General features: G+C 67.2%; 57 protein-coding genes and 1 pseudogene (2 of these 58 cut by a window edge). 27 read left to right on the top strand and 31 right to left on the bottom strand.

Annotation, left to right across the window (positions count from 1 at the left end; translation table 11 throughout):
- The 5 genes in view from F0U60_RS34520 to F0U60_RS34500 are tightly spaced (at most 4 nt apart) and all read left to right on the top strand, a layout consistent with a single transcriptional unit that may run on beyond the window.
- Window positions 1-430, top strand: partial view of an FAD-dependent oxidoreductase gene (locus F0U60_RS34520; RefSeq protein WP_395806313.1) — the 3' portion only. The gene continues 533 nt to the left of window position 1, outside the view; only the last 430 of its 963 coding nucleotides appear in the window; its start codon lies beyond the left edge, outside the window; the stop codon is at window positions 428-430.
- Window positions 427-624 (top strand): sulfur carrier protein ThiS, encoded by a 198-nt coding sequence (thiS, locus tag F0U60_RS34515; protein WP_395806312.1) that lies wholly within the window; start codon window positions 427-429, stop codon window positions 622-624. Before F0U60_RS34520 ends, thiS begins: the two co-directional genes overlap by 4 nt.
- 4 nt (window positions 625-628) lie before the next feature.
- On the top strand, window positions 629-1399 hold the full coding sequence (locus F0U60_RS34510) for a thiazole synthase (protein WP_395806311.1): 771 nt from the start codon (window positions 629-631) through the stop codon (window positions 1397-1399).
- A complete protein-coding gene (locus F0U60_RS34505) occupies window positions 1396-1992 on the top strand; it encodes a thiamine phosphate synthase (protein ID WP_395806310.1) in 597 nt (198 codons plus the stop codon). The genes F0U60_RS34510 and F0U60_RS34505 overlap by 4 nt, the downstream gene beginning before the upstream one ends.
- Window positions 1989-2963, top strand: a complete 975-nt coding sequence (locus tag F0U60_RS34500; RefSeq protein ID WP_395806309.1) for a ThiF family adenylyltransferase — start codon at window positions 1989-1991, stop codon at window positions 2961-2963. The genes F0U60_RS34505 and F0U60_RS34500 overlap by 4 nt, the downstream gene beginning before the upstream one ends.
- Window positions 2964-3056: 93 nt before the next feature.
- Here the strand turns inward: F0U60_RS34500 and F0U60_RS34495 are convergent, their stop codons facing one another.
- Together F0U60_RS34495 and F0U60_RS34490 are read right to left on the bottom strand one after the other, a co-directional pair.
- Complete coding sequence (locus F0U60_RS34495) at window positions 3057-4025, bottom strand: hypothetical protein (RefSeq protein WP_395806308.1); 969 nt, start codon at window positions 4023-4025, stop codon at window positions 3057-3059.
- A gap of 121 nt (window positions 4026-4146) precedes the next feature.
- The gene (locus tag F0U60_RS34490; protein WP_395806307.1) at window positions 4147-4971 is read right to left on the bottom strand and encodes an SDR family NAD(P)-dependent oxidoreductase; all 825 of its coding nucleotides are present in this window, start codon (window positions 4969-4971) and stop codon (window positions 4147-4149) included.
- 241 nt (window positions 4972-5212) lie between these two features.
- Here F0U60_RS34490 and F0U60_RS34485 point away from each other — a divergent pair, with 241 nt between their 5' ends.
- Complete coding sequence (locus F0U60_RS34485; RefSeq protein ID WP_395806306.1) at window positions 5213-5908, top strand: TetR/AcrR family transcriptional regulator; 696 nt, start codon at window positions 5213-5215, stop codon at window positions 5906-5908.
- Here F0U60_RS34485 and F0U60_RS34480 read toward each other — a convergent pair.
- The 8 genes and pseudogenes from F0U60_RS34480 to F0U60_RS34445 all read right to left on the bottom strand — a co-directional run bounded on the left by F0U60_RS34480 (window position 5886) and on the right by F0U60_RS34445 (window position 11201).
- Window positions 5886-6908 (bottom strand): deoxyhypusine synthase family protein, encoded by a 1023-nt coding sequence (locus F0U60_RS34480; RefSeq protein ID WP_395806305.1) that lies wholly within the window; start codon window positions 6906-6908, stop codon window positions 5886-5888. The two genes, F0U60_RS34485 and F0U60_RS34480, sit on opposite strands and share 23 nt — an antisense overlap.
- A 173-nt stretch (window positions 6909-7081) precedes the next feature.
- Window positions 7082-7936 (bottom strand): class I SAM-dependent methyltransferase, encoded by an 855-nt coding sequence (locus F0U60_RS34475; RefSeq protein WP_395806304.1) that lies wholly within the window; start codon window positions 7934-7936, stop codon window positions 7082-7084.
- A gap of 61 nt (window positions 7937-7997) precedes the next feature.
- Window positions 7998-8972 carry an MvdC/MvdD family ATP grasp protein gene (locus F0U60_RS34470; RefSeq protein WP_395806303.1) on the bottom strand — a complete coding sequence of 325 codons (975 nt, stop codon included), beginning with the start codon at window positions 8970-8972 and terminating at the stop codon, window positions 7998-8000.
- On the bottom strand, window positions 8954-9559 hold the full coding sequence (locus tag F0U60_RS34465) for a hypothetical protein (protein WP_395826029.1): 606 nt from the start codon (window positions 9557-9559) through the stop codon (window positions 8954-8956). The genes F0U60_RS34470 and F0U60_RS34465 overlap by 19 nt, the downstream gene beginning before the upstream one ends.
- A 121-nt stretch (window positions 9560-9680) precedes the next feature.
- Window positions 9681-9995, bottom strand: a pseudogene (locus F0U60_RS34460) (MvdC/MvdD family ATP grasp protein); the annotation flags it as partial.
- Window positions 9996-9999: 4 nt separating this feature from the next.
- On the bottom strand, window positions 10000-10200 hold the full coding sequence (locus F0U60_RS34455) for a microviridin/marinostatin family tricyclic proteinase inhibitor (RefSeq protein WP_395806302.1): 201 nt from the start codon (window positions 10198-10200) through the stop codon (window positions 10000-10002).
- A 160-nt stretch (window positions 10201-10360) separates the two neighbouring features.
- Window positions 10361-10858 carry an SRPBCC family protein gene (locus F0U60_RS34450; RefSeq protein WP_395806301.1) on the bottom strand — a complete coding sequence of 166 codons (498 nt, stop codon included), beginning with the start codon at window positions 10856-10858 and terminating at the stop codon, window positions 10361-10363.
- A complete protein-coding gene (locus tag F0U60_RS34445; protein ID WP_395806300.1) occupies window positions 10833-11201 on the bottom strand; it encodes an ArsR/SmtB family transcription factor in 369 nt (122 codons plus the stop codon). Before F0U60_RS34445 ends, F0U60_RS34450 begins: the two co-directional genes overlap by 26 nt.
- A gap of 285 nt (window positions 11202-11486) precedes the next feature.
- On the opposite strand from F0U60_RS34445, the gene F0U60_RS34440 reads away from it, so the two are divergent.
- Window positions 11487-13181, top strand: coding sequence for a hypothetical protein (locus F0U60_RS34440; RefSeq protein WP_395806299.1), 1695 nt, complete (start codon window positions 11487-11489; stop codon window positions 13179-13181).
- Between the two features lie 13 nt (window positions 13182-13194).
- Entirely contained in the window at window positions 13195-14808 is a 1614-nt protein-coding gene (locus F0U60_RS34435) for a cytochrome c family protein (RefSeq protein ID WP_395806298.1), read from the top strand.
- On the opposite strand, the gene F0U60_RS34430 is transcribed toward F0U60_RS34435, so the two are convergent.
- Window positions 14805-15701 carry a class I SAM-dependent methyltransferase gene (locus F0U60_RS34430; RefSeq protein ID WP_395806297.1) on the bottom strand — a complete coding sequence of 299 codons (897 nt, stop codon included), beginning with the start codon at window positions 15699-15701 and terminating at the stop codon, window positions 14805-14807. The genes F0U60_RS34435 and F0U60_RS34430 overlap by 4 nt on opposite strands.
- A gap of 40 nt (window positions 15702-15741) precedes the next feature.
- Between F0U60_RS34430 and F0U60_RS34425 the strand changes: the two genes are divergently transcribed.
- Entirely contained in the window at window positions 15742-16926 is a 1185-nt protein-coding gene (locus tag F0U60_RS34425) for a leucine-rich repeat domain-containing protein (protein ID WP_395806296.1), read from the top strand.
- 34 nt (window positions 16927-16960) lie between these two features.
- Here the strand turns inward: F0U60_RS34425 and F0U60_RS34420 are convergent, their stop codons facing one another.
- From F0U60_RS34420 to F0U60_RS34410, 3 genes are all read right to left on the bottom strand, one after another.
- Window positions 16961-17605, bottom strand: coding sequence for a glutathione S-transferase family protein (locus F0U60_RS34420; protein ID WP_395806295.1), 645 nt, complete (start codon window positions 17603-17605; stop codon window positions 16961-16963).
- A 63-nt stretch (window positions 17606-17668) separates the two neighbouring features.
- Window positions 17669-18298 (bottom strand): LysE family translocator, encoded by a 630-nt coding sequence (locus F0U60_RS34415; RefSeq protein ID WP_395806294.1) that lies wholly within the window; start codon window positions 18296-18298, stop codon window positions 17669-17671.
- A 74-nt stretch (window positions 18299-18372) separates the two neighbouring features.
- A complete protein-coding gene (locus F0U60_RS34410) occupies window positions 18373-19050 on the bottom strand; it encodes a TetR/AcrR family transcriptional regulator (protein WP_395806293.1) in 678 nt (225 codons plus the stop codon).
- A 146-nt stretch (window positions 19051-19196) separates the two neighbouring features.
- On the opposite strand from F0U60_RS34410, the gene F0U60_RS34405 reads away from it, so the two are divergent.
- A complete protein-coding gene (locus F0U60_RS34405) occupies window positions 19197-19895 on the top strand; it encodes a glutathione S-transferase N-terminal domain-containing protein (RefSeq protein ID WP_395806292.1) in 699 nt (232 codons plus the stop codon).
- Between the two features lie 59 nt (window positions 19896-19954).
- On the opposite strand, the gene F0U60_RS34400 is transcribed toward F0U60_RS34405, so the two are convergent.
- Together F0U60_RS34400 and F0U60_RS34395 are read right to left on the bottom strand one after the other, a co-directional pair.
- A complete protein-coding gene (locus F0U60_RS34400; RefSeq protein WP_395806291.1) occupies window positions 19955-20719 on the bottom strand; it encodes an SDR family NAD(P)-dependent oxidoreductase in 765 nt (254 codons plus the stop codon).
- Window positions 20720-20763: 44 nt separating this feature from the next.
- A complete protein-coding gene (locus F0U60_RS34395) occupies window positions 20764-21069 on the bottom strand; it encodes a hypothetical protein (RefSeq protein ID WP_395806290.1) in 306 nt (101 codons plus the stop codon).
- 75 nt (window positions 21070-21144) lie between these two features.
- Between F0U60_RS34395 and F0U60_RS34390 the strand changes: the two genes are divergently transcribed.
- The 4 genes from F0U60_RS34390 to F0U60_RS34375 all read left to right on the top strand — a co-directional run bounded on the left by F0U60_RS34390 (window position 21145) and on the right by F0U60_RS34375 (window position 25884).
- Entirely contained in the window at window positions 21145-22122 is a 978-nt protein-coding gene (locus F0U60_RS34390) for a LysR family transcriptional regulator (protein ID WP_395806289.1), read from the top strand.
- A gap of 512 nt (window positions 22123-22634) precedes the next feature.
- On the top strand, window positions 22635-24353 hold the full coding sequence (locus F0U60_RS34385) for a Tox-REase-5 domain-containing protein (protein WP_395806288.1): 1719 nt from the start codon (window positions 22635-22637) through the stop codon (window positions 24351-24353).
- Window positions 24354-24365: 12 nt separating this feature from the next.
- Complete coding sequence (locus tag F0U60_RS34380; protein ID WP_395806287.1) at window positions 24366-25100, top strand: immunity 52 family protein; 735 nt, start codon at window positions 24366-24368, stop codon at window positions 25098-25100.
- Between the two features lie 67 nt (window positions 25101-25167).
- Entirely contained in the window at window positions 25168-25884 is a 717-nt protein-coding gene (locus F0U60_RS34375) for an immunity 52 family protein (RefSeq protein ID WP_395806286.1), read from the top strand.
- Window positions 25885-26175: 291 nt separating this feature from the next.
- Here the strand turns inward: F0U60_RS34375 and F0U60_RS34370 are convergent, their stop codons facing one another.
- Window positions 26176-26961 (bottom strand): hypothetical protein, encoded by a 786-nt coding sequence (locus F0U60_RS34370; protein WP_395806285.1) that lies wholly within the window; start codon window positions 26959-26961, stop codon window positions 26176-26178.
- Window positions 26962-27124: 163 nt separating this feature from the next.
- Window positions 27125-27844, bottom strand: coding sequence for a hypothetical protein (locus F0U60_RS34365; RefSeq protein ID WP_395806284.1), 720 nt, complete (start codon window positions 27842-27844; stop codon window positions 27125-27127).
- 121 nt (window positions 27845-27965) lie between these two features.
- On the opposite strand from F0U60_RS34365, the gene F0U60_RS34360 reads away from it, so the two are divergent.
- Window positions 27966-28652, top strand: coding sequence for an SDR family NAD(P)-dependent oxidoreductase (locus F0U60_RS34360; protein ID WP_395806283.1), 687 nt, complete (start codon window positions 27966-27968; stop codon window positions 28650-28652).
- Window positions 28653-28660: 8 nt separating this feature from the next.
- Here the strand turns inward: F0U60_RS34360 and F0U60_RS34355 are convergent, their stop codons facing one another.
- On the bottom strand, window positions 28661-29611 hold the full coding sequence (locus tag F0U60_RS34355) for a helix-turn-helix transcriptional regulator (RefSeq protein WP_395806282.1): 951 nt from the start codon (window positions 29609-29611) through the stop codon (window positions 28661-28663).
- Between the two features lie 122 nt (window positions 29612-29733).
- Here F0U60_RS34355 and F0U60_RS34350 point away from each other — a divergent pair, with 122 nt between their 5' ends.
- Entirely contained in the window at window positions 29734-30369 is a 636-nt protein-coding gene (locus F0U60_RS34350) for a LysE family translocator (RefSeq protein ID WP_395806281.1), read from the top strand.
- Window positions 30370-30480: 111 nt separating this feature from the next.
- Here F0U60_RS34350 and F0U60_RS34345 read toward each other — a convergent pair whose 3' ends face one another.
- Both F0U60_RS34345 and F0U60_RS34340 read right to left on the bottom strand, forming a co-directional pair.
- Window positions 30481-30639 carry a hypothetical protein gene (locus tag F0U60_RS34345; protein ID WP_395806280.1) on the bottom strand — a complete coding sequence of 53 codons (159 nt, stop codon included), beginning with the start codon at window positions 30637-30639 and terminating at the stop codon, window positions 30481-30483.
- Window positions 30640-30664: 25 nt separating this feature from the next.
- Entirely contained in the window at window positions 30665-31912 is a 1248-nt protein-coding gene (locus tag F0U60_RS34340; protein WP_395806279.1) for a serine hydrolase domain-containing protein, read from the bottom strand.
- A 267-nt stretch (window positions 31913-32179) separates the two neighbouring features.
- On the opposite strand from F0U60_RS34340, the gene F0U60_RS34335 reads away from it, so the two are divergent.
- Window positions 32180-33178 (top strand): hypothetical protein, encoded by a 999-nt coding sequence (locus tag F0U60_RS34335; protein WP_395806278.1) that lies wholly within the window; start codon window positions 32180-32182, stop codon window positions 33176-33178.
- Here F0U60_RS34335 and F0U60_RS34330 read toward each other — a convergent pair.
- From F0U60_RS34330 to F0U60_RS34320, 3 genes are all read right to left on the bottom strand, one after another.
- A complete protein-coding gene (locus tag F0U60_RS34330) occupies window positions 33153-33683 on the bottom strand; it encodes a GNAT family N-acetyltransferase (protein ID WP_395806277.1) in 531 nt (176 codons plus the stop codon). The two genes, F0U60_RS34335 and F0U60_RS34330, sit on opposite strands and share 26 nt — an antisense overlap.
- 642 nt (window positions 33684-34325) lie before the next feature.
- Window positions 34326-35930, bottom strand: a complete 1605-nt coding sequence (locus F0U60_RS34325; protein WP_395806276.1) for an ABC transporter permease — start codon at window positions 35928-35930, stop codon at window positions 34326-34328.
- Window positions 35927-36859: an ATP-binding cassette domain-containing protein gene (locus tag F0U60_RS34320; protein WP_395806275.1), complete on the bottom strand. Its 933-nt coding sequence runs from the start codon at window positions 36857-36859 to the stop codon at window positions 35927-35929. Before F0U60_RS34320 ends, F0U60_RS34325 begins: the two co-directional genes overlap by 4 nt.
- Before the next feature lie 95 nt (window positions 36860-36954).
- On the opposite strand from F0U60_RS34320, the gene F0U60_RS34315 reads away from it, so the two are divergent.
- Window positions 36955-37449, top strand: a complete 495-nt coding sequence (locus F0U60_RS34315; protein ID WP_395806274.1) for a GbsR/MarR family transcriptional regulator — start codon at window positions 36955-36957, stop codon at window positions 37447-37449.
- 81 nt (window positions 37450-37530) lie between these two features.
- Window positions 37531-38592: an L-dopachrome tautomerase-related protein gene (locus F0U60_RS34310; protein ID WP_395806273.1), complete on the top strand. Its 1062-nt coding sequence runs from the start codon at window positions 37531-37533 to the stop codon at window positions 38590-38592.
- 31 nt (window positions 38593-38623) lie between these two features.
- On the opposite strand, the gene F0U60_RS34305 is transcribed toward F0U60_RS34310, so the two are convergent.
- The 3 genes from F0U60_RS34305 to F0U60_RS34295 form a co-directional block, all read right to left on the bottom strand.
- Window positions 38624-39985 carry a family 16 glycosylhydrolase gene (locus F0U60_RS34305; RefSeq protein ID WP_395806272.1) on the bottom strand — a complete coding sequence of 454 codons (1362 nt, stop codon included), beginning with the start codon at window positions 39983-39985 and terminating at the stop codon, window positions 38624-38626.
- Window positions 39986-40097: 112 nt separating this feature from the next.
- A complete protein-coding gene (locus F0U60_RS34300) occupies window positions 40098-41912 on the bottom strand; it encodes a M4 family metallopeptidase (protein WP_395806271.1) in 1815 nt (604 codons plus the stop codon).
- 354 nt (window positions 41913-42266) lie between these two features.
- Entirely contained in the window at window positions 42267-43619 is a 1353-nt protein-coding gene (locus F0U60_RS34295) for a sigma 54-interacting transcriptional regulator (protein WP_395806270.1), read from the bottom strand.
- 197 nt (window positions 43620-43816) lie between these two features.
- Between F0U60_RS34295 and F0U60_RS34290 the strand changes: the two genes are divergently transcribed.
- From F0U60_RS34290 to F0U60_RS34270, 5 genes are all read left to right on the top strand, one after another.
- Window positions 43817-44854, top strand: coding sequence for an SDR family NAD(P)-dependent oxidoreductase (locus tag F0U60_RS34290; protein ID WP_395806269.1), 1038 nt, complete (start codon window positions 43817-43819; stop codon window positions 44852-44854).
- A 99-nt stretch (window positions 44855-44953) separates the two neighbouring features.
- Window positions 44954-45481 carry an ATP-dependent protease subunit HslV gene (gene hslV, locus F0U60_RS34285; protein ID WP_395806268.1) on the top strand — a complete coding sequence of 176 codons (528 nt, stop codon included), beginning with the start codon at window positions 44954-44956 and terminating at the stop codon, window positions 45479-45481.
- 12 nt (window positions 45482-45493) lie between these two features.
- Entirely contained in the window at window positions 45494-46894 is a 1401-nt protein-coding gene (gene hslU, locus F0U60_RS34280) for an ATP-dependent protease ATPase subunit HslU (protein ID WP_395806267.1), read from the top strand.
- A gap of 39 nt (window positions 46895-46933) precedes the next feature.
- A complete protein-coding gene (locus F0U60_RS34275) occupies window positions 46934-48175 on the top strand; it encodes an aspartate aminotransferase family protein (RefSeq protein WP_395806266.1) in 1242 nt (413 codons plus the stop codon).
- Window positions 48176-48383: 208 nt separating this feature from the next.
- Window positions 48384-49427, top strand: coding sequence for a hypothetical protein (locus F0U60_RS34270; RefSeq protein ID WP_395806265.1), 1044 nt, complete (start codon window positions 48384-48386; stop codon window positions 49425-49427).
- Here F0U60_RS34270 and F0U60_RS34265 read toward each other — a convergent pair whose 3' ends face one another.
- Genes F0U60_RS34265 through F0U60_RS34250 form a run of 4 tightly spaced genes read right to left on the bottom strand, consistent with a single transcriptional unit; the run spans window position 49428 to window position 52659 of the window.
- On the bottom strand, window positions 49428-50381 hold the full coding sequence (locus tag F0U60_RS34265; RefSeq protein WP_395806264.1) for a hypothetical protein: 954 nt from the start codon (window positions 50379-50381) through the stop codon (window positions 49428-49430).
- Between the two features lie 2 nt (window positions 50382-50383).
- Window positions 50384-51565 (bottom strand): SDR family oxidoreductase, encoded by a 1182-nt coding sequence (locus tag F0U60_RS34260; protein WP_395806263.1) that lies wholly within the window; start codon window positions 51563-51565, stop codon window positions 50384-50386.
- 23 nt (window positions 51566-51588) lie between these two features.
- The gene (gene coaE / locus F0U60_RS34255) at window positions 51589-52185 is read right to left on the bottom strand and encodes a dephospho-CoA kinase (RefSeq protein WP_395806262.1); all 597 of its coding nucleotides are present in this window, start codon (window positions 52183-52185) and stop codon (window positions 51589-51591) included.
- A 6-nt stretch (window positions 52186-52191) separates the two neighbouring features.
- Window positions 52192-52659 (bottom strand): hypothetical protein, encoded by a 468-nt coding sequence (locus F0U60_RS34250; protein WP_395806261.1) that lies wholly within the window; start codon window positions 52657-52659, stop codon window positions 52192-52194.
- A 130-nt stretch (window positions 52660-52789) separates the two neighbouring features.
- Between F0U60_RS34250 and F0U60_RS34245 the strand changes: the two genes are divergently transcribed.
- The 3 genes in view from F0U60_RS34245 to F0U60_RS34235 are tightly spaced (at most 13 nt apart) and all read left to right on the top strand, a layout consistent with a single transcriptional unit that may run on beyond the window.
- Entirely contained in the window at window positions 52790-53290 is a 501-nt protein-coding gene (locus F0U60_RS34245) for a cytochrome c3 family protein (RefSeq protein WP_395806260.1), read from the top strand.
- 5 nt (window positions 53291-53295) lie between these two features.
- Window positions 53296-53901 (top strand): ribosome biogenesis GTP-binding protein YihA/YsxC, encoded by a 606-nt coding sequence (gene yihA / locus F0U60_RS34240; protein WP_395806259.1) that lies wholly within the window; start codon window positions 53296-53298, stop codon window positions 53899-53901.
- Between the two features lie 13 nt (window positions 53902-53914).
- A protein-coding gene (locus F0U60_RS34235) for a DUF6178 family protein (protein WP_395806258.1) crosses the window boundary here: on the top strand, window positions 53915-54553 show its 5' end (the start). It continues 1035 nt past the right edge of the window; 639 of the gene's 1674 nt are visible here — the first part of the coding sequence; it begins with the start codon at window positions 53915-53917; the stop codon falls past the right edge of the window.

Here is a 54553-nt window from a genome sequence, read left to right as displayed (position 1 = left end):
GCTCCCCGAGCTCCGCGGTGTGAAGGGCGAGATGCTGGTGCTGCGCCTCCCCGAGCTGGCCCTCTCGCGCCCGATTCGGCTCCTCCACCCGCGGATCCCGATCTACCTCGTCCCTCGTGGCGACGGCATCTACATGCTCGGCGCCACGATGATCGAAAGCGCCCAGCGCGGGCGCGCGAGCGTCCGTTCCGTGATGGAGCTCCTCAGCGCCGCCTATGCACTGCACCCGGCCTTCGGCGAGGCGGAGATCCTCGAGATCGGCACCGATGCGCGGCCTGCCTTTCCTGACAACGTCCCGCGTCTCATCCAGCGCGACGGCACGCTCTTCCTCAATGGCCTCTACCGCCACGGCTACCTGATGGCGCCGGTGCTGGCGCGGATGGCGGCCGACCACCTTCTGTCCGGCAAACCCGTGGAGCTCTTGCAATGAAGATCACCGTGAATGGCGAGGCGCGCGAGACGTCGAGCGAAACGCTCGGCGCGCTCCTCCTGGAACTGGGTCATGGCAACGCCAAGGTCGCGACGGCAGTGAACGAGGCCTTCGTGCCCGCTGCGGCGCGAGACGGGCTGCGTCTCGCCGCGGGTGACCGGGTGGAAATCGTGGCGCCCCGGCAGGGAGGGTGAGCCAATGCCAGTCTTCTACGGAACCGAAGTCGCCTCGCCCCTGATGCTCGGCACCGCGCAATATCCCTCGCCCGCCGTGCTGGCCGAGGCCTTCCGTCGTTCGGGCGCGGGCGTCGCCACCGTCTCGGTTCGCCGCGAGGCGGGGGGTGAGCGGGCAGGGCAGGACTTCTGGCGCCTGATCTCAGGGCTCGGCGTGCGGGTGCTCCCCAACACTGCTGGCTGCCACAGTGTCCGCGAGGCGGTCACCACGGCCCAGATGGCGCGCGAGCTCTTTGAGACCGATTGGATCAAGCTCGAGGTGATTGGCAATGCCGACACGCTCCAGCCGGATCCCTTCGGCCTGGTCGAGGCGGCGCGGATCCTCGTGGCCGAGGGCTTCAAGGTCTTCCCCTACATGACCGAGGACCTGGTGCTCGCCGACCGCCTCTTGCAGGCGGGCTGCGAGGTGCTGATGCCCTGGGGCGCGCCGATCGGGACGGGGTTGGGGTTGCTCAATCCCTACGGCCTGCGCAGCCTGCGCGCGCACTTCCCCGATGTACCGATGGTGATTGACGCGGGGCTGGGCCTGCCGAGCCAGGCCGCCGCGGCGATGGAGATGGGCTTCGACGCGGTGCTCTTGAACACCGCTGTCGCCAAGGCGGGCGATCCCGCGGCGATGGCCGAGGGCTTCGCGAAGGCTCTGGAGGCTGGGCGCCTCGCCCGCGGCGCCGACCCGATGCCGCCGCGAGACATGGCCGCGCCCTCCACTCCGGTGATTGGAAAGGCCTTCCTGTGACGCTCGACCGCTTCTACCCGATCTTCGACGACGTGGACTGGCTGCCCCGAGCGCTTCCCTTGGGCGTGAAGCTTGTCCAGCTCCGCCTCAAGAACCGCGCGCCGGACGAGCTGCGCCGCCAGATTTCCGCCGCCCGCGACCTCTGCCGCAAGGCTGGTGCCGTGCTGGTGGTCAACGACTACTGGCAGCTTGCCATCGAGGAGGGCTGCGAGTGGCTGCATTTGGGGCAGGAGGATCTGGACGGTGCCGACCTTCCCGCCATCCGCCGCGCGGGGTTGCGCCTCGGCATCAGCACCCATGACCCCGCCGAGCTCGACCGCGCCCTCTCGCTTGCACCCGACTACGTCGCGCTGGGGCCGGTCTATCCCACCGTCCTCAAGCAGATGAAATGGCACCAGCAGGGGCTGGAGCGGGTGACGGAATGGAAACGCCTGATTGGCGACATTCCTCTCGTCGCCATCGGAGGAATGAGTACCGCCCGCGCTCCGGGCGTCTTCGCGGCGGGGGCTGACATCGTCTCGGTCGTGACCGACATCACGCTGAACCCCAACCCCGAGGCGCGGATCGCCGAATGGATGGAGGTGACGCGATGAGCCGCTATGCCAGACAGACGGCCGTGCTGGGGGAGGGCGCTCAGGAGCGGCTCCGGGCGGCGCGGGTCCTCGTCGTGGGGGCGGGGGGCCTGGGCGCGCCGGTGCTGCAATACCTGGTCGGGGCTGGGGTAGGGCACATCCGCCTCGTTGATCCCGACAGGGTGGATGAGAGCAACCTGCATCGCCAGACGCTCTTCCGTATGGGTGACCTTGGCCAGCCCAAGGCCGAGGCCTGCTCCCGCCACCTCGCCGGGCTCAACCCAGAGAGCGTGGTGGAGCCCGTGGTGGCCGCACTGGAGCCCGCCAATGCCCCGAAGCTCATCGAGGGCTGTGACCTGATCCTCGACTGCGCCGACAGCTTCGCGGTCAGCTACATCCTCTCGGACGTGTGCCTCGCGCGGGGCCTCCCGTACCTCTCCGCCTCCGTCACGGGGCGCGAGGGATATGTGGGTGGCTTCTGCGGCGGCGCGCCGAGCCTGCGCGCGGTCTTCCCCGACCTGCCGCAGAGGATGGGCAGTTGTGCCGAGACCGGCGTGCTCGGACCTGTCGTGGGAGTCATCGGTGCACTGCAGGCGCAGATGGCGCTGGCGCTGCTCGCGGGGGAGGCAGGCGTCCTCGGGAGGCTCATCACCTTTGACGGAGCGACCTTCCGCTCGGGCGGCTTCCGCTTCGACGGGGCGGAGGAGCCCGCGCATGCGCCGCGCTTCGTCTCCCCTTCGGAGATCAAGTCAGGAGACCTGACCATCGACCTGCGCGGGGTGGAGGAGGCTCCACTGATCCACCCGGCCGCGCGGCGCCTGAGCGTGGCCGAGGTCGGCCCCGGCATGGAGCTGCCCGAACCCGGCCAGCGCGCCGTGCTCGTGTGCCGCTCAGGCCTCCGTGCCTGGAGGGCGGCGGAACGCCTTGCGGCTATCTGGCCAGGAGACATAGCCCTCGTCGCCGCGGGCGACCCCGTTGGAGTTCAATCATAAAATAGGCAGTCCACAACGCCGCGCTCCTCGCGGCCTTGCCCGCCGCGGTGCAGGACCCACCGAGTGAGCCTGCCCCGGTCTACCTGACACAGGTCAGTCAGCGCCGCCGTACGACTCGTTGCACTCGACGTCCTCGGCTTCGGCCTCGTACTCCGAGATGGCCTTCATACAATCGTCGCGTGTGGCGTTCTCGCAGGCGCCGCGCACGGCGTTGTACAACGCTGTCTGGCGTGCGATGGAGCAGGGCGTCGAGCCCTCGTAGTTGGGGCCACACAGGCTCGACTCGCGCCCCGTGGTCTGCTCCTTCACGGCAATCTTCCCGTTCTTTACCGAGAAGCGGCGCGTGCGGAACTCGACCTCGGCGAAGGAGTCACCCTTGCAGTCGCTCAACGCGTCTTTCGTGGTGAGCACCACCGTTTTGCCATCCAGCGTGAGGTCGCTCACGGTCGCGAAGTCGGGCTGCACGTGCGTCCACTCGTCGATGACCTGCTCTCCCTTCGTCAGGCGGGTCTTGACCGAGTAGGAGGCGGCCACGAACTCGGAGTTCGAATCGATGGTCGCCTCCACGGTGACCTTCAGCGTACCGGCCGGGACGACCACCTCCTCGGAGCTGGTAATGACTGCGGGCTCGTCAGGGGAGGGCTCGTAGTACCATTCCCGCCGGGGTGTGGTGACGCTCGGGCACGAGAGCTTCGCCACCTCTCCTTCCGCGGGCACGGCCCGCCCATAGACCCCCGGGTAGAACTGTCGCGCCCGGCGGAGCAGCGCGTGACCCTCCACGGAGGAACAGGCGCCGAGCACCGCGATGTGGAATCCGGGGTTGAGGCCCCGCACCTCACTGGAGAACAGACGGACCAGCGAGGCCGATGACTTGAAGCCGCGGTCGGTAAAGTCCTTCATCGCACGCTCGGCGTCGGCGGGTGTCTTGCCCCCGCCCCAGATGACGAGCGTCACGCGCTTCGCGGTGTCGGCGCTCTTCTTCTGCTTTTTCGGAGGCGCGGCCTGCGCGGCGGAAGTGCAGAGAAAGAGGCTCAGAAGCGACGGGAGAAGGCGTTGGCTCATGGTGTGCCGGACGTTAGCACCTGCACGGGCATGGCTACGGGACACCACCCGCTGGTGAGCGTGAGATTGCGCGCCAACCAACTGGAGTCGCGGCCGCCTCTGGTGCTCGCGGTCCCAACGCTCATGTCTCGGCTCGCCCCGGCAACCGGAACTCACGACGTACGACCGTCTCAAACGTGGCGACCGGGAGCAGGCGGCGTGCCCAGGCTGCGAACGTGGCCTTCCCCCCGACGCGATAGCGGAACCGCGGCGCTGCGCTCGTAGCCGCAGCCGCGATGACGTCGGCGACCCGTTGCGGACTGCTCCCGGTCTCGATCTGCTTCCGGATGATCGCTTCCACGGTCTCTCTTCCGCTGTCGTAGTGCGGCAACGGACCGTGGGGACGAGCCATCTGGATGCCGGTTCGGTGGGCGGCAGGCTCGACCAGGCACACCCCGATGCCATATGGCCGCACCTCGAAGCGAAGCGCTTCGGTGTAGCCCGCGAGTGCGTGCTTGCTTGCGGCGTAGACGCCGTGGAATGGGACCCCGACGAAGCCTGAGAGCGACCCGATGTTCACGATGGTGCCGCGGCGTTGCGTGCGCATCGTCGGGAGGACCGCGGACACGGTGCGCATGACGCCGAACACGTTGGTCTCGAAGAGCGCGCGGGCTTCCTCGGCACTCGTCTCCTCGCAGGCTCCGACCATCGCTCTCCCCGCGTTGTTCACGAGGACGTCCAGGCGTCCTGCGCGGCCGAGCAACTCCGCGATGCAATCGCGCACGGAGTCGTCGCTGTCCACGTCGAGCTCGAGCATCTCGATTCCCTGCGGGTGATCCACGACCCTACGGCTGGTACCGAAGACGCGGAAGCCCCGCGTCATGAGCGTTGCCGCCGTCACCCTCCCGAATCCCGACGAAGCCCCTGTGACGAGGGCGACCCTGTCCTGCGTGTTCTCTCGAGCCATGGACTGCCTCCTGTGTGCGTGTGCCTCTCGCTGCGGTCACGACGACGAAGAATGCCGGCTCGACATGGGCAGAACGACTCAGGTTGATGTCGTCCCGCCGGCGGCCTCGCTCCACCGGGGGAAAGGGGGGGCCGCGATCCGCGTCGTGGATGACTTACTTTCCGGAGGGGGCGTCCACCGCGGCCTGATTGTCGGCCATGGCCGTTGGACACCCCTTGCGCCCCCAGTTATCGTCGGATGCATGCCTCCTCGGGATCGCACGAAGCGCCGCGTGGCCCCGCGTCAGGAGCGCGCGCGCGCGAGCGTCGAAGCGATTCTGACTGCGGCAGAGATGGTGCTACGTGACGAGGGCTTCGCTCGGGCGACGACGAACCGCATCGCCGCGCGTGCCGGAGTGAATGTCGCGCTCGTGTACCGCTACTTCGCGGGGAAGGAGGCGATCGTCGGCGCACTCATCGAGCGGGTTGCGAATACGACGTACGATGCGGTCCGGCGTGCGCTGGCCGAGAACGCGCTGGAGCCCCTGCCTGTTGCGCTGCGGGCGATGTTCGATGCGCTGGTCCACCCCCCGGGCATCCACCCGGCCCTTCACCGCGAGCTCGTCGAGCACGTGGATATCACCAAGCGTCGCCAGCTCGTGCACGACGTCAGCGGCAGGGCCATGGCGCTGTTCGCGAGCTTCCTCGAGGAACGCAGCGCGGAGCTACGAGCACTCCCGGACTTCGAGGCAGCCATGTTCGTGTTGCAGCATGCGATCGAGGCTTCGACGCACGCAGCTGCCTTCTACCGTCCCGGCAGCCTGTCGGTCGACCGCGCGCTGGATGCTCTGACCGAGTTGGTCGTCCGCGGACTGCTCCCGCTCCCGGAGCCAGGGGGGAGGGAGTTCGCGGCGACCAACGCCTCACTTCCCTACGCTAACCACCGTGTCGGGCGATGAGTGCCTCCGCCTCGGCGGGGTGGAGTTTGCATTCGAGGAGCGCGCGGAGCACGAGCGGCGCGACGATCGTCGCATCGGACTCGATGACGAACATCGGCGTCGTCTCTGTGAGCTTGTCCCACGTGATCTTCTCGTTGGGAGTCGCTCCGGAGTACGAACCGTACGAGGTCGTCGAATCGCTGATCTGACAGAAGTACGCCCACGGCTTCACGGGCTGGGCGAGGTCATACTTGATCGACGGCACGACACAGATGGGGAAGTCACCGGCGATGCCGCCACCAATCTGGAAGAACCCGATGCCAGCGCCCACCGAGAGTTCCTGGTAACGGTCGTAGAAGTCCGCCATGTACTCGATGCCGGACTTCACGATGCTGGCGTGGCACTCACCCGTCTTGACGTACGAGGCGAAGATGTTCCCAAAGGTGGAGTCCTCGTAGCCCGGCACAACGATGGGCAGTCGTGCACGCGCCGCCGCGAGGAGCCAGCAGGCCTCGGGGTCTCCCTCGTACGCTCCAGGCTCAATGGCCTGGATCACCTCGTAGAAGTACTCGTGCCAGAAGCGCCGCTCACCGTTCGCGGTCGCCCGCTGCCACATGGGCACGACAATCTTCTCAACCGCTCGGAACGCCTCGTCTTCGGGAATGCTGGTGTCGGTGACCCGGCGCATCCGGTCGGCGAGGATCTTCGTATCATCCCCCTTGGTGAAGTAGCGATAATCGGGGAAGTCCTTGTAGCTGTGATGCGCGACGAGCCGAAAGAGCGACTCCTCGAGGTTGGCCCCCGTGACCGAGAGGCCATGAATCAAGCCAGCGCGAATGGCGGGAGCGAGCGTAATCCCCAACTGGGCAGACGACATCGCACCGGCGACGGCCCAGAACATCCGCCCGCCTGCTGAAATGTGGCGCCAGTACGCGAGGAGCGCGTCGCGCGTCGCGCGTGCGTTGAAGTTCTTGTAATTGCTCAGAACGAAATCGAGAACGGGGAGCTTGGCATCAGACACGGTCTGCCTCCTAAGACGGGGTCAAGACTCGGATGACGCCAATCAGTCAAACGCCATCCGAGGACGCCCTACGGCAACGACGTTCAGTCGCGCCGCCATCGGAGCGTCGAATGGCTGAGCGGGTAGGTAACGAACAGGTGGAACCGTGTCAATACCCGTGGCGTAGGACAAGGTCAGTCACGGCGCTTCATCGCCTGCAGGGTGTAGCTGAGCGGGAGGCGCCAGGCGTCCTTGTCCAGGCGCCATTCGCCATCGGGAGAGCTGCTCATCTGGCCGGGCAATGCCTCCCAAGGAACGCTGTCGTGCTCCACCAGTGCGGTGATGTCCAGGCCATGGGTCAGGAGCGCGGTCACTATCTCGCCCAGGCCATGGTTCCACTCGTGGGTGACCGTCGCTGTCAGCGAGCCCTCGGTCTCCACATAGGTGGTGTTGCTGTCCCAGACGGTGGGTTCCTTGCGTTCGAAGTAGGGATACTCGATGACCAGTGCATCGCGATGCTTCTCGTTCACCGCCCACAGAATCGGGTGCCCTTCGCGGATGAACAGCCGCCCGCCCGGCTTCAGCAGCTCGGAGACCGTCCGGGCCCATCGGTCGATGCTGGGCAACCAGCACAGCGCACCGATCCCGGTGTAGACCAGGTCGAACGAACCAGGGGAAAGCACCTGGGCTGCGTCGTACACATCCGCCTCGACGAACTCCACCTGGGCGCCACAGCGCTGAGCAAGCAAGCGTGCTTGCGCGATCGCCCCGGGTGAGAAATCGAGCCCCGTCATGTGCGCGCCCAATCGCGACAGAGAGAGGGTGTCAGTCCCGATATGGCATTGCAGGTGCACACCACGCGCGCCGGCGATGTTCCCCAGGCGCGGAAGATCGAAACGCACGACACCGGAAAGATGCCGCGGGTCCGCGACGAAGGACGCGGTGTCGTACCCCTTCGACGCCGCATGCAACACAGCGCGCTCGTCCCAGTTGGCCTTGTTCAGTGCGATGGAGTCACTCATGGGGAGTGGAGTGTCCACGAAGTTCATGGAATGAGCGAATCCTTCGAGCATGTCCCTGTCGCTGGTGGGCAAGACCCGCGTGGAGCGCCTACCGGCGCACCCCCTGTCCGGAGAGCACATCCGCCAGCGCCTCGGCGATGGGCAGCCCTGGGTAGCGCGTGAGCCACATGAACTCGCCCGAGGGGTTCACCTCGAGGAAGACGTGGCGCCCCTCGGGGGTGACGATGAAGTCGAACGCTCCATAGTTGAGCCCCAGCGCGTCCATCAGCTTCAGCACGCGGGTGTGCACCGGCTCGGGCAGCGTGTAGGGCCGCCATGCATCGAGGAGTGCCACGCCCTCCCGGCGCCAGTCCTCGCGGGCTCCAGGCAGCGCCTGCGAGTCGATGGCCGCCGCCATCACCCGGTCTCCCACCACTGTCACCCGCAGCTCCAGCGCCTTGGCCAGGCGCTCCTGGAAGGTCATCGGGCACAGCTCCAACCCCTCCAGCTCTTCCAGCGCCTCCGCGCTCAGCGGCGTGGTGAAGACCACCAGCTCCTCCCCCTGGGCGTCGTGGACGGCGAAGGACGACATCATCTTCGTCACCACGCCACCCGGGCAGCTCGCCGCGAAGGTGCGCACCGCCTCCGGGTCGTTGGTCATCAACGTGCGGGGCACCTCCAGCCCCAGGTCGCGGGCCAGCGCGAGTTGCAGCGGCTTGTGCCCCGCTCGCCGCACCCGCTCCACCGCATCCAGTTGGAAGACGTCGAGTGCCGCCAGCATGCCGTACACCAGGCGCCGGCTCTCCTCTACAGAGGGCTGGCGCAGCTGCGGCTCCATGTCCGGGGGAAGGCGCTGGGCCGTCGCGTTGCGGCGGTACCAGACGGAGGAGATCTCGGCGAGCTCGAGCACGCCTTCGGGTCCGGAGAGTCGCCCCCTGGCTGCCTCGTCAAGCAAGAGCTGGAGGTGCGTGGGGAACAAGTCCGTGTCGAACCGGTATACGCGCTCGCCGCGCGCCTCCAGGACGTGGGTGACCGCACGAACGGCTTCGTTGTCCCGAGTGTGCGTCACGAGGAGAACAGCCATGCGCGCTCCGGAGGAGGGGGACGAGTCGGGGACGAGCCGCTCTCCGCCGTGAGCACCTCGGCGAAGGCGGCGGCGATGGGCAGGTCCAGGTCATGCTCGAGCATTCCCCACTCGCCCGCGGGGTTGACCTCGAGGAAGACGTGCCGTCCCTCGGGTGTGACGATGAAGTCCGCGGCTCCGTACACGAGCCCCAGGGCGGCGACCAGGCGCACCAGCCGGGTGGCCACCTCCGCCGGCAGCTCACCGGGCTCCCAAGGACACTCGTCCGGCCTGGACCGCCTCCAGTCCACCTGTCCCGCCACCGAGCGCGAGGCATCGATGGCTCCGACGAAGCACTGTCCGCCCACCACGGCCACGCGCAGCTCGCGGGCCTTCTCGAGTCGCTCCTGGAACACCATGGGGCTGTGGTGCAGCCCCTCGAGCTCCTCCAGGTCCTCGGGACCGATGGCGCTCGTGTAGACGAAAGGCTGCCCGCCCTGCATGGACTGACTCAGGGGCGTCAGCATCTTGGCCACCATGTGGCCGTGGACGTGCTCGAAGAAGGCTCGCACCCGGGCCGCGTCGTTGGTTACCAGGGTGCGAGGCACCCAGCCCCAGGGCGCGGGCCCGCCGGAGCTGGTGCAGCTTGTCCTGGGCGGCCCTGTCGGCCCGGAACGGGTTGACGAAACGGCAGCCGGCCGCCTCCAGCCCATCGAGAAAGCCCTGGAGCGCGGCCTGGGATTCACGCAGGCAGCCCTCGCGCCAGCTGGGCTCCAGCGCCGCATCGAGCCGAGGGGGCAGCAGCCGGCGCAGCCACACCGCGCGGACCTGCTCGCCGCGCACCTCTCCGTCGGCCGTGCGAAGGGTCACCTCGTCCCCGTCACTATCCAGCGCCGACGTCAGCTCCAGCTCCGTCGGGAAGGTCTCCGCGTTGAGACGCAGGGCCCGTGCTCCCCGCCGCAACACCTCCTCCGCGATCCGGTCAACCGTGTAGTAGTCGCCGGCGTGGGTGAGGAGCAGGACGGTGTCGCGAGCGGGGCGCATGGGGTCAGTAGGAGTCCGCGCAATCCGAGGGGAACTTCTTGGTGATGGGGATCTCTTCGTCCGAGTCAGAGGGGTACTTCATGGTCTGCATCGGAGCACCACCGGCGACCTTCTCGAGCTCCTGGGCCTCCAGCAGGCGTGCGAAGAACGGCCTCTTGCCCTTCTGCTGGGATGTGTCCTGTTTGTTCTTCTTGTCCTTCTTCATCTCCAACCTCCCTGCCACCCGTTGATCAGGCGGTCACTGGAGACCGAGTCCCGAGCGGAGAGATGTCACGGCAGGCGAGCCACGAGCGCCGCCCGTTTGCCCGCCTGCTGCACGGAGTCCTGGCGCCGGCGCTCAGCGTCCATACGAGGCACTGACCGCCTCAGGAGGCAATCTCCTTGGCGCGCAGCTCCGCGGCCAGCTCCTCGAGCTGATCAAAGCCAGACCCGGTACCTTGCACGAAGCCACCGCCCACGTGCGCGTTCTTCATCGCCACCGAGGCGAACAGGGTGTGCATGGTGAGCGTCGTCTTTCCGCCCTGCTCGTCGAAGGTGACGGTGACGATCATCTTCTCGGCGCCAGGCGACTCGAAGCCGTTGTCGTAGACGATCTTCCGGTTCGGGACGATCTCGAGGTACTCGCCCCCAAAGGGCGTGTTCTTCTGGCCGTTCGGCCCCGTCATCTGGAAGCGGAACCGTCCTCCCTTCCGGAAGTCCATCTCGCACAGCGTGACCGGCCAGCCTCTTGGGCCGAACCACCGCTTGATGTGCTCGGGCTTGCTGTACGCCTCGAACAGAATGCGGGCCGGGGCCTCGAACACGCGGGTGATGACGACCTCGCGATCGGCGATCGACTCATTTGCGCTTGCGGCTGTGGTCATGGTCCTTCTCCTTTTGCATCAGGTCCTTCACGTACTCGTCGAGCTGGTCGAAGCTCTCCTCCCAGAAGCGGCGGTAGTCGCCGAGCCATTGGGCGGCCTCCGCGAGCGGCGCCGCGTTGAGGCGCACGGGGCGGAACTGGGCGTCGCGGCCCCGTGAGACGAGCCCCGCGCGCTCGAGCACCTTCAGATGTTTCGAGATGGTGGGCTGGCTGAGCTGGAACGGTGCCACCAGTTCATTCACCGTGGCCTCTCCTCGGGCGAGCCGCGCGAGGATCGCCCGCCGCGTTGGATCGGCGAGCGCGGCGAAGACTTGATCGAGCTGTCCCTCAGAATGGGCGACCATGCATTACCTCTTAGATATATAGCTACTTGGATATATACGTCTGATTCTTGTGGGTCAAGCTCCAGGCCTCGGGTGCCACGCTCGCCATCTCCGCACCTGCTTGGGGGAACCCCTGAGCCTTGCCGCCCAACGTGCTCCGTGGACCTGCTGGCCGCGCTCGTGGTTGCGTGGATTAACTAACACTCTGGGTGTTGGTGGTCTCTTGTTTTGTTCACTAGGGGTGAGACTCTGGCCGAGTCAGCACCCGACGACTCGTAGCGATTTCCCCGCCCCCAGGAGCCACACATGGCGAAGCAATTCATTACTCCGGCGAATCAAATCGACTTTCCCAATGATGAGCAGAAGCAGAGCGCCTTGAACCAGCAGTGGACGACCAACCTCACGGGCTTCACGAACCAGGGAATCGTCGGGAGCCCCTGGGCGACCACCGAATCGGCTGACAACACCTACTACTTCAATCCGACGACCGCCGATACGACGGGGGGCATCTACGCGCAGATCCAGTGGAACGCCTTTCCCGGACGTCTCAGCTACTACTACGGCAAGAACGGCGGCGGAAAGGCCAACGTCGCGGGAATGATCCTTTCCGACGAAGAACTGCTCTGGCTGGCGGACACTGGGAAGACCCGCGAGGGCATTCCGTTCGCGGACCTGCCCCAGATCATCAATCCCTGCTCGGGAGATAGGAGCGCTTATGGCCCGTTCGGTCCCCGTGGATGGCAGGATGAGTACTGCGAGTGGAGTGTCGAGCGCGACAGCAACAACAACATCGTCCGGATCGACTTCACCTGCGAGAACCCGGAGTACATGAATTCACTCTGGATGATTGATCCGCTCAAGGTGCTGGAATTGTATCAGCGGACCCTGAACAAGCCGCAGATCCAGCTCCAGGACCTGGAGTTGAAGGATCCGACCACCGGTCAGCCCGTGATCGATCCATCGACCGGGCGGCCGGCCTACAACCCCTTGAACAAGTGGAACAGCGGCCCCGTGTCGACCAGCACGCAAGGGGGAGCCATGCACCTGACCAGCACGCCCAATACGCTCCAGACGGAGATCGGCCTGGGCGCCCTGTCGACGGCCCCGCGCACGTGCGGCAACTCCGATGCGGAGACGCTCATCTGTTGTGCGCAATATGGTCAGCCTCAACGCAACAGTGATCCGCATATCGGCCAGAGCGTGAATCAGCTCGTCACGTCGCCAAACCCCGCTGATCCTCCCATGCGGGCCACCCTGGCCAATCCCCCGGGCCTGTACATCCAACTGCCGGACTTCGCCGGCTCCAACTACAAGACGCCGGATGGCACGGATCCGGCGGCCTGCTGGACCATCGTGCGCGGCACCCAGACGCTGACGGTGGATGGCACCCAGCTCCCCGGCAACTACATCCTGCATGCCACCTTCCAGGCCCCTCCGGGCAAGACCTGGACGGTCTCGGACATCACCATCAACGGTAAGAGGATTCAGTGGGGCGGCCAGGTCGCCCAGACCTTCCTCATGCAGATCACCGGCATGGCGATTCCCGCGCAGGCGGCCGCGCCCGTCAGGAACTGCCAGGGTGACCGGACGCCGGCGCTGCCCACGCCGTTGCAACTCTTCCACGCCAACGTGTTCAACGCCCTCATCAACACCCCGGTACCCAACGTGATGGGCACGGCGATGAACCTGGCCAGCAACAGCACCCTGATCGCGCCGATCGTGAAGCAGGGGCAGTCGGACATCCCCCTCGTGCTGACCGCCTCCGTCCCGGGGACCACCTTGCCCACCGTCTCCTTCGGGGAGGGCATCTCCGTCACGGTGAAGGACATGAGGACGGTGAAGTACGCCGTGCCGGGCAATACCTACCCGGATGAGGCGCAGGCGCTCGAGCTGCTGGTGAGCGTGAGCGCCAACGCGGCGCTCGGGCTCCGGGGCGTCTGGATCAACCAGGCCGAGTCCCCCATCGCGTTCCCCGCCGCGCTCAACGTCGTCGCTGGTTAGGGAGAACACACCCATGCTCCCACTTCCCAGCCCGCTCGGGCGTCTGATGCTCCCGGGGCTCCTCGCTCTCGGGGCCTGCGTCAGCCGTCCGTCCATTCAGGAGCCGGCGGGCACCGAGGCCAGGACGGAGCCTCCGGTGGCCACGGCCTCCCCGGCCAGCGCCCCCGCCCCGCGGTTTTCGTGCAGCGGCACCCAGAACATCCAGTTCGGTCCCAACATCCCGCCAGATGTGAGCCGTGTGACCAGCCAGCTCGACGCGAACTGCTTCGCCTGGTCGGAGTTCATCTCCCTGAACTGGCCGGCCGCCGCCATCCTGCCGGATGGTGGAACGTCGGATGCCTTCTTCGGCTCGCCCGGCGATCTCGGGGCGGTTCAATGGCAGACGTTCATGAGCACCGAGCAGCTCTTCCTGCCGGACGGCGGGACGCCGCCTCCGTGGGGCACACCGTCGAGGATCTCCGAGGACTGTCTGGCCGAGGCGAACGTCAGTCCGGAGCAGGCCAGAACGATGCTGGCGCTGAACGTGGTCTCGAAGTTCGAGACCCAGTTCTCCTCGGGGAGCGGCAATCAGGCGTTCCCTCGCGATCTCCCCGCGTGGCTGGGCGCCAGTCATGGCACCAACGTCTGGTACGAGGTCCGGATCAGCGAGCCTGAATACACGTATATCGTGGACGCGGGGCTCTACAACGCGGCCAACCAACTGGCCCTGGTGGATGGGGGCGCGGGGAGCCCCATCGTGAACCCGATGGGCTCATGGCAGCCGAATACGATTGGCGCTCTCGAGCTGAAGGCGGCATGGATGGAGGTGCCCAATCCCGAGGACAGCCGGTGGAAGGCGTACAAGCTTTCCCAGGCGGTGGTGGTGGAGCCGACGACCCAGAAATGCCGGGCTACCACGGTGGCGCTGGTGGGCCTGCACATCATCCACAAGACGGCCACCCAGCGCACCTGGGTATGGGCGACCTTCGAGCATGTGAACAACGCGCCCGACCAGGGCGCGGACGCCGGGACAACGAGCTGGAACTTCTACGATCCCCAGTGCAAGCCACGAACGATCGAGCTGGACAAGTCCTGCTCGGTGGACGGCGGCACCTCGGTCACGGTGGGCTGTACGCCGAACGAGCCGCCCCCCTACTGGCTTGGCGGCGGCTGCCCGGCTCCAGTCCCCATCCAGGTGACTCGGGTGACACCCATCGAGTCGACCGCTAAGGACGCCAACCAGACCGTCCAGACGGCGATCGCCCAGAACTACCCGGACTCCGTCTGGAAGAACTACGTGCTGGTGAACACGCTCTGGTCCACGGCTCCGAGTCCGAATCCCACGAAGCCGGTCAAGGTTCCGCTGCCCTTCGCCGGTGCGACTCCGTCCATCAACATCCCCATCGCGAACACGACGATGGAGACGTATATCCAGACAGGGTCTCCGGACAATGCGAGCAACTGTATCAACTGTCACAGGAACGCGAGTATCGCCGGGGATTCGGGGTGGGCTTCTGACTTCAGCTTCGTCTACGGGCTGGCGAGTGCGCCGCCGCCACCCGGCAAGCCGCTGAAGCTCAGAAGCGCCGCGCCAGGCAAACCGCAGAAGGTGGTGTTCCCACCGACGATGCGGCGAATCCTTCGCTAGGTGCCAGGAGGAGGAGGTCGGGAGCCGGGTGGGCTCCCGGCCTCTTCCTCCTGTTGGCTGTGGGATCGGACACGCTCCAGGACCCAGACGCCGTAGGTGGTCTTCCCGAGCAGCAGGAAGATGTTCCACTCGTCATAGGCGGAGAGGATGTCGAAGGCTTCCTGCCCCAGCCGCGCGGTCATTCGCGAGCGCGACCGGCGCATCTTGCCGAACCGGAGCGCGTGGCGGGCCATGTCGTCATCGAATACCTCCAGGAACGGCGAGCCCTCGTCCGTCGTCGTGCCGTACTCGACGATGCGCAACCCAACGGCCTGGAAGGCGGCGGCCATCCGCTCCTGCGAGAGCGTGTCGAGGTTGATGCCGAGGCGGTCCGTGACCCGCCGCGCCTCGCGTGGCTCGAGCAGATCCGACCCCACGGCGCTGCAGTTCATCATCGAACCGCCTGGCTTGAGGACGCGGGCGCACTCCGCGATCGCCCCTTCGATGTCCTCGACATGGTTGAACATGTCGAGGCACCAGACGAAGTCTACCGAGGCGTCTTCGAGGGGAAGCTTCTCGATAGACCCCTTCCGGAGGGTCACCCGCTGCTGCAGCGACTCCTTCCAGACCCGCTCGGCGGCGAGCTCCAGGTTCTGCTCGAGCGGGTCCACCCCGATGAGGTCGCAGCCCAGGCGCTTGCCCAGCTCGACCAACTGCTTGCCCTTGCCGCAGCCGACGTCGACGAGCCGAGAGCCAGCACCGATGCCCCGCCGTGCCGGAATCTCACCCAGGAACTCTGACGCCGGGCGCCCGCCCGGTGCCTCATCCAGGTACGCGTACTCCGACTTGTCGGCCGCGAGGAATGGCCAGAGGAAACGGTAGAACGCCTCGATTCGCTCTTTGCGGTCACTCATGCTCGGCCACTCTACCTGCCCGCGGTGGTACATACGCCTCATGACAAGCCCAGACGACCTCGCTGCCCTGATTCAGAACACGGAGAGCGGCACCGGACCCGCCTTGTCGCTTCGAGGCCACGGTCTGACGGTCCTTCCCGAATCCATCGCTGCGCTCACCGAGCTTCATCAGCTCGACGTGACAGGAAACCAGCTCTCCTCTCTCCCGGAGAGCATCGGCCGCCTGACGCGCCTCACGCGGCTCATGGCCGATGACAATCAGCTCGCGTCGCTCCCTGAGTCGCTTGGCCAATTGGCCGAGCTCGAGCAGCTCTTCGTGGACGGCAATCAGCTCACCTCCCTTCCTTCGGCCCTCGAGCGACTGGCGCGCCTCGAGAGGTTGGACGCGCGTGGCAACCGGCTCACGGCCGTTCCGGAGAGTCTCTGCCGTCTGCGGGGGCTCAAGGACCTGCGGTTGGGAAAGAACCTCCTGACGTCGGTGCCCGAGTCGCTCTGGCGCCTGACAGGCCTCGAGACGCTGGACCTCTCGGAGAACCAGCTCGCGTCCCTGTCCTCCGGCATCGGGGAGCTGTCGAGGTTACGAATGCTGGACCTGGGTCACAATGCGTTGACCCACCTGCCCGAGTCGCTCGGCAAGCTGACCGGTCTCTCGGGTTACCTCTACCTCAGCGACAACCGGTTGACGTCTCTGCCTGCGTCACTCGGGAAGCTGAAGGTGCTGCGGTATCTCAATGCCACGGACAACAAGCTGCGGACCCTCCCCGAAACCCTGGGCGGGATGGAGGCGCTCGCGGAGCTCCGCTTGTACAACAACCAATTGGAGGTGCTCCCTGACTCGCTGGGCCAGCTCGCGAACCTCAAGGAGCTCCACCTGAAGAACAACGTCTTGGTTTCGCTCCCCGGGTCCATCGGTGGGCTGACGCGTTTGAGGAAGCTCAGCCTGGAGAACAACCGATTGACGTCTCTCCCGGAGTCGCTCGGAGGCCTCTCCCGCCTCTCGGAGCTCGACTTGCGGAACAACAGGCTGGGGGCGCTCCCCGAGTCGCTGGGCGGGTTGACCCACCTTGCATACCTCGACTTGAGGGGCAACCTGCTGCGTTCACTCCCCTCGAGCATCGGAGCGCTGCCGAACCTCGAGAAGCTCGATCTGCGGTGGAACAAGCTGTCGTCACCCCCCGAGTGGCTCGAGCGACTCGAGCGGCGCGGATGTACGGTGTACCTGTGACGGCCGCCCAGCCAGCAGGGGCGCGCGTGAGCCGTCAGCTCTTGCCCTGGCCGCGGTCGCCGAGCCTGCCACGCTGAAGGGCGCGCTGATAGGCGGGGCGGGCGTGCAACCGCTCGAGATAGGCGCCGAGGTTGGGAAGGGATTGAAAGACTTCCTGGGCGCCCGTGAGCCGCGCCGCTTCCAGCACGAAGCTCATCTGGATGTCGGCGGCGCTGAAGTCGTTGCCCACCAGGTAGTCCCGCCCGGCGAGCGCTCCCGAGATGTAGCCGAAGTGGTTCTTCACCTCGCCGGAGATGCGAGGCATGATCGGCGCTCCCGCCTCGCCCAGACGTCCCACGTACAGGTTGAGCATGAGGGGCAGCATGGCCGAGCCCTCGGCGTAGTGCAGCCAATGCACATAGTCGTCGTACTCGGCCGAGTCCGGAGCGGGCGCGAGCCGGCCCTTGCCATGGCGGCGCACCAGGTAGTCGATGATGGCACCGGACTCGGCGATCACCCGTCCGTCGTCCGCGAGGAGCGGGGACTTGCCGAGCGGATGGATGGCCTTGAGCTCGGGAGGCGCGAAGCCCGTCTTCGGGTCGCGGGGGTAGACGACGAGCTCGTAGTCGAGCCCCAACTCCTCCAGGAGCCAGAGGATGCGCTGCGAACGGGAGTTCACGAGGTGGTGCAGTTTGAGCACGGAGCTCCTCCTTGGACGCGTCTTACGGACCCTGCCCAGGTTATGCGAGCGAGGGGACGGCGACTACTTCCGCTCAAGCAGGGCGAGCCGCAGCCCGAGCCCCACGAACACCAGCCCCGTGGCGCGCTTGAAGAGGGTGGACGAGCCCACGTGGCGCTTCGTCCACTGACCGGCCCGGCTCGACACGAGCGCCACCACCGTGTTCACCAGCGTGCCCGAGGCATTGAAGAGGAACCCGAGCAGGACGAGCTGCGCCGACACGGGGCCGCGCTTCGGGTCCACGAATTGAGGGAGGAAGGCGAGGAAGAACAGGGCCACCTTGGGGTTGAGCACGTTGGTGACGACGCCCTGGCGGAAGATGGCCCACAGGCGGGCGCGCTCGACGGTGGGGGCGGCCAGCGTGGTGTCGCGGCTGACGAGCGTGCGCACGCCGAGGTAGAGCAGGTAGGCCGCGCCGGTGAGCTTCACCACCTCGAACGCGAGCGGTACGGCCATGAGCAGCCCCGAGAGCCCGGCGGCGATGGCGAAGGTGTGCACGAGGCATCCGGCCGCGATGCCCAGCGCGGAGACGATACCCGCCTTGCGGCCCTCGCTCACGCTGCGGGCCACCACGTAGAGCATGTCGGGGCCGGGCGTCACGTTGAGCGCGAGCGTCGCGGCCAGGAAGACCATCGAGGTCGTCAGGTCGAGCATGGCGAGGCTGTATCACACTCCGTCGTCAGGTCTTCCCGTGGGGACTCGAGACCTGCCCGGAGCGCATGAGAGTTTCAGGGGGCGTGGGCCTGTTCAGGGCTCGCGCCAAAAGCGAGGAGGAAGGTGTTGACCGCGGCCCGGGCCAGGCCGCGCAGCTCGGTGTCGGGAACGTGCCGGGTGCCCAGCCGGGAGCGCGACTCGAGTGGACCGGTGAGCAAGGCGAGAAGCTGCTCGGCGGCCTCGACCGGCTCACGCACGCGCAGGAGGCCGGCAAGCGAGAGTCTCGCAAGCCGGTCGGCCAGGGACTCCGTCACACGATTCGCCCCACGCCCTCGGACGATGTCGAGCAGCTCCGGGTCCCGGACAATCTCGGCGTAGAGCAGCCGCCGCAGCGCCCAGGCCCGTGCGTCGTCGTGGGCGCGGAGCAGCCGGTAGCCCACATCCTCCAGTGCCGCACGTAGGTCGTCATTGCCGCGATCGGCGAGCCGCTCGATGGCAGCCAGGTCCGCTGCCAGCGCGCGCTCGGCGGCGGCCTCCATCGCGTGGCGGAACAGGTTCGCCTTGTCGGTGAGGTGGTTGTAGACGGTCGGCTTGGCAACGCCGGCCTCGGCCGCGATCTCGTTCACGCAGGCCTGGGCGTAGCCCTGCCGGGCGAACACGGTGAAGGCGGCCTCCAGGATCGCCTCCCGCTTGTCGATGCGCCCATGTGAGGCCGCTCGTTTCGACGCGCCTGTCTTTCTCGCTCCAGCCACCCCTTCATCATAGCCACGGCCCTTCGGGTTGCACGAACGGGTTCAATCCGATGAACGTCCGGGTTGCGAAACCAGCGGGTCCGAAATTATGAACCAGTGGGTTCAAATCGAGCCCATGTCCGGTGTGTACCGCTGGAGGAGCAGACATGCGTACGGATGCGCCGATCGAGTTGTTCTTCTACCCGACCGCCAACCCCAAGAAGATCACCATCATGCTCGAGGAGTGTGGCCTCCCCTACGAGCTGCGCTTCGTGAACATCGCCAGGGGAGAGCAGTTCAAGCCGGAGTTCCTCAGGCTCTCGCCCAACAACCGGGTCCCCGCCATCGTCGATCCCCAGGGACCAGACGGAAGGCCCATCTCGATCTTCGAGTCGGGGGCGATCCTCCAATATCTGGGAGACAAGACGGGCAGGTTCTACCCGCGGGAGATGCGCCAGCGCGTGTCCGTGAACGAGTGGCTGTTCTGGCAGGTTGGAGGGCTGGGCCCGATGTCGGGACAGCAGCACCACTTCAGCGCCTTCGCGGTGGAGAAGCTGCCGTATGCCATCCAGCGTTACACCGACGAGGTGAACCGCCTCTACGGTGTCATGGACATCCGGCTGGGTGAGGTCCCGTTCCTCGCGGGTGACTATTCGATTGCGGATATGGCGGCGTTCCCGTGGATCATCCACGCCGAGGCGGTGGGGCAGTCACTCGCCGATTTTCCCAACCTGAAGCGCTGGTTCGAGGAAGTGGGGGCCCGGCCAGCAGTGGTCAAGGGCTGTGCGGTGGGGGCGGAGCTGCGCGGCTCCATGGATGACGAGGCGCGCAAGTGGGCGTTCAACCAGCGTGCACGAAAGGCCTGAGCTGGGCTTCTGAGGGCGAGCGTTTCGCGCATGCTTCTGTGACTGCCGCCCACGCGTGCCTACCCTCCGAGCGCCATGCCCCCGTCGACGTGGAGCGTGGCGCCCGTGATGAAGGCCGCCTCCTCCGACGCCAGGAAGGCCACCGCGGCGGCCACATCCCGGGGCTCCCCCGGGTGCGGGAGTGGCTGCATGGCCTTCCTGGCCTCGGCGACCTGCACGTGAACGGTCTCTGGAGGATACCCCGCGACCTCGAAGATCTCCGTGGGCACGATTCCAGGAGCAACGGTGTTCACGCGCACTCCGAGGGGAGCCCACTTCTTGGCCATCCCGCGTCCGAGCGTCTCGAGGGCTCCCTTGCTCGCGAGGTACACGAGGTCGATGGGGACGTTCCTCGCGACACCGGCGGAGCTCACGTTCACGATGGAGCCCTTCGTGGTGCGCAGGTGCGGCAGCGCGAGGTGTGAGAGCCGATAGGCCGAGCGAACGTTGAGCGCGAAGGCGTCGTCGAACTGGGCGTCGGTGGCAACGCCTTCGCCCGCCCCCGCCGGGGCACCCGCGTTGTTCACCAGCAGGTCCAGGCGCCCGGCGCGCCCCACCAGCTCCTCCAGCGCTCGCGCCGCGAAGTCGGGTGCGCGGAGGTCACCCGCCAGCACGTGCGCCTGTCCGCCGCCTCGCCGGATTTCCTCTGCGAGTTGCTCCAGGCGCTCGCGGCGGCGGGCCACCAGCCCGACCGTCCAGCCCGCCAGTCCCAGCCGGAGCGCGATGGCGCGCCCCATTCCCGAGCTGCTCCCCGTGATGAGTGCTACACGTGTTTCCTTCATCATGATGTCTCTCCGTTTGAGTTGGGTTTGAATGAGCCGCGCACGGCTCATCGGCCGGACAGCGACGGCGCGGTGATGCCGAGGAGCCGCTCGGGGACGGCGACGTCATCCTCGTAGCGCAGGTGGAAGGTGTGTCGCGCGAACCGCCGCTGTCCGTCCTGCTTCACGAGCTGGTCGGAGTTGGTCGCGTCCAAGAACCGCTCGATGAGCGAGCGGATGGCGAGGTGGTCGACCGGGTGTGCTTCGACGTTCGAGGTGCTCGACGGATGGACCCCGGTCAGGCGGGAGTGCGTGCTTCCCGCGCACCCCGAGGCGACGAGAGCAAGCAACAGCGGCAGGATTCGGATGTTCATGGCCTCAAGATGGCGACTCGGGTCGATTCAGTCGAACGCGTTGTTTCGGAGAAGTTGTTAAGCCATACTGAATGCATGACGACCCCTTCCGTCGAGACCCGGCACCTGCTCCTGCTCACCGCGATTGACGAGGTGGGGACCCTGAACGCGGCCGCGCGCAGGCTGCACCTGTCTCCCTCGGCGCTGAGCCAGCAGCTGCGGGAGCTGGAGGAGCGCCTCGGGGGCCCGCTCTTCCACCGGCAATGGAGGCGCCTCGCCCTGAACGCCGCGGGCCGACGCCTCACCGATGCCGCACACTCAGTGCTGAGCGAGCTGGTGCGCGCGGAGTCGGAGACGCGGACGCTGCTGCGCGGTGCGAGCGGCACCATCCGGGTCGCCACGGTGTGCCATCAGTCCTACCGCTGGCTTCCGGAGCTGCTGAAGACCTTCGCGAGGACCTGGCCCGACATGGAGGTCACCGTGGTGTCGGAAGCGTCCGAGTCACCCTGGGAGTGGCTCGAGGAGCGGAAGCTCGATGTGGCGCTCGTGGCCGGAGCGAAGCGGCCGGGTCCACACATCCGGCTTGCTCCCTTGTTCAGGGACGAGCTCGTCGCGCTGGTGGGACGTGAGCATTCCTGGTTCGGGCTGAGCGAGGTCCACGCGCGCGAGTTCGCGGGAGAGCACCTGTGGGTGGACGATGGCGCCTTGAGGAGCGACACGCTCCTGGGCCGCGCGCTCGCGGAAGCGGGCCATGTGACGCCGCGCAAGGTGACCCATATTCCCATGACGGGAGGGGTTGCCATGGAGATGGCGCGCGGCAACCTGGGCATCACCGTCATGCCGAGGTGGGCCGCGGAGCCCTCGTTGGCCGAAGGGGACCTGTGGGCCGTGCGAGTCGGCGCCAAGGGCCTGTGGCTCGAGTGGTCCGTGGCCACCCGAGCCGAGGACCCAGAGCCCGCGCTCGCCGCGTTCCTCGATCTACTGCGCACGCACCATCCGCGCTTCAGGACGGATGCCCCGCGAGCCCGGGGCACACGTGGGCGCGCGCGCGGAGGTCCCATACGGGCAGGGTGACCGAAGCTGCCGACCCATTCGAGTGCTCCTCCCGAGACCAGCGCGTCTCGTTCTCGAGTGTCGTCCGTAGAAGGTGTCAAAGGAATCGTTCCAGAAGGTGGTCAAACTCATGTACCCAATGTGTTGGATCTGAGATTTGCGCCTGAGAGGAGCAGAGGAGCAGTTCAACGCACTCTTAGGGGCGGGCAGAGATAAATGAGCCAGGTCCCTCCGCAAATGTCAGACAACTCGGGGGGACGAGGTGTCGGAACCAGTTCTTTGACGGCTGGATGCTCTCCTGCTTAAGCCCGAACTTCGTCGAGCTGGTGTGATGCGCGGGGGCCTCCACGTGCGGCCCCTTCTCACTCCCTGTAGGGTTGGCTGTCCGCAGCCTATCCTTCAGAGTTGTTCTACCTGGGGGAAAGGCCAGCGCCATGGCGAAGGAGTACCGGAGTCCTGAGGTGGGGGCGGGTGGTGGTACACAGCTCGGAGCTCGGTGGAGTTCGCGGTGGACACGGCGGTGGGGGTCGACCGTGCTGGCGCTCCTGGTCGCCGTGCTGCAGGTAGCATGTGCCGCGGGCTACCCCATGGGCGGGACGCTGACAGGAGGCGCGCGCCACCGGGGACATGCTCGGCGGGTGAGCTCTGGCGCAGAGGAGCAAGGCAGCAGGGGTAGGGCGGCCGGAGAGAGGCCGCATGCTCCCACCGAGGGCCTGAAGGCCGCTGCCACCGACGCGGAGGACATTCAAGGCGTCGAGGTGGAGGTCCGCGCTGTAGAGGGTGACGGAGTAGCAGGCCGGCACCGAGGGTCGACACTCCGCGCGAGCAAGGGGGACGAGCAGGAGGAACTGGAGGGCACGGGTGTTGGGTGGCCGGATGGGGTGGGCGACGGTCGGCCCTTCGAGGTGCCCATGACCCTCGACTACTTCCAGGGGTTCCTCGTGCACGCCGGGGTGCCCATTACCGCGGTGCCCGGAGACGGGAGGACGCTGTCGCCCCAGCAGGCGTTGGCGCTGGTGCCGCACCTGCTCTCCACGCCGGTGACGTTGGGCAACTTCGGGCTGCGCCGCATGGCGGCGCACCTGCTCCTGGAGGTCGCTACGGGTGGAGCTCCGGTGTCCCGCGACGAGCTGCACGCGCGGATGCGGCGCTTCTCAAACGTGCTCGTGCTGCGCCCGGACGGATACCTGGCGAGGCCCACCACGGGCGTTGCGATTCAGAAGGCGGGAGTGGTGGCACTGGCCAGGGATGGGACGCTGCGAGCCGCCGGCTTCGAGGTAGGCCCGTTCTACGCAATCGACGGCGGATATCTCTTTCCCGCGAACGAAAAGCTCGAGGTGCCGAAGGGGGCCCGTCCGGTGGGCATCTACGAGCCGGACGACAATCCCGGGCTCGCGGTGGCCGAGGGTGCCGTGCTGGCGGTGGTGGATATGGTGGAGGGCCTCTACCGGCTCGTCTTCTACACGGGGGAAACGCTGGAGGGACTGGCACAACTCCCAGGTGCCGTGCGGCAGCTCTACGAGAATTCGCCGCAGCAGTGGGAGGAGTTCCGCCACAAGCCTCATGCGGAGAAGGTGCGGACCGTCTCCCGGCTAGCGACCGGGATGGTCCTGACGGTGGGCACCTCGGGGGCGGGGGCTGCGAAGGCGGCATCGTGGAGCGGGAATCTCGGGAGCATGACGGTGCCGCTGCTGTCGCTCTCGGGTGACGGCCGCCTGGCGGTGCGTCTGGTGGCGGTGCCAGTGGGAGGTGTTGTCGCAGTAGCAGGCAACGCGCTGAGTGCCACCTACGTTCTGCACATGGCGAACACCAGCGCTCAGGGCCCAGGTGGCGGTGGTGGGTGGCCTCCGATAGGCGGGCCCGGGCAGTGGGTGGAGGACACCTCCAACATGTCCGAGCAGGCCCGGGCCTACCAGGCTCAGGTGACGGGCGCCCCGAAGCGGTGGGCCTACAAGGTCTGTCGGGACGGTGAATGCGTGAACTACGACGGTTACGATCCGAAGACGGGCACTCTGCTCGAGGCCAAGGCACGCGAATACGCGAAGTGGTTCGACGAGGACCTTAACCCTAGATTCAACTACGAAGGGTTGGATGACATGGTCGCGCAAGCACAACGGCAGCTTCGGGTAGCTGGAGGGCGGCCGCTTCTCTGGCACGTCGCAGAGCCACGAATGGTGGCCGTGCTCAGGAAGTGGTTCGACCTGAATGACCTTCAGGCAGTCGAAGTCGTCTACACGCAGCCCGTACTGTGAGGGGCGCCGCGCATGAGTGAATCCTATGGAGCTGGAGCTTATTGGGGGCGGCGTCCGGAAGGGGCCGAGGCGTGCGCTCGGCGCGCGGAGACTTTCTTTCGCCTCCTCGCGGAGTGTCACCCAAGCTATGCCCGCTGGTACGAGAAGAACAACTCGACCCGGAATGCGCTGCAACTCGGCTTCGCTCCCACGCGCGAGACCTTCGTGGAGTTCTTCGGCCGGAAGAAGTACCAGAGCGGGAATGACGGGTTTCGCTTCGGCGCCTGGACGGGGCACGTCGAGCAGGACCAGGGTGGCGCAATCACGTTCCACTGTGGCTCAAAGGCCGAGTTTTCGTCCAACGTGGTGCGCGTCCAATTCCCGCATGAGGAATTGGGCCACGAGCGCATGCTCACTGCGTCGGTACTCGCTGGTGTCATGCGTGCCATGGCTGTCGCCTGGGAACCGGACTGGGCCCTCGCGACCGCGGATGGATTGTGGGAGCAACTCTCCGGCGGCAGTCGGATCGGTTGCTTCCTCGGGTGGATGACGTACTTCTCACGCGCTCGGGGGGAGGTGCCTGTCCTTCCCGCGCCTGTGCGGGTGGAGCCGGTAGGAGACAAGGGCACCCTCGTCATCCTCACGCCCGAGCGTCTCAGCCCGAGCAACCCTGAGCACGTGGCCCTCGCCTGGAGCGTCCAGAAGCTGCTCGACGAACGAGGATTGCTCAAGCGGGTGGTCGAGCGGCCGCCTGTCGTGCGCCCATGAGAGAGAGCTGCTCGGCCACGGCGTACTGGCGTCGGCGCTCGCAGTCCATTGTTGAGGCCTGCCACGCATGAGTGATGTTTACTATGCCGCTGCATACTGGGGTGGTCGCCGGGAGTCGGCAGAGGAGTGCGCACAACGCGCGGCGACCTTCTTCAGTCTGTTGTCGGGGTGTCACTCCGACTACGGCCGCTGGTACGAGAAGGCAAGCTCACGCAAGAAGGCGCTCCAGCTCCATTTCGAGCCCACGCGCGAGACATTCGTGCGCTTCTTTAGCGAGAAGAAGTACCAATCCGGGGATGACGGCTTCAGCTTTAGCGCCTGGACGGGCCACCCAGGCAACCAGGGCGGAATGGTCCTGCTTGGGTGCGGCGAGGGCGGCGAGAGGGTTACGAATCTTGCACAGCTCTACTTTCCCTCTGAGCCACCGGGCATCAACGAGCTGGTGAGGCTTCCTGTGCTCTCTAGAGTGGTGAGGGCCATGGTGTTGGCCTGGGAGCCGGACTGGGCGGTCGTTACTCCTCGGAGTTTTCGAGAGCAGGTCTCGGAGACGGAGCTTCCCGGCACTTTCGTAGGTTGGCTGACATACTACTCGAGACAATGGGGGGAGGTGCCAACCTTGCCGGAGCCGGTACAGGTCGAGCTCGTGGAGGACAAGGGCTCGCTCGTCGTTCTCACTCCTGAGCAGTTGGAAGCGGCTAATGCCAATCACCTGGTGCTCGGCCGCCGTGTTCAGCAGGTGCTTGCGGAGGCAGGATTGCTCAGGCGGGTTGGTGAGCGGGGCTGATCGGCGGCGGTTACAGGCAGCTCAAAGGGAGATCCCTCGCTGGCCGAAGGAGACCTGTGGGCCGTGCGAGTCGGTGCCAAGGGCCTGTGGCTCTAGTGGTGGAGCTGCACTCCGGACAGTGTCAGGGTCTGCCGGTGGGCCAGCGGCGCCCCGGGCGAGTGCTACTGCCAGGATGTCCCCTCCAATAACTGGGTCTGCTGGATCGCGAACTGAGGGCCATGCCGCGACTCCGGCGTCGGGCGGTGCTCTCGCCGGGCTTGGCCCGGCGAGAGGCGGTTGCACGTACCAGACTCACTGCCCGACCGACTGAGGCGGCGACTTGGCGCTGAAGGTGGGCGCGTAGCACTTGCCCTGGTGCTCGAAGAGCGCATCCGGGCACGGTGCCTTCAGCTCGTGAGGCATCCAGCAGGCGCCCACCAACTCAACCTCCGTGTAGCGCGTGCAGGGGGGACGTTTCTGTCCCTTGAAAGGCTCGCGAGGCAGGGGTCGGGCGAGAAAGGGGAGTCCCGGGGGCGTGGTGTCCCCGAGGCTGCTGGTGAACGAATCCGACGCCACGGTGTCCGTAGGGGCCTCGTGTTCCCAGGGCGCTGGAGCGCTCGCCACGGAATCCGGCTCGCTCGTGGGTGGGGACGCGAAGTCCATGTGCACCAGAGCGAAGCCCAGAACGCACGCGCTGGCGACGCCCGCCATCACCCATCCCAGGTGCCGCCATTGACGAGGGTCGTTGGAGGAAACGGCCTGGGACATGCGTCGCACTCCAGCGAGCACATCCTCCAACGTGCACAGCAGCGTCTCCGTGGACTGCTTGTCGGGGGCCACGGACCAGGGCGTCTGCTCCACCTCCAGCGCCAGGTAACCCAGCGAGGCCGAACTCACGCAGCTCACCCGCCAGTCCGTCAGCGGCTCCGTGCCGTCCTTTTTAGCGGGCTTGAACAGCAGGGCCGTCGCCCCGCTCGTCTCGTTCTTGGCCCGGAAGAGCTCGCCCTGGCTGGGCTCGTCCAGCGGCACCTGCTCGCGCAACTGGTATGACCCCAACCGCTCCACTTCCTCCCAGTTCGACTCGTCGTTCTCGTCCACGCGTGCTCCTCACAAGCCCCAAGCACTCAAGGCCCGGAGCCCTCCTTCGCATCGAGGGGGCCCTCGCTCCAGGAGGTGCATGGTGGCTCCGGGCTGGCCTACTCCACAAGTGCCAAGCTCGGGACGGCCGGCGCGTCGATGCGTGAGTGGTCTTTCCGGGGTCCTACAGATACGTCGCGGCCCGCCGCAAGGCGCTGGCCGCCTCACCGCCGCTCGCGACCTTCTCGTGCGCGACGATGAGTCGGACGAGGTCCGGAATCGCCGCGAATCGCTCCAACTCGGCTCGGAGTGCCTTCCGGTCCTTGACGAACAGGAGCTTCGACAGGCGGGAGACACGCGGTCCGGGTGCCGAGCCCAGCACTGTGGTGAAAAGCCAGCCGAGCGGGTCTTTCTTCCGGTCCATGTTGAAGACCACGTCGTTCAGCACCACCGTCGTCCCGTCGCTCGAACGCACGAGCATCACCCCCTCCTCGTCACCCACGCCCTTCAGCGTCTCGAGCCGGACCGTGTCGTCGCCCGGGAAGTCCTCGTACGTGCCGTCGACGGGCACGACCTCCTCAACTCCCTTGCGACCCCCCCGGGGAGCGAGCACGCGCAGGGCGGGATAGCGCTTCTTGTAGGCGGGCGCGTCGAGTCGGTGCGCCCGGTTGGGAACGAGGAGCACCGAGGGCGTGCCCAGGGCTTCGAGCTTGCGCTGCTCCTGCTCGGCGAGGGCGATGGCACTGTGGATGACGAGGGCGCCGTCCCTCAAGCGCGCGACCGTCATCACTCGCTTGAGCGACATGCCTTTCAGCGATCCCTCGACGCGCCAGAGGTTCTCGGCGAGCTGTTCGAGGGGACCATGCGGTAGCACCTGCCATGTGTCGGAAATCTTGGAGGCCATTCGCGGGACTGTAACCCTGCCTGGCGTCTCTGGGCGAGGAGCGGCACCTGGATATCCGCGTCCCGACAAAGGCCTTCCGGTCCCCTGGCGAGAAAACCCCGCGCCCACTACGCCAGGGGCCATGGATACATCGAAGGTAGCGGCAGTGGTGGGAGCGGGCCCGGGCCTGGGCGCGGCGCTGGCGCGTCGCTTCGCGCGGGAGGGCTACGCAGTGGGCCTGTTTGCCCGGAGTGAGTCGAGCCTGCTCCCGGTACAGCAGGCGCTCACGAAGACAGGCGCACGTGCGGGCATCTACCCCGCGGATGCGACAGACGCGGCCTCCCTGGCGTCGGCCTTCACGAGGCTGCGCCAGGAGCTCGGCGAGCCGCAGGTGTGCATCTACAACGCGGGGGCGTTCGCGATGGCGGGGCTCCTGGAGCTGACGCCAGAGCAGTTCGAGTCCTCGTGGAGGATCGGCTGCATGGGAGCCTTCCACACGGCGCGAGAGGTGGTGCCGGCGATGCTGGCGCGCGGAAGGGGCACGTTGCTGTTCACGGGGGCCACGGCTTCGCTGCGCGGCGGGGCGCGGTTCGCGGCATTCGCGGTGGGCAAGTTCGGCCTGAGGGCGCTGGCCCAATCCCTTGCGCGGGAGATGGGGCCTCGGGGCATCCACGTCGCCCATGTGATCATCGATGGGACGATCGGCCATGAGGCATCGACGATGCTATCGCCGGACGCCATCGCGGAGACGTACTGGCAGCTCCACCGCCAGGAGCCGTCGGCGTGGACACAGGAGTTGGACCTGCGCCCCGCGACGGAGAAGTTCTGAGGAGACCTTCATGATCGACTCCTCTGGAGTAATCGCCGGGCGCACGCCGCGAGCTCCTCGCGCAAGGCGTCCGGCTGTTTGATTCTGAAGGGGAAGGGCAGCCGCGCCAGCTCTCGCGCGAACCAGCCGAGGTCATCGCTCTGGCCTCGCAGCAGCACGCCCCCGTCCACCTGCTCCAGCACGCCGAATGCGGGAAACACTCCACGTCGCGCGGTCTCGAGGTCCGTTTCGAGTAGCACCTCGATGGCATACGCGCGTGGCAGTGTCGCCACCGAGCGCGTCAGGTGCTCGAGCGCGTCGAATCCCTCCGGGCGGGAGAAGCTCACCTCCAACGGCTGCACGGACCGCACCCGGTCCAGCCGGAACGAGCGCAGCCCGTTGCGCAGGTGGCAGACACCCACTGCGTACCAGCGCCCTGCTCGCCAGGCGAGCCCATAGGGGTCGAAGTCGCGCTCGGTCTCCTCGTGCTCCGCCGCGCGATAGCGCAGCCGCACGCGTCGCTGGGCCTGGGACGCGGCGCTCAGCGCGACCAGTGCGGCGTTGTCTCCAGGCGCCGTGGAGCGGGCCAGGTCGAGCGCTACCGTCTCGTCCACGGCGCGCACGCGCCGTTTCAGACCGGCTGGCATCACCCGCTCGAGCTTGGCTTGTGCACTGGCCACGGCGGGTGCCGCCTCCGCGAGCCCCAGTCCTCTCGCCGCGAGTAGTCCGACTGAAAGGGCCAGGGCCTCGTCCTCTGTGAACATCATCGGCGGCAGCTTGAAGCCGGCCACGAGCATGTACGCGCCATCGCGTCCGCGCTCGGCGGTGAGGGGGATGCCCAGCTCCTCCAGCATGGCGATGTAGCGGCGCACCGTCCGGCGATCGACCTCTAGCCGCCTCGCCAGCTCCGCGCCGCTCATCCGGCCATGGGTCTGCAGCAGCTCGAGCACGGTGAGCACGCGGGTCGTGGGACGGGACATGGGAGGGACCTGGTTCGAATGAGGGCCGATTCCGCCCTATATTCCTCCTACCGTGCTTCCGTCACCAGGCCCGCCGCGTCCGCGTGGGGGTCGGGTCAGCTCATTTTCGGGAGTTCCTCTTCATGCAGCAGACCGCTCATCTGTGGTTGTTCTTCGTCCTGGTGTTCGGGGTCGTCATCCTTCCCGGCCTCGACATGGCGTTTGTCCTCGCCAGCTCCCTCACGGGTGGCCGCAAAGCGGGGCTGTCGGCCGTGGTGGGGATCATCGCTGGTGGTGTCTGTCACGTGGTAGCCGGTGCCACTGGCGTCGCCGTGTTGCTGAAGGTCGTTCCTTCCGCTTTCAACGTGTTGCTGTGGATCGGCGCCCTGTATGTGGCGTGGATCGGCATCTCCCTGTTCAGGAGCGGCGCCGCCTTCTCCGCGGCCCCTCTCGGGGAGAAGCACCCGCCCGCGGTCACGTTCCGCCGCGGTGTGCTGACCAGCCTCCTCAATCCGAAGGCCTACCTCTTCATGCTCGCCGTGTTCCCCCAGTTCGTGCGGCCGGAGTATGGGCCCCTCTGGATTCAGGCACTGGTGCTCGGCGCCATCATCGCGTTCAACCAGGCCGCCGTGTATGGCGCCCTCGCGCTGGTCGCGGATAGGGCCCGCGGTTGGCTCGAGTCCAATCCCGCCGCCCATGTCGCCGCCGCTCGGCTCGTTGGCGGTCTCTTGATGTTTGCCGCTGTTCTGACTGTCGTGGAGGGCTGGCGCAGCGCTTGATGCGCGGGGCCAGGGGTTCAAATGCGCTCGACGGGTTCCTCACTCATGGTGAGCCGGCGGAGGTCATGTGCGAAGTTGGGCATGCTCCGGGGACTGACTCTGCCCGGTGGATCAGTCGAGAGGCTCCTCGGATTCAACCATGGCCCTCACCGCCAGCAACAGCTCGAAGCCGCCCATTCCCAGCAGGACCACGCAGAGGACTCCCAACATGTAATCCCCGGGGACGGCACCCGAGTAGGCGTTGGAGTTCCCGCCGCTCCTGTCGAACACCTGCTCGGAGAGCCGGAGCCCCCAGCTACGGCTGTGACGGGTCGCTCACGGCCGCGGCGATGATGCGTGCCGCGATGCGGGGCTGATCCTGCCCCATGCGGAGCGTGTTCACTGAGTAGACGAGCCGCCGCCGCAAGTCCCGGGTGGCGCCCATGCCGTTGTTGTAGCCGTGCCTGTCGCCGCTCTTCCCCCAGAAGGTGATGCCGTTGACGACGAAGCGGCCCAGCCCCGCGGCGAAGCTGGCGCGTTCGCCCTTCACGTCCGACACGTCGGGCACGGTGAACATCTCCTTGAGCTGTGCACGCGGCAGCAGCCGTCCCTGGAAGAGGGCCACGAGGAAGCGGTCCATGTCCGCGGTGGTGGAAATCATCTCCCCCGCCGCCCAGGGCACGGACTGGCTGGCCTCGGTGACGTCCACCAGGCACTGCTCGCGGTACGCGGTGGCGCCGTCCGGGCAGCCCTCCTCCGTCGGGGGCACGAGTTCGTAGCCATGGGCATGCGGCCCCGGAATCGTCACGTCGTTGCCGGGCACGGAGGTGTCGCGCAGGTGCAGCGGACGGAGGATGCGCGCCTGTACCTCCTCGCCGTAGGGACGGCCCGTCACCTTCTCGATGAGCAGCCCGGCGACGATGTAGCCGATGTTGCCGTACTCCTGCTTCTGGCCTGGGTCGAAGCGGGGCCCCGCAGGGAGCGCCAGCGCGACGAGTTCGTGGGGGCTGAAGTGGTGGTAGCGGTTCTCGAAGAACCACTCCGGGTCCTTCTGCGGCACCGGCACGCCGGGCAGGCCGTGGGTGTAGTTGAGCAACTGCCGCACGGTGATGGGCTTGAAGACACCGTCCGGCAGCAGCCCCGGCAGGTAGTGCTGCACGGGCTGGTCCAGGTCCATCCGTCCCTCGGCGACGAGCTGCAACACCACGGTGGCGGTGAACACCTTCGTCATGCTGCCGATGCGGAAGCGCGCGTTCGTGGGAATCGGCGCTCCGGTGTGGATGTCCGCCACGCCGGACGTGCCGAGCCAGTGACCATCCGCTCCACTCACGCGGACCAGGGCGCCCGTCACCTCGTCATTCGGCAGGTTCGCGATGGCCTGTCGCAGGGCCTCGCGATTCAGCGGTGGCAGGGGTGACTGGCCCGCCTCCAGTCCCGACCCGCCGGACTCCAGCTCACCGACTTCCGGCTCGCTCCCGGTCGGTGTCTCGGGTCCACAGGCGGGGGCCATGAAGCTCGCGAGCAATGCCATACCCACCCACAATCCACGGTGCAGGGCAGCCATGTTCCATCTCCTGATGCTGGGAAGGCCGGCGGCGTGCCGGCTGTGGAATGGAACACCGGCCCTTTCCGGCGCTGTCACCCGGACTTCAGTGACTCCGTCGCTGACTCTCAACTCTCAGGGCTTCAACCTCCTGCATGCGGCATATCCGAGGCCTCCCTGACGCCGGTGTCGCGCTTCACGTCAACCTGACGCCAGGGGAGCCCGCTCCACGCCCATGGTTCGAGCCTTGCACAAGCGCACCGGCGAACCCTCTTCCCAGGAGTCCTGGTGCGTTTCAATTCCTACCTGCACGGAGTCTGCCTCGTCCAGACAGTGATGGCCCTCGCGGTGTTGCTGAAGGCCCCACCCGCCGAGGCCTGTTCTCCACCGCCGTCCCCCAGTTTCTACTACACGTTCGCCGAGAGCCGCCCTGGAGACGGGGCGACGGAGGTGTCTCTCGATGGGGCGCTGCTGCTCACCCCGCGAGCCTGGGCGATCACGAGCCAACCCACGCACACCCCGGCGGCGTTCAGGGATCTCCTCACGGTCACCGTCACGGATGGTGAGACGGGAGAGGTGGTTCCCGGGAAGCTCCGCCCCTGGTGGGGAGCGTCCTCCGGTGTCGCCTGGCTGCCTGATAATCCCTTGCTCCCGAACCGGCGCTACGAGCTCGTGGGCTCGCTGCAGCAAAGCATCGCCCGGCCCACGGAGGCCCAAGGGCCCACCGAGCTGCACGAGACGTTCTCGACCGGGACGCAGGTGTCTCCGCCCCTCGAGCTCCTCGGTGGGCTGGACGTGAGCCTCGAGTCCTTCGAAAAGGACAAGCGCGACTGCGACGGCTCGTGCGATTGCAGGAAGGTCGGAACGGAGACGGGGACCCGCGCAAAGGTGCGAGTGCCCGAAGTCCGGGGCGGAGATGCGCTGGGCACCTATCACTTCGAGATTTGGATCACCGACCGGACGCCCTACCAATTCAACAAGCCGGACCAGCACCTGGAGCACGACGTACTCCATGGTGTATGGGGCGTGAACAGCTCGGGTGAGCCGGCCGAGACCCTCATTCCAATGCCTGAGCACGATGATTCCTACACACCGTGCTTCGCCTGGCGCGTGGTGGACCCCGCGGGGCACATCCTGGAGGGCACGCCCTTGTGCCTGAAAGAAACGGTGGATCCTCCTGGGCTCCTGGGCTGCGCGGTGGCCGGGGGCGCAGCGAGGACCAGGAACACGGCGTTCCTGGCGCTCCTCGGTACGTTGTCCCTCATGTGGATGGTTCGCCGCCGTTAGCGTTTGAGCTGGAGGCCTCACCCTGTCTGGCGAGGAGGAGCTTTTCTAGCCAGACAGTCTCATCGTCGATGCCGGCGGGGTAGGGCTCGACCGCCACGAGCTGGTAGCCGAGCCGTTCGTAGAAGGCCACATTGCCGGGCAGCCTTCGGCGAGTGCCAGCGCGCAGGCGGACGAACTCGAGCTGACGCGCTTTCTCCTCCAGCGCGAGCACCAACATCCGTCCCAGGCCCAGGGACTGCCGAGCGGGGTGCACCGCGATTCGCTTCAACTCCCCAAGGGGTGCCACTCCCTCGATGCGCCCGGCCGCCACCAGCTCGCCGCCAACGTGCACCACGACCTGGCAGGGAACGTGTTCCAACCGCTGACGCAAGTACGCCTCGCTCTCGTCGAGTGCCGTGGGGCGGGAAGGCAGGACCCGCGCCAGGGGTGAATAGGCAGCCTGCTGCAGCGCCCACAAGGAGGCGGCATCGTCGGGACGGGCGTCACGAATGAAGAAGGAGCTCACCGAAATTCCTATTCACTGAAGCGTTCAGGTGAAGGGTTGCGTCTCGCGCTGGAATGGCCCCAGCTCCAACGTTCGGGAATTCTCATGAATGGGGCCTGGCAGGTAGCAGGCCGTGGGGGTTTGGTGGGGCGGAGAGGCCGTAGGCGGAGATGGCGGCGTGTGGGCCTCATTGTGGGAAGGGGCCGTGGGGTTCCTGACAGGAGGCCTCCTGGAGATCTTGGGCATTAGCGGCGGAAGGGTCGCCGTGATTCCCGTGCTCGGCATGATTGGATCCTCCCTGGGTTTTGACTCGGTGGTTGGCACCCCGCTGCGGGTGGCTCCTGGGGAAGAGGTGACGCTGACGGCCAGCGCGCATGACCCGGACCCTAGCGACACCCTGGCATTTTCGTGGGCGGCTCCTGTGGGCAGCTTTGGAAGCCCTGACAAAATGGAATGCAGTGGCTTCCATGTCCACACCCCGCACCGAGCACACGGCGACGTTGCTCCCCAACGGAAAGGTGCTCGTCACGGGGTTGGGTCATGACAAGGCCGGGACGCCCGAGGTGTACGACCCGGCCACGGGGACTTGGAGCGCTGCCGGTTCTATGGCCTCAGCTCGCATCCAGCACACCGCGACACTGCTGCCCACGGGCCAGGTCCTGTTCAATCGAGATCTCGGCGTCGGAGCACCAGGACTCCCGTGGTGCCCAGGACCGCGGCCAGACCCGTCAACACCAGCAGCGGGATGACAGTGAAGGCTCCGCCCGAGAGGATCCGCGGAAGGTGGTGGAAGGGGATGGCCTGATTCGCCACGGCGTACTCCAGGCCGAGAATGGGACCGAGAACCTCCCCGAAGACGTTGATGAACAGGAACGTCGTCCAACCGATGGCGGAGGTGAAGCGCGGAACGACACCGTACGCGAACACCGCGATCCCAGCGATCGTCCAGATCGCGGGCACCTGGAGCAGCGCGCCCTCGAGGCTTCGGGAGAGCTGGAGCGCCACTTCACCCGTGTTGCTCCCATGAACGAGCCCGAGGGCGATGCCGCTCGCGGCCATCATCGCCACGGGCCCCAGGACCACGAACACCAGGTGGCTGGCGGCCCAGCGCACCCGCCCGACAGCGGTCGATAGCACCAGTTCGGCGCGGCCTTGCTCCTCTTCGGAGCGCAGACGCAACGTCACCAGGATGGGATAGAGCGTGGCGAGGTATCCCAGGCTGAGCAGGAGGACCCACGCGAGGAGCTCGCTGATGCGGACGTTCGGGCCACTGCCATAGCGGTTGACGATTTCCCGCCACCAGGGGTTCTGGCCGCCGACCTCATTCAGTCCCTGGAGCAGGCCTCCCACAAAGGCGCCGAGCAGGGCGAAGGCGCTCATCCACCCCAGCAACAGCCCCCGTTGCAGACGCCAGGCGAGCGCCAGTGGGCTCCTGAGTCCGGGAGTGTCCTCGGGCGCGGGACGTGAAGGCAGCACGCCTGAGCCCAGGTCCCGGCTCGCCACCAGCACATGCGCGACCCCCGCGAGGACGAGGGTTACAAGCAAAGGCAGACCGAGGATCCACCAGCGACGGTCCGCGAACGGCTCGACCAGATGGCTCCAGCCCTGAGGCGATAACCATCTCAGCCAGAGCTGTCCGCTTCCATCCGCTACAAAGCGCAGCACGTACCCAGCTCCGAGCGAGGCGAAGGTCATCCCCGTCGCCATGCGTGTACTTGCGCCCAGCTGTGCCGCCAGTGCCGCTACCGCCGCGAAGACGCACCCGGGGGCTGCCAGCGCGCACCCGAACGCGAGCGACCCAACGGGCTCGCACCCCAGGGCGATCCACCCGAGCGCACAGAGCAGTCCGGTCAGCACGCTGGCTCCGCATGCCAGGAGGAGCGTCGCCGTCAGCGGGGCGAAGCGCCCAATCCCTCCCGCGGCCAACAACTCGAGTCGCCCGCTCTCCTCCTCGGCCCGGGTATGCCGGATGACGAGCAACGCGGTCATCAGCCCCAACAGGCTGTAGAGGATGTCTCCAATCTTCCAGGCCGCGAGCGACTCGAGACGGGCGTTGGAGAGCTGCCCACCGAACGCGAGCGTCAAGGTGTTGTGGCGGACGAACTCCGCGAAGTCCTGGCGCAACGGCTCGGTGGAGAACATACGGGCGTAGTGGGGCACCGTTCCCACCACCATGACCACGAGCAGGAGGATCCACGCAGGCGTGGCGAACCGCTCGCGTCGCAGGAGGTGCCGGAGGAGCAGGCCCGTTCCCTCCCAGGCGCTCACGGGGACACCGCCTTGGACGGGCGCGTGGGGACAGCTTCCGCGGGTTGTTGCGTCTGGTAGTGCCGCATGAAGAGATCCTCGAGGGTGGGCGGCTGGCTGACGAGGCTGCGCAGGCCCAGGGTGGTGAGGTGCCGGAGCACGGCATTGAGCTCGGTCGCGTCGACCTCGCAGCGCAGCCGGGTGCCATCGACCTGCAGCGCATGCACGCCTGGCCATCCCTCCATCCCGGACGGCGCGTTCTGCAGCTCCGCCGACAGCGTGGTCCGGGACAGGTGGCGCAGTTGCGCGAGGGTGCCGCTCTCGACCGTGCGCCCGTTGCGGATGATGCTCAAGCGATCACAGAGCGCCTCCACCTCGCCGAGGATGTGGCTGGAGAGCAGCACGGTCCGCCCCTTGTGCCGCTCCTCGAGGATGCACTCCTGGAACACGCTCTCCATCAGGGGATCGAGCCCCGAGGTGGGTTCGTCCAGGATGAGCAACTCCACGTTGGAGGCCAGCGCCGCGATGAGGGCGACCTTCTGCCGGTTCCCCTTGGAGTAGGTGCGTCCCTGCTTCCGGGGATCCAGCGCGAAGCGCTCCTGGAGCTGCGCGCAACGGCGGGTGTCGAGCCCTCCACGTAGCTGGCCGAGCAGGTGGATGACCTCACCGCCCGAGAGGTTCGGCCACAGCGACACGTCTCCCGGCACATAGGCGAGCCGGCGATGCAGCCGGGTGGCGTCCTTCCAAGGGTCTCCGTCCAGCAGCCGGACTTCGCCTGCGTCCGCCCGCATCAACCCCAGCAGCACCCGGAGCGCCGTGGACTTGCCCGCTCCATTTGGGCCGAGGAAGCCGTGTACCTCGCCGGTTCGCACGGACAGCTCGAGCCCATCGAGCGCCCGTGTCTGGCCGAACGACTTGACCAAGCCCTGAATCTGGATCGCGATTGACATGGGGTGAAGATATCGAGTTTTCACAAATTTGTGAAAACTATAATGATTGTGGGGTTTTCGCGGATGGTGGAGAAACATCAGTGGAGGAGGTGGTCATGGGTAAGAAAGCGGGGACGAAACGTGACGAGGTGGCCGTGGGCCGGTTCGTCGAGCGTTTCGCCCTGGTCCTGTCGGACAATGGGTTTCCACGCATGCCCGCCCGGGTGTTCGTGGGGCTGCTGGTCGCGGAACAGGAGACTCGGACAGCAGCCGAGCTGGCCCAGCAGCTCCGGGTGAGTCCGGCGGCCATCTCTGGAGCCGTGCGCTATCTGGAGCAGGTGGGACTGGTGGCGCGCGAGCGCGAGCCGGGACAACGCAGCGACCATTACCGGATCTTCTCCAACGCCTGGTACGAGGCACTCACGCGGCGCGACCAGATGCTCCTGCGCTTCGAGCAGGTGCTGCGGGAGGGCATCGACGCGGTGGGCACGGAGAGTCTGGCCGGTCTCCGGCTGGACGAGACGCGGCAGTTCTTCGAGTACATGCGGGGCGAAATGCCGCGATTGCTGGCGCAATGGCGGGAGCAGCGCTCCAAGAAGGGCCAGGGCTGAACGCCTTGCCGTCACAAAGGGTGGCGAAGCCGGCGCCCCTCCCGCATCTAGAGAGCCCAACTTCGAGCAAGGAGTCTCTCAATGCGCAGAATCCTCCTGGCTGCCGCCGCGCTGGTGACGGCGGCCTGTGCCCAGACCTCCAACCGTCCCGATCCTTCCGCTCAGCCGGGAGCCAAGGCGCCCGCCCTCGAGCTCGTGGCCAGCTCGCCCAGGCAGTGGACGGGAATCGCTGTTTCCAAGGAGGGGAGGATCTTCGTCAACTTTCCCCGCTGGTCCGAGGACGTGCCCGTTTCCGTCGCCGAGGTGAAGGACGGCGCCATCGTCCCCTGGCCGGATGCCACCTGGAACGAGTGGAAGCCGGGAACGCCTGGGGAGGGCCACTTCGTCGCGGTGCAGAGCGTGGTGACCGACGACCAGGATCGGCTCTGGATCCTCGATACGGGCAACCCCCAGTTCAAGGGGGTGATCACGCAGCCCACGCTCTACCAATTCGACATCGCGAGCGGACGACCCGTGCGCACCTTCACCTTCCCGCCCGAGGTGTCCTCCGGTAACAGCTACCTCAACGACGTCCGCATCGACACGGAGCGCGAGGTCGCCTACCTCACCGACTCCCAGGCCGGGGGGCTGGTGGTGCTCGATCTGAAGAGTGGAAGCTCGCGCAAGGTGTTGCGCGATCATCCCTCCACCCACGCCGAGTTCAATCGCACGGTGATCATGGGCCGGACCTTCGAGAGGTCGGTCCAGTCGGATGGCATCGCGCTCAGCCCGGATCGGAAGACGCTCTACTGGAGCGCGCTCTCGGGTCACACGCTGTGGCGTATCCCCGCCGAGGCCCTGCGCGACCTCCAGCAGAATGACGAGGCCCTCGCCAAGAAGATCGAGCGGGTGGCCACCATCGTGGCCACGGATGGAATCCTCTTCGATACCAAGGGCCGTCTCTGGCTCGGAGGTCTGGAGGATGGAGCCATCTACCGCTACATCCCCGGTGGCGGCTACGAGCAGGTGATCAAGGATCCCCGCCTGCTCTGGCCCGACAGCTTCGCGGAGGGGCCGCGAGGCGACATCTACGTCACCACCTCGCAGATCCACCTGCCGCCCGCTGAGCGCGGTGCGTACGAGATCTACCGCTTCTCGCCGTGAAGCCGTCGGACCCGGGGAGGGTGGAGGCCCGTTACAGCCGGATCAGCTCCACATCATCCATGTGGATGTAGTTGGCCGAGTTGCCCGAGCTGAGGCGGGTATGGAAGCCCAGCTCGAGGTAACCCCCGGAGACGTAGATGGCGGGCGTCTCCACCAGGGTCCAGTTGCCGTACGAGCCCAGGTCCGTGAAGACGGGCGAGCAGCTGCCGCACGTCTTCGCCTGGAGGCGCGCGAGATCGAAGCCGCCGCCCTTGCGCACCCACGCGCGGACCTTGTAGTTGCCCGCGGCCAGTCCGCTGCGCGTCTGGTACGTCCACACCTCGAACGGCGTGCCGTTGGTCCAGTGCGTCAGGTGGTAGGCGCCGGAGTGGCCGCCGTTGTGCGTCTCAGAGAAGTCCGCGGCGTCGGTGCCGTTGGGGCTCCAGGTGGACCAGCCGGTCATCCCCGACTCGAAGCCCGGGTTCGTGAGCGAGGTAGGCGGCGGAGGCGTGCTGCCCTGCTGGTACCAGCGCACCCACTCGACCTCCATCGTCTTCTTCACGCCCCAGGGCAGGTCGATGCTGGCGGGGCTCGGGTTGCCATACCAGTTCCCGCCCAGCGCCAGGTTCAGCAGGAGGTAGTGGGGCTGCTGGAACTCGCTCTCGTTGTGGTTGAACGTGTTGTTGGCGACGATGCGGCCGTCCAGCCGGAACACCATGGTGTTGGCGGTCCACTCGACCTCGTAGACGTGGAAGGAGTCGGCGAGGTTGTAGCCGCCGCTGGCGCCGGTGCCCCAGTCCGCCTGTCCGCCGTTGTGCCAGTGGGTGGCGGACTTCATCCAGGTGGGGTCATTCGAGTGCCACTCGAGGATGTCGATCTCCCCGCAGCCGGGCCACGGGGTGCTGGAGATGTTGGCGCCCAGCGTCCAGAACGCCGGCCACATGCCGTAACCCGACGGGACCTTGATGCTGGCGGCGATCTTCCCGTACTTCTTCTCCACCTTGCCCTTGGTGTGGATGCGGCCGGAGTAGAACGAGCGCGGGCCGTAGCCGGTGCACCGTGAATCCATCGGGTTGTCGCTCGTGCGCTCGGCGGTGAGGATGAGCTTGCCGCCGCCCACGGTGACGTTCTGCGCCCGGGGATACTCCAGCTCACCCGTGCCGAAGTTGCAGTTGTTGGTGACCGGATCCCAATTGCTCGTCAGGACAGTCCAGTTGTTGCCATTGAGGCTCGTCCCGTCGAACTCGTCGGACCAGACAAGGTTCCAACCGGAGCCAGGGTTGTAGGCCAGCTCCGCCTGCTGATGGGTCCCGAGTGCGGCGTCCTCGAGCTCTGTGGCATCCATGGCACAGCCGTGAAGGGCCGCGAGTCCGCAAACGGCCAGCAGACCTGAAGTGAGATGGCGTCGAGTCATGTGTGTCTCCTGCGGGGGCATGCGTGGATGCCCTGGCTTCATCCACGCGTCAGGGCATCCATGGGGTAAGTAGGGGTTTACGCGTAAGGAGGGGGCCCGGGGCGCGAACGGGTCAATTCACGCCCACCGCGCTCCAGCTCTCCGTCACCTTCTTCACCTCGGCCGAGTTGGCTCCGTAGAGGTCCGTGGCCGCGTTGATGGTGGCCTGGCGGGCCTGGGCGAAGGTGGTGGTGGGCGTCATGTAGTGAGCAAGGGCGCGGTAGTAGACCTTCAGCCCCTTCTCCATGCCGATGCCGTCGTCCACCTTCTGGCCCGAGGTGCGGTTGGTGCCGCCGTTGGCGAGCAGATAGAAGGCGTTGTTGGCGATGCCGCTGGAGCCGTGCACCTCCGTCTGCTTCGGGTAGTCCTTGTAGTTGTCGATGGAGTACCCGTCCTTCGTCGGGTCATCCATGTAGCGCAGGGCGTCACCGGTGCCGTTGGCCGGCGTCCACGCGTCCTCGCCCACCTTCCAGTCGAACTGGACGGCCTGGTTCTTCTGCGAGGCGAACCACTCCACGCCCGTGCCGATGACGTCGCTCATCGCCTCGTTGAGGCCGCCGGACTCGCCGTCGTAGATGAGGCCCGCGGTGCGCTCGGTGAGGCCGTGGGCGATCTCGTGCCCGGCGATGTCCAGGGTGGTGAGCGGGCCGGCGTCCTTCCCGTCACCATCGCCGTAGTTCATCTTCGTGCCGTCCCAGTAGGCGTTCACGAAGTTCTTGTCGACGTGCACGTAGGAGACGAGCTTCTCGCCCTTGTCGTCCAGCGAGTTGCGTCCGAGCACTTCCTTGAGGAAGTCATACGTCGTCTGGGCGCCGTAGTGCGCGTCCACCGCGGCCTTGGTGCGCGAGTCGTCCGTGGCCTCGCCCCACACGTCGTTCCTATCGGTGATGGACGTCTGGCCGCTGGCCGTCTCCTTGTTCTTCGCGTCGTACGTCACCACGCCCTTGCCGCGGGTCTTGTCCTCCAGGGAGTAGGTGCCATTGGCGTTCTTCGTGGTGGTGAGGTCCACCTTGCCGCTGTAGAGCGAGGTGTCATCCGTCCTACCCGTGGCGGGCCTGGTGGGCGCGGTGGGAGGGGTCGGCGTGGCCGGGCTGGCGGTGGCGCCTCGCGCGCCGTGGCCGTGGTCCTTGGGCAGCTCGATGCCGCCCATCTGGTTGAAGCTCTTGAGCAGCTCGCCGCTGTGGGCGTCGACGAAGTAGTTCATCCGCCGGGGGCGCGCGTTGGACTCGAGCTCCTGGGTGTTGGTGAGCTGCACATGGTAGGCCGCGCGGTAGTTGCCCTGTTTGTCCTGGACAATCACGCGCTCGGAGGAGGGCGGAGTGGCCTTGTCCGTCTTGCCGGCGAACTCCTTTTGCGCGATGGCCAGCGCGTCGTTGGCCGACAGCTTCACCGGCTCCTTGCCCAGTCCGGTGGGGATCCGGGAGAGCTCGCCCGTCATGCTCGCCACCTTGCCGTCCTTGGCGAGGTGGGAGATGAGCTGCTCGCCGAAGACCTTCACGCCCTCGTGCTGGCGGTCCAGGCGCACGTGCGTCATGCCCAGCTCATCCTTCTCCACGGAGCGGGGCGAGACGGCCTGCGAGGCACTCGGGCCAGGCACCACGCCGCGGAGGCCGGAGCTGGACTGCTTCTGGAGGAAGTCGATCGACTTCTGGATGGCGCTCTGGGCCTCCGGGCTGCCCAGGGGCAGGGGACCGGTGGTGGGGGCGACGAGCGGGGTCGGAGCGAGCGTTACGGCTGGACGCGCGGTGGCCGACGTGAAGCTCGAGCCGGACTCGAAACCCGTGACGGCGCGGGCCTGGCTCTTCGGCGTGGACTCGGCGAGCGGCTGAGCGGTGGGGGACGACGTCGGCGCGACGGACGGCTTCTGGAGGCGGTTGGAGATCTGCATGGCGGTGGGAACTCTGCTCCGGTGTGGGACATGGCCACCGTCGGTGGCTGATGTGTGCCGTACAGAGCAGCTTGTGTGCCACGCGCCGCGTTATGAGCGCTGATAGTGGAAACCTTCGATTTCACTGGGCGGACCCGCACGAGGCGGGACGTGTCCGGTGACTCCCGTCATCACGCCGGAGGGGCTCCCTCCTCGGGAGGCCTGCGTCACGGCCTGGTGACTGCCGTTACGGTCTGGTGACTGCCGACACCAGCCATGACGGACACACCTCCGGCGGAGGCCTCCTCGTCAGAGGGGAGGCGCCGGAGGTCATCACCTGGGGGAGTTGAGCGTCCCGAGTCGGGTCCGGGCTGCTCAGGCGCCGTCGCGATCCTCGAGCCCGTGCTTGCGCAGCAGCTTGCGCAGGTAGACGCGATCGATGCCGGCCTCGCGGGAGGCTCGGGAGATGTTGCCCTCGCAGCGCTCGAGCAGACCCTTGAGGTAGTCGCGCTCGAAGCCCTCGATGAGCCGCTCCTTGGCTTCCTTGAAGGGAAGCTCCATCTCGTGGGTGATGTGGCCGCCGGAGCGCGGCTCGTCTCCGGGGAGCGGAGGCAGCTCCGGGAGGGCCTCCTCGCCCAGGTTCACCACCTGCTCCACCACGTTGCGCAGCTCGCGCACGTTGCCTGGCCACGGGTACTGGGCCAGCAGTGCCCGCGTCTGATCCGACAGCGCGCTGGGCGGCCGGTTCATGCGTGTCAGCACCGTGTCGATGAGCAGGGGAATGTCCTCGGGCCGCTCGCGCAGAGGGGGCAGCGTGACGCGCAGCACCGCGAGCCGGTGGAACAGGTCCCTGCGGAACTTGCCCTCCTTGACCGCGCCCTCCAGGTCCACGTGCGTCGCCGCGACCACCCGCATGTCCACCGTGCGGTAGTCGTTGGCGCCCACCCGCTTCACCTGCCGGCGCTCCAGGACGCGCAGCAGCCGGGGCTGGAGCTCCAGCGGCAGCTCGCCCACCTCGTCGAGGAAGACGGTTCCTCCGCTCGCCCGCTCGAAGGCGCCGGCGCGATCGCCCTGGGCGCCCGTGAAGGCCCCCTTCACGTGGCCGAAGAGCTCCGACTCGATGAGCGAGGGGGCGATGCCCGCCAGGTCCACGATGACAAACGGACCCTTGCCGCGCCGGCTCTCCTGGTGGAGTGCCTCGGCGCACAGCTCCTTGCCCGTGCCTGTCTCGCCCTGGATGAGCACGTCCGAGCCGCCGGGCGCCATGCGCTCCAGCAGGGTGAAGACCTCACGCATCTTGCGGCTGGTGCCCACCAGGGCGCCGAAGTGGTCGCGCGTCGAGAGCGGCATGGAGCGCTCCCGGGTGTCCTCCGGCACCACCTTGAGCTCGGTGGTCCCCAGGGTAATGACGTTCCCCGGGCGCAGCTCCACCTGGGAGAAGCGCATCCCCTCACAGAAGGAGCCGTTGCGCGAGTCCAGGTCGATTGCCAGCACGCCCTCGTCGCGGACCTGCAACTTCAGGTGCTGCCGCGAGATGGTCTTGTCACTCAGCACGATGTCGCACGAGGGGGCCTTGCCCACCGTGTACTCACCGTTATCAAGCGAGTGACTGTGCCCGGCCTCGACGCCAGACAATATGAGGAGCTTCAGCCGCACCCGACCGGGACCGGCCCGGACCAGAGTCGCTGTCGGATCCGAATTCTCTTCTTTGTCGTACGACGCGGCCACGCACCGGACGCTACCACGCTCCCCGGCCCGTGGCACGACGTGTCAGCGGGTCTTTCACCGATTCCCTGGCCGACCGGGTGTCGCCCGGCGGACGTCCCTGGGGAGAGTGGTCAGTTGTGCCAGGGCTGACTACCCTCCAGTCGGCGTCTGGGGGCCAGGAAACGGGCTGAGCACGGAGTCTGGGCGAGGGGGCAAGCATGGCGGGGCGAGCGTCTTGGGGTGGGGTGGGGGTGCTGGGCCTGGTGGGAGCCGGGCTGCTTCTGGGGGTCGCGGCCCGGCGAGCGCGGCGCATCGACCTGAGTGGGCGGGTGGTGGTGATCACCGGGGGCGGACGTGGGCTGGGGCTCGCCATCGCGCGCGAGTTCCTGCAGCGAGGCTGCCGGCTGGCCATCTGTGGCCGCGACGGAGAGGTGATTGCCCGGGCCACGGAGGCCTTCCGCAAGCGAGGGGCCGAGGTGTACGGGGAGGCCTGCGACGCGAGCGACCCCGTGCAGGTGGACGCGTTCGTCGCGCGGGTGCTCGAGCGCTTCGGGACGATCGACGTGCTCGTGAACAACGCTGGCCAGTGCTTCGTCGGGCCGGCGGTGGAGCTGGAGCCGCAGGACGTGGAGACGGCGCTCCGCAACATCTTCTGGGTGCACTACCACCCGACGATGGCCGTCCTGCCGCACATGCGGTCGCGGCGCTTCGGACGTATCGTGAACATCACCTCGATTGGCGGGAAGGTGCCGACCCCGCACCAGGCGGCCTACGCCGTCGGCAAGTACGCGGCCACGGGTTGGTCCGAGACACTCTCCGTCGAGCTCGCCAAGGAGGGCGTGTACGTCAGCACCATCACTCCGCCGCCCCTGAGCAACGGCGCGCCGCTGCACGTCCACTTCAACGGCCGTGTGGAGGAGGAGTTCCAGTGGTTCACACGCAGCCTGACCTCGCCGAGCACGTCGACCCGTGCCGAGCGCACGGCCCGCGTGGTCGTCGACGCCGCCGAGTACGGAGACCCGGAGCGGGCCGTCTCGTTCATGTCGTGGCTGTCCGCGCGTGCGCAGGGTCTGGCCCCGAACCTGATGACCCGGGTCCTCGCCCTCGTCGATTGTCGGCTGCCGCTCCCAGGACAGCCCGGCCAGACGTCGAAGATGCGACTTGGCTCCGAAGTGCTGGCGAACAGTCGGGACGAGCGGGTCCAGGCTCTCGGTGCCGCCGCCATCGCTGATGAACGGCGCTATCTGCCCATCTGAACGACGCACCGCGCAGAGCTAACGCGCGGAGGGTGAGGGGGCGAACAACCGGTCGGGGAATCATGGAAACCCCCTCTTCCGCTTGTTAAACCCCCGGGCATGTTCCATGGCACCACCATCCTCTGTGTCCGCCGAGAGGGGAAGGTCGTCATCGCGGGTGACGGTCAGGTCAGTCTCGACAAGACCATCATGAAGAACACCGCGAAGAAGGTCCGCCGCATCGGTGATGGCTCCGTCCTCGCCGGCTTCGCGGGCAGCACCGCCGACGCCTTCACCCTCTTCGAGCGTTTCGAGGCTCGCCTCAAGGAGCACCAGAAGAACCTCGCCCGGGCATGTGTCGAGCTCGGGAAGGACTGGCGCACCGATCGCTTCCTCCGCCGCCTGGAGGCCTTGCTCATCGTCGCGGACCGCGAGAAGACCTTCATCCTCTCCGGCGCCGGCGATGTCATCGAGCCCGACTTCGGCATCGCCGCCGTGGGCAGTGGGGGCTCCTACGCGCTCGCCGCCGCCCGCGCGCTCATGACGCACACGCAGCTGCCCGCCCGCGACGTGGCCACCCACGCCATGCAGATCGCCGCGGACATCTGCGTCTACACCAACTCCAACGTCACCATCGAAGAGCTCTGAGGGAGCACTACCGTGAGCAACGGACGCAAGAGCCCCGCCTTCACTCCCCGCGAGGTGGTTGGCGAGCTGGACCGCTACATCGTCGGACAGAACGCCGCCAAGCGCGCGGTGGCCATCGCCCTGCGCAACCGCTGGCGCCGCCAGCAGGTCCCCGAGGAGCTGCGCGATGAGATCCACCCCAAGAACATCATCATGATTGGCCCCACCGGCGTGGGGAAGACGGAGATCGCCCGGCGCCTGGCGAAGCTCGCGCAGGCCCCCTTCGTCAAGGTGGAGGCCTCCAAGTTCACCGAGGTTGGCTATGTGGGCCGCGACGTCGAGTCCATGGTGCGCGACCTCGTTGAGTCCGCCATCGCGCTCGTGCGCGACGAGGAGATGGAGCGGGTACGCGAGCGCGCCATCGAGCTCGCCGAGGACCGGCTGGCGCAGCTGCTCTCCGGCAATGGGCCCTCCGCGCGTCCCTCGGGTGGCATCGGCTTCATGGCGCCCCCGCCGATTCCCGCCGCGCCTCGGCTCGGAGACACCGAGCGCGAGAAGCTCCGGGCGCAGCTGCGCGCCGGTACGCTTGATGACCAGGAAGTGGAGGTGGAGAGCACCGAGAGCGGTTCCCCCACCTTCATGCGCAACTTCTCCGGGCAGGGCATGGAGGAGATCGGCATCAACCTGCAGGATCTCTTCAAGAACATGCCCGGCATGAGCCGCTCACGGCGGCGCAAGGTGCGTGCCCCCGAGGCCCTGCGGCTGCTCGAGCAGGAAGAGGCCGCCAAGCTGGTGGACAATGATCGCGTCACCCGCGAGGCGCTCGTGCGCGCGGAGACCAGCGGCATCGTCTTCATCGATGAGATCGACAAGATCGCCAGCCGCGAGGGGGGCGGGAAGGGCGGCGGCCCGGACGTGTCCCGAGAGGGCGTCCAGCGCGACATCCTCCCCATCGTCGAGGGCTCCACCGTCAATACCAAGTACGGTCAGGTGAAGACGGACCACATGCTCTTCATCGCCGCGGGCGCCTTCCACGTCTCCAAGCCGAGCGACCTCATCCCCGAGCTTCAGGGCCGCTTCCCCATCCGCGTGGAGCTGGAGCCGCTCAGCGGCGAGGACCTGGTCCGCATCCTCCGAGAGCCGCGTAACTCGTTGATTCGCCAGTATACCGCGCTGCTGGCCACGGAGGGTGTACGCTTGCAGTTTTCCGATGATGCCATCGCGGAACTCGCCCGCATTGCGCAGTCCGTCAACGAGCGAACGGAGAACATCGGTGCACGAAGGTTGCACACGGTACTGGAACGTCTGCTCGACGAGGTATCCTTCAATGCAAGCGAGCAGGGCCCGAGGGACCTGCAGATCGATGCCACCTACGTGCGCGAGCGCCTCGCCTCCGTGGTCCAGGATGAGGACCTGTCACGCTACATACTCTAGTCCCACCCCAGGGACGCCTTCGTGCCCCACGAGATCTCCATGAGAACCGCCAAAACCGACGCCGCCGCGCAGGCCACTTCCACCTCTACCGGTAAGAACGAGCAGTGGATTGACAAGGCCAAGGCCCACCTGCTGCAGAACTACAAGCAACAGCCCATCGTGCTGGAGCGCGGGCTGGGCTCGCGCGTCTGGGATGCCGATGGCCGGGAGTATCTGGACCTGCTCGGAGGCATCGCCACGTGCGGACTCGGCCACTGCCACCCCGAGGTCGTGGCCGCCGTGAGGGCCCAGCTCGACAAGCTCTGGCACGTCTCGAACGCCTTCTACACGGAGCCGCAGATCGAGCTGGCCACCCGGCTGACCGCCGCCTCGGGCCTGCAGCGCGCCTTCTTCTGCAACTCGGGTGCGGAGGCCAACGAGGCCCTCATCAAGCTGGCCCGCAAGGTCCAGAAGGATCGGGGCAACGCCGACCGCTACGAGATCATCACCTTCGAGAACTCCTTCCACGGGCGCACGCTGGCCACCGTCACCGCGACCGGCCAGACCAAGTACCAGAAGGGCTTCGAGCCGCTTCCGGCGGGCTTCACCCACGTGCCGTATGGGGACCTGGAGGCCGTGCGCAAGGCCGTAGGTCCGCACACCGCGGCCATCCTCGTGGAGCCCATCCAGGGCGAGGGCGGGGTACGCGCGGCGCCGAAGGGCTTCCTCCAGGGCCTGCGCGCCCTGTGCGACGAGAAGGGCCTGCTGCTGCTCGTGGATGAGATCCAGACCGGGATGGGCCGCACCGGCAAGGCCTTCGCCTACCAGCACGAGGGCATCCTCCCGGACGGCATCAGCCTGGCGAAGTCGCTCGGCAACGGCCTGCCCATCGGGGCCATGCTGTGCACCGACGAGGCGGGCAAGAGCCTCACGCCGGGCACCCACGGCTCCACCTTCGGTGGCAACCTGATCGCCGCGGTCGCCGCCAACGTCGTCGCTCGGAAGGTGACCGAGCCCCAGATGCTCCGCGATGTGGCTCAGAAGGGTGAGTACTTCCTGACCCGCCTGCGGGAGCTCCAGGGCCGTATGCCCTCTGTCGTCAAGGAGGCGCGCGGCCTGGGCCTGCTGATCGGCGTGGAGCTCTTCCAGGACGCCGCGCCCTTCATCGCCAAGTGCCGGGAGCTGGGCCTGCTCGTGAACGCCGCGGGTGAGAAGACCATCCGCTTCGCCCCGGCCTACACCGTCACCAATGACGATCTGGACCATGGCGTGCGCATCCTCGAGCGCGCCCTGAAGTCCTGAGCGCTCGCTGCCTCTGGAGTGCACTCCGGGTCTCTCCTGGGGTGCACTCCCGGAAATTCGGGAGGTTCATGGGTCGGCGAAGCCGTGCTTCCAGTCTGAAAAAATCCGCCTTTAGCGTTTGACGCGAAATTGAGGCGAGCTTAGGATTTCCGCCAGTTGTATTGGTTTCCTGAGTTCCTTTGAAAGGGCTCCAGTCTGGAGGTTCTCGGTGATCGCGCCCCAAACCGCTCGTGGTGTCCAGCCGGGTCCGGGCCGCGACGTCATCCGGGCCAACCAGCTCATGGAGGCGGGGCTCTGGCTTCACCTCGGAGGGGACAACGAGGGGGCTCGGAACCTCTTCCTGCGTGCCCTGTCGCATGATCCTACCCACCGCCGGGCTCGGGAGTGGCTCGCGAAGAGCGAGGCCGCGCTTGTCACCGCGCCGAGGCCCCGCTCCGTGTCTCCCGTCGCCGCGTCCGTGGCGCCCCAGCCCGCGCTGGAGGTGAGCGTCGTCCTGCTGGACGAAGCGGAGATGGCTTCCCCAGGGGCCGAGCCCCGTCTCATCACCGCCGACGTGCTGGACTTCCTCGCCGAGCCCGAGTCCAGGCCCGAGGCTCCCCGGCCGGTCCCTCCTGGGCCCGTGGCTCCTCGTGCGCCCGCGCCCGCTCCTGTTCGTGCGGTGACGCCCGCGCCGGTCGCCGCTCGTGCGCCCGCAGCAGCGCCCGCGCCCGTTCGTGCGGTGGCGCCCGTGGCCGCTCGTGCGCCCGCAGCAGTTCCCGCCCCCGTTCGTGCACCAGTGCCCGCTCCTGTCGCTCCTCGTGCGCCAGCGCCCGCGCCTGTTCGAGCGGTGACGCCTGCGCCGGTGGCCGCTCGAGCGGTGACGCCTGCGCCGGTGCCCGTGGCCACGTTGCTGCAGGGGGTGGAGGAGCTGCTCTCGTTGGGTGACGTGTCGAGCGCGATGGAGTTGCTGCGCAAGGTCGAGCAGATGGCTCCAGGTCATCCGCTGCTGACAGCGGCTCGCGAGCGCTGTGTGCGCCAGCAGCAGGCTGCTCTGGAGGCGAAGCTGGGCGACCTGAAGCGGGTGCCCATGCTGAAGCTTCGCATGGCGGAGCTGATGAAGCTCAGCCTGGATCCCCGCGCGGGCTTCCTGCTGTCGCGCATCGACGGGCGGCTCAGCTTCGAGGCCCTCTTCTCCGTCTCGGGCATGTCCCGGCCGGACACGATTCAGGTCCTGGCCCGGTTGCTGGACCAGGACATCATCACCATCCGCTGACTACCTGTTGGGGTAGTAGAAGACCCGGAAGGCGTAGCTGCCCGTCTCGCCCTGCGGCGAGTAGAGGTCGATGTAGAGCGTGGTGGTGCTCTGCGCCCGGATCTCCACGTACGAGTTCTTCGAGGTGTGAACGGGGTTCTTCACGTCCTCGCGGGTGAAGAAAGCTGCTGCGGGCACGTAGCGGCTGGTGTCGAACTCGATGCGGTACAGGGTGCCCTGGGTGACGGAGAGGGAGAACCAGTCCTCGTCCAGGCCGTACTCGAGGCGCCCGTAGCGGTTGGTGGGCGAGGGGACGTTCCACTCTTCCGCGGAGATGGAGGTGGACTCGGTGGAGCCATCGCCGTGGTCGTCCTGACCCAGCGAGCTGAAGGAGAGGGCGTACAGCCCGGTGGCGGGGGATGGATCCATCGGCGAGTGGCTCACGCGCACGTAGTAGGGCCCCGTCGCGCGGGCTTTGAAGCCCACCTGGGCCTTGGGCTGACCGTCCTGCGAGGTGAGCCAGAGGCCCGCCGGGTCGAAGATGTCCACGCGCGGCAGGAGTGCGCCTTGCTTGGGCTCCACGGTGACGCTGTAGATGTCTCGCGAGGTGGCGTCGACCCGGAAGAAGTCGTAGTCGCCGACGGGCTCGATGCTCTGCTGCCGCGACGCACTGTCCTTCGTCAGCGTGCCGGCGCGAGCGAGGCAGTCATCCGGCTCCGCGCTGTCGCCCGGATGCTCGGGACAGTTGAGGGTGGAGAGGGGCTCGCACGTGCCGTTGGGCCGCTGGACGGTGCCCTCCCTGCAGACGCAGCGTGCCTGGTTGTTCTCGTTGACGCAGACGGTTTTATCGCCCTGGGTGCAGGGGTTGGGGTCGCAGGGATTCTTCGGGGTGTTGGGACCCGAATTCACCAGGCAGCCCGTGCCGAGTACAGCCGTGAGGGGCAGGAAGAAGAAGCGGGAGAGGGGGTGGCGCATGATCAGCGGCTCCGACGAGCGTCCGTGCCCGATTCTTCATCTGGGGCGGTGGGGGCGCGGTCCAACGGATCCTCCACCTCGGCGGCCTGCTCGCGACGCTGGCGGTATTGATCGCGCACGTAGGCCACCAGCTGGTCCAGATAGGAGGAGAGGGGAGGGCAGCGGATGCCGGTGCCGTCCAGCAGCTCCAGGGTGTTGTGGCAGTTATAGATGGCCAGGTGGTTGACGTAGTTGAGGGCGGCGCGCTGAGGCCGGGCGAGCTTCTCCAGCACGGGCAGGCGCATCATCACGTCCGCGGCCCGGGCCGACAGGTTGAAGCGTGGCAGCTTCTTGTTCGCCTTCTCCGCGATGAGCTCGTAGACGCGGCGAGCGCTCATCGGGTTGGGGTCCACCAGGTGGAAGGTGCGGCCCACGGCGCGCGCATCGTGCGACAGCGCCCACACCGCCTGCACCACGAAGTCCACCGGCACCACGTTGAGCGGGGCCACGCCGTTGCCGGGCAGCGGCAGCGGCACCACCAGCGGGCTCGTCACCAGGAGGATGCCCAGGTAGTAGGGGCCCTCGAAGCGGTCGATCTCCCCCGTGCGCGAGTCACCCACCACGCTGCACGGGCGGAAGATGGTGATGGGGAGGGTGGAGGCGGCGCGCTGGACGAGCTTCTCCGCCTGGAACTTCGTCTCCTCGTAGATGTTGCGGAAGCCTTGGCCGCAGTCCAGCTCGTCCTCGGCGATGACGCCGACGCGGTCACCGGAGACGTGGCAGGAGGAGAAGTGGTTGAAGCGCTGGAGGTGCTCGCAGTCCCGTGCCAGCTCCAGCACGTTGCGCGTCCCGTCCACGTTGATGCGCCAGGCCGTCTCCTTGGGCACGCCCAGGTAGAAGACGGCGGCCAGATGGTAGATGTGCGTCACCCGCTCGCACAGCCGCTGATACTCCTCGCCGGACAGGCCCAGGTGCATGTCCACGACGTCGCCGGTGAGCAGCTCCAGCGTGCCCCCGGAGTTCCTCAGCTGGGAGGCGACCTTCTGCGCCTCCTTGAGGTGCTTGGGCTGCACCAGGACGTAGACGTGAGCCTTGGGCTCCTCGCGGAGGATGTGCTCGACCAGCCGTTTGCCGATGAAACCCGGGAAGCCGGTGACGAAGTACGTTCCGGCCTTGCCGCGGGCTTCCTTGCGCTTCTCGCTCATGGGCGGCGGAGCATACCCGTCCCTCAGCCGCGCGCGAGCATGGCGCGCCAAACCTCGTTCACTCGGGCCTGGGTTGCCTCCCTCTCCCCCGAGTTGTCCACCAGCCAGGTGGCGTGCTGCCGTTTCTCATCGAGTGGTAGCTGGGCGGCCAGCCGAGCCTCTGCCGCCGCCTCGTCCAAGCCGTCGCGCGCCATCAGCCGGGCCTTCTGCACCTCACGGGGCACCCACACCAGCACCACCCCGTCCATCCCCTCGTGGAGCCGGTTCTCGATGAGGAGGGGGGCGTCGTAGATGATCCGCGCGACCCCCTGGGCGGCGAGCGCGTGGGTGCGCAGGAGGAACTGCTGGCCGATGAGCGGGTGGAGGATGGAGTTGAGGGCGGCCCGCTCCTTCGGGTCCCCAAAGACGCGGGCCCCCAGGGCGGCCCGGTCCAGGAGTCCGTCCGGGCCCACCACGCCGGGGAAGCGCTCGGCCACGGCCTTCAGCCCTGGCGTGCCCGGCTCCACCACCTCGCGGGCGATGACGTCCGCGTCCAGGACGTGGGCACCCAGCTCACGCAGCATCCGGCTCACGGTGCTCTTGCCGGACGCGATGCCTCCCGTCAGCCCGTAGATTTTCACGGGGGCCTACTTCCCGCTCGGCTGGGGCGTGAAGATGAACGAGTGCACCGTCTTGCCGTCCTCGTTGAGGAACACGGCCAGACCCAGCCGGGGGTAGAGCAGGTAGGTGCGGAAGTCGTCCGTCAGCTTCTTCTGGTAGCAGGGCGAGGCTGGCATCTTGCCGGACGGGCAGACAGGGCCGTAGGTGCTCTCCACCGACTCCTTGTCGATGACGGGACCGGGGAAGACGTCGATACGCTCGACCAGCTTGGTGCCGGGGTCCACCTTGAACTGCACCTGCTTGGTGCCCTTGATGGCCTTCTGCTCGAAGTAGGCGATGACTTCCTTGCCCTCGGTGGTGACCACGCGCGAGGGCTCTCCGAACTTCTGGATGACCTGATCACGCTTGGACTGCCCGGGCTCGATCCCCTGCCACGGTTTGGCCACCGCGGGCGCGGCGGCGAGGAGCAAGGCAACGATGGCGATGGTCTTCATTCCCTCTGGTGTAACGGATTCCCCCGCGCTGTCTCAAGCTCCCCCCGTCTTCGTCCGGGAGGCCACAACAGCGCCAGGTTGCGCACCTCTGCCTTGCCCGCTCCGGGTGCGTCTGCTAGTCACCCGGCCGATGCGCGCTCGTGGCCCCTGGATTTCCTCCGTCGTGCTCGTCCTCGCCCTCTCTGGCGCAGCCCCTGCCGCCGACTTCCTCGGCCCGGAGAGCTGCAAGGGCTGCCACCCGGCGGCCTACGAGGCTTGGATGCAGTCCAAGCATGCCCGGGCGGGGGACTCGCTCTCCGAGGCCCAGCGCAAGGACGCACGGTGTCTGTCCTGTCACTCGCCCGACCAGGCGTCGCAGGGTGTCTCCCATGTGACGTGCGAGACCTGCCATGGCGGTGGCCAGTACTACTCGCCCTCCTATGTCATGAAGGACGCCGAGCTGGCCCGGCTGGTGGGCCTGGTGGACCCCTCGGAGAAGCAGTGCCGCAACTGCCACGACGCCTCGTCCCCGTCGCTCAAGCCTTTCAACTTCGTCGAGTCGCTCAAGGCCATCGACCACTGGTCCGCCGAGCGCACCGGTAAGTCGGCGCGTGCCGAGAGCCCCTCGCCCGAGCCTGCCAAGAAGAAATAATTCGCGTGATCAAGATTCTCGACGCCCGCTTCATCACCACCGCGGTGGAGCCCAAGGGCTACCCCACGAGCCTCGCCCCCGAGGTGGCCTTCGTGGGCCGCTCCAACGTGGGCAAGTCCTCCATGATCAACGCGCTGACCGGCCGCAAGAAGCTGGTGCGCGTGTCCAACACCCCCGGCCGCACCCGCGCGCTCAACTTCTTCGACGTGGACGTGGAGCGGGAGGGCAAGCGCCACCTCGTGCGCTTCGCGGACCTCCCCGGCTACGGCTTCGCCAAGGTGAGCAAGGCGGAGCGCGCCGAGTGGCAGACGATGATTACCACCTACCTGGAGAAGCGCCGGGACTTGAAGGTGGTGGTGAGCATCATCGATGCCGAGGTGGGGCCCACCTCCGACGACTTCCAGACGCTCGACTACCTGCAGGAGGCCAAGCGGCCCATCCTGGTGGTGGCCACGAAGATCGATCGGCTTCCCAAGGCGCGTCGCAAGCCCCGCCTGAACGACCTGGCCGAGCAGCTCTCCCTACCGAAGGAGGCCGTGCTGGCCTTCTCGGCCACGGACAAGCTGGGCCTGGACGAGGTGTGGAACGCGCTGCTGAACACCGTGAAGTGAAGGGGTGAGCCCCGTGTCGAATGGCAAGGGAAACGGAAGCAGGGGCAATGGAAGTGATCTCCAGCAGGCTCTGAGCACCCTGCGTCGGCAGCTCGCGTCGCTGCCTGCCCGCAAGCGGCTGGATGCCCTCATTGAGTCGCGTGACGCTCGGGCGCTGGTGCGCTCGCTACCCGCGGAGGATATCTACTTCACCATCATGGAGGTGGGGCTGGCGGACTCGACCGAGCTCGTGCAGCTCGCCTCGCCCGAGCAGTTCCGCACCTTCGTGGACCTGGGCGGGTGGAAGAAGGACCGGGTTGCCCTGCACGAGGTGCTCACCTGGCTGCGCGCCGCGCGAGGGGACGCCTCCGGGGACTTCCTCCAGAAGCTGCGCAAGGTGGACACCGAGGTGCTCGAGCTCCTGGTGCGCGAGTTCACCCTCATCCACGACCTGGAGGAGAACCCGGACGTCCACGTGGAGGGCGTGACGCTGGAGACGCCCGAGGGGCGCTACCTGGTGGAGTTCAAGGGCGTGGAGGGCCCGGAGCTGGCCGCGCTGCGCTCCATCCTCAACGATCTCATCGCGGACAACCCCTTCGAGGCGGTGCGCTTCCTCGAGGCCACGCGCTGGGAGGTGCCGGGAGAGATGGAGGAGGCGGCCTACCGCTTCCGC

Source organism: Archangium minus, assembly GCF_044360475.1.
Classification (GTDB): Bacteria; Myxococcota; Myxococcia; order Myxococcales; family Myxococcaceae; genus Archangium; species Archangium minus.
This window is presented reverse-complemented; position numbering and strand designations above follow the sequence as displayed.

What these genes read in the sequence shown, in the direction of transcription:
- thiS (WP_395806312.1), top strand. Translation starts at nt 427, where the DNA reads ATGAAGATCACCGTGAATGGCGAGGCGCGCGAGACGTCGAGCGAAACG.
- F0U60_RS34510 (WP_395806311.1), top strand. Translation starts at nt 629, where the DNA reads ATGCCAGTCTTCTACGGAACCGAAGTCGCCTCGCCCCTGATGCTCGGC.
- F0U60_RS34500 (WP_395806309.1), top strand. Translation starts at nt 1,989, where the DNA reads ATGAGCCGCTATGCCAGACAGACGGCCGTGCTGGGGGAGGGCGCTCAG.
- F0U60_RS34495 (WP_395806308.1), bottom strand. Translation starts at nt 4,025, where the DNA reads ATGAGCCAACGCCTTCTCCCGTCGCTTCTGAGCCTCTTTCTCTGCACT.
- F0U60_RS34490 (WP_395806307.1), bottom strand. Translation starts at nt 4,971, where the DNA reads ATGGCTCGAGAGAACACGCAGGACAGGGTCGCCCTCGTCACAGGGGCT.
- F0U60_RS34485 (WP_395806306.1), top strand. Translation starts at nt 5,213, where the DNA reads ATGCCTCCTCGGGATCGCACGAAGCGCCGCGTGGCCCCGCGTCAGGAG.
- F0U60_RS34475 (WP_395806304.1), bottom strand. Translation starts at nt 7,936, where the DNA reads ATGAACTTCGTGGACACTCCACTCCCCATGAGTGACTCCATCGCACTG.
- F0U60_RS34470 (WP_395806303.1), bottom strand. Translation starts at nt 8,972, where the DNA reads ATGGCTGTTCTCCTCGTGACGCACACTCGGGACAACGAAGCCGTTCGT.
- F0U60_RS34455 (WP_395806302.1), bottom strand. Translation starts at nt 10,200, where the DNA reads ATGAAGAAGGACAAGAAGAACAAACAGGACACATCCCAGCAGAAGGGC.
- F0U60_RS34450 (WP_395806301.1), bottom strand. Translation starts at nt 10,858, where the DNA reads ATGACCACAGCCGCAAGCGCAAATGAGTCGATCGCCGATCGCGAGGTC.
- F0U60_RS34445 (WP_395806300.1), bottom strand. Translation starts at nt 11,201, where the DNA reads ATGGTCGCCCATTCTGAGGGACAGCTCGATCAAGTCTTCGCCGCGCTC.
- F0U60_RS34440 (WP_395806299.1), top strand. Translation starts at nt 11,487, where the DNA reads ATGGCGAAGCAATTCATTACTCCGGCGAATCAAATCGACTTTCCCAAT.
- F0U60_RS34435 (WP_395806298.1), top strand. Translation starts at nt 13,195, where the DNA reads ATGCTCCCACTTCCCAGCCCGCTCGGGCGTCTGATGCTCCCGGGGCTC.
- F0U60_RS34430 (WP_395806297.1), bottom strand. Translation starts at nt 15,701, where the DNA reads ATGAGTGACCGCAAAGAGCGAATCGAGGCGTTCTACCGTTTCCTCTGG.
- F0U60_RS34425 (WP_395806296.1), top strand. Translation starts at nt 15,742, where the DNA reads ATGACAAGCCCAGACGACCTCGCTGCCCTGATTCAGAACACGGAGAGC.
- F0U60_RS34415 (WP_395806294.1), bottom strand. Translation starts at nt 18,298, where the DNA reads ATGCTCGACCTGACGACCTCGATGGTCTTCCTGGCCGCGACGCTCGCG.
- F0U60_RS34405 (WP_395806292.1), top strand. Translation starts at nt 19,197, where the DNA reads ATGCGTACGGATGCGCCGATCGAGTTGTTCTTCTACCCGACCGCCAAC.
- F0U60_RS34400 (WP_395806291.1), bottom strand. Translation starts at nt 20,719, where the DNA reads ATGATGAAGGAAACACGTGTAGCACTCATCACGGGGAGCAGCTCGGGA.
- F0U60_RS34395 (WP_395806290.1), bottom strand. Translation starts at nt 21,069, where the DNA reads ATGAACATCCGAATCCTGCCGCTGTTGCTTGCTCTCGTCGCCTCGGGG.
- F0U60_RS34390 (WP_395806289.1), top strand. Translation starts at nt 21,145, where the DNA reads ATGACGACCCCTTCCGTCGAGACCCGGCACCTGCTCCTGCTCACCGCG.
- F0U60_RS34380 (WP_395806287.1), top strand. Translation starts at nt 24,366, where the DNA reads ATGAGTGAATCCTATGGAGCTGGAGCTTATTGGGGGCGGCGTCCGGAA.
- F0U60_RS34375 (WP_395806286.1), top strand. Translation starts at nt 25,168, where the DNA reads ATGAGTGATGTTTACTATGCCGCTGCATACTGGGGTGGTCGCCGGGAG.
- F0U60_RS34365 (WP_395806284.1), bottom strand. Translation starts at nt 27,844, where the DNA reads ATGGCCTCCAAGATTTCCGACACATGGCAGGTGCTACCGCATGGTCCC.
- F0U60_RS34360 (WP_395806283.1), top strand. Translation starts at nt 27,966, where the DNA reads ATGGATACATCGAAGGTAGCGGCAGTGGTGGGAGCGGGCCCGGGCCTG.
- F0U60_RS34355 (WP_395806282.1), bottom strand. Translation starts at nt 29,611, where the DNA reads ATGTCCCGTCCCACGACCCGCGTGCTCACCGTGCTCGAGCTGCTGCAG.
- F0U60_RS34350 (WP_395806281.1), top strand. Translation starts at nt 29,734, where the DNA reads ATGCAGCAGACCGCTCATCTGTGGTTGTTCTTCGTCCTGGTGTTCGGG.
- F0U60_RS34340 (WP_395806279.1), bottom strand. Translation starts at nt 31,912, where the DNA reads ATGGCTGCCCTGCACCGTGGATTGTGGGTGGGTATGGCATTGCTCGCG.
- F0U60_RS34320 (WP_395806275.1), bottom strand. Translation starts at nt 36,859, where the DNA reads ATGTCAATCGCGATCCAGATTCAGGGCTTGGTCAAGTCGTTCGGCCAG.
- F0U60_RS34315 (WP_395806274.1), top strand. Translation starts at nt 36,955, where the DNA reads ATGGGTAAGAAAGCGGGGACGAAACGTGACGAGGTGGCCGTGGGCCGG.
- F0U60_RS34310 (WP_395806273.1), top strand. Translation starts at nt 37,531, where the DNA reads ATGCGCAGAATCCTCCTGGCTGCCGCCGCGCTGGTGACGGCGGCCTGT.
- F0U60_RS34305 (WP_395806272.1), bottom strand. Translation starts at nt 39,985, where the DNA reads ATGACTCGACGCCATCTCACTTCAGGTCTGCTGGCCGTTTGCGGACTC.
- F0U60_RS34300 (WP_395806271.1), bottom strand. Translation starts at nt 41,912, where the DNA reads ATGCAGATCTCCAACCGCCTCCAGAAGCCGTCCGTCGCGCCGACGTCG.
- F0U60_RS34290 (WP_395806269.1), top strand. Translation starts at nt 43,817, where the DNA reads ATGGCGGGGCGAGCGTCTTGGGGTGGGGTGGGGGTGCTGGGCCTGGTG.
- hslV (WP_395806268.1), top strand. Translation starts at nt 44,954, where the DNA reads ATGTTCCATGGCACCACCATCCTCTGTGTCCGCCGAGAGGGGAAGGTC.
- F0U60_RS34275 (WP_395806266.1), top strand. Translation starts at nt 46,934, where the DNA reads ATGAGAACCGCCAAAACCGACGCCGCCGCGCAGGCCACTTCCACCTCT.
- F0U60_RS34265 (WP_395806264.1), bottom strand. Translation starts at nt 50,381, where the DNA reads ATGCGCCACCCCCTCTCCCGCTTCTTCTTCCTGCCCCTCACGGCTGTA.
- F0U60_RS34260 (WP_395806263.1), bottom strand. Translation starts at nt 51,565, where the DNA reads ATGAGCGAGAAGCGCAAGGAAGCCCGCGGCAAGGCCGGAACGTACTTC.
- F0U60_RS34250 (WP_395806261.1), bottom strand. Translation starts at nt 52,659, where the DNA reads ATGAAGACCATCGCCATCGTTGCCTTGCTCCTCGCCGCCGCGCCCGCG.
- F0U60_RS34245 (WP_395806260.1), top strand. Translation starts at nt 52,790, where the DNA reads ATGCGCGCTCGTGGCCCCTGGATTTCCTCCGTCGTGCTCGTCCTCGCC.